A 57,671-nucleotide genomic window follows, 5' to 3' on the forward strand; every position below is an offset into this window, starting at 1 on the left:
GCCCCCGCCTTTAGGCTGGGGTACTTGACCTGTTTACGGCTGAAACGAATCGGCTTCGGTCGAACGCGAAAACCGAAAAAGCAAAAATCGTTCCCCGCGAGCTTCGCCTCTCCTCCGTTGCACGGAAGTTCGGCATTTGCAGCTTGCGCTGCCAGTAACCGCGCTAGCTCTCTTGCTCTGGTTGTAGCTTTTGTGCCACGCTTGCTGTCGCGCAAAAACCACACTCTGTGACGAAAAAGGGAGTGAAGAATGCAGCCCTACGAAGTGCAGTCCTTGCCGCTGGCGATCCGCGGCGTGCATTACTACAAGATTTCCAAGCGGTACACATACCGAGGCGACCTGTTGATCACGGATGGATGCCTCTATTTCATCACGCGCGAATCGCTCGAAGAGGCTCGGGAGAAGAGCGAGAGGAAATTCCGCTTGGCGCTGGAAGCCTCCTTGCGCGTGTCACACTTCATGCCGCTGATCTCTCACCTGTTTATGTTCGGCATACCAGCGTTGATCGGCATGCGACGCGCGACCTCGGCCTTGCGCATGGCGTTGTTGGGTCCTGCAACCAAAGTGGAGCCTAAACCGCAGGCGTGGTGGTTGCAAGAATTCCAGCTCGGCAGCGAACGCATCGCCGAGCATGAACTACGCCGCGCGCTGGACGCCTACGTTGCGCGGGCGCGGGCCGAGCGCCGCGATCCTCTCTTTCCGCCAGAAGACGCGCACTTGCCCGAACCGGAGCGGTTCGCGCGCGAGGAGATCCGCGATCTGAAGCTCGACTCGCGCGGCGAATTGAGCTTCTACGCCCATGCGGACCGACATGATTTTGCCGTCGGGCGCCGCGCGCGCGACCCGTTGCACCGCGCCCTCAAAGCGGGGCGGTTCATCTTTTGAGTTTTGGACGCAGCGCTAACGTCCGCTTTCTCAAAGGCGCGACGCCCGCGCGCCGCAAGAGCAGCGACGCCGTCAAGACGAAGGGCACGGCGCGCTCAACGAACTTGCGCTTCGGCGAAAGCGCGGCATGGACTTCCGTTTGCCGTAGGACATAGGATAGTAGGACTCAGATCGGCGTCCATCGCGTGGCGATCAGCTGTTTGGCTGCAGCGCGCCTTCCCCCTGCTGCTGGTCCAGCGCGCAGTTTGTCCGGCGCCCTTTTCGACGTGTGTTGACACTCGATGAACGCGGCTCTTATCATCTTTTCCGCATGCCGCGCCAGAAGACGAAAAGCGAAGAGCAAACGGCGAAAAAGCGGAGCGCTGCAGCAGACCAGCCGCAAACGAAGCGAGACGAACGCGCTGAGCCGCGCGAAAGATTGTTCCTCATCGATTCGATGTCGCATATTTTTCGCGCCTACTTTGCGCCCATGAGCGCGCGGCTGGAACCGCTCACCAACAGCAAGGGGCAAGTAACGCAAGCGATCTTCGTCTTCACCAACATGCTGCGCAAACTGCTCGCCGAAGAGCGACCCGATTACGTCGCCGCCGTGTTCGAATCGGGCATCCCGACCTTTCGCCACGAAAGCTTTGCCGCCTACAAGTCGAATCGCGCCGAGATGCCCGATGAGTTGGCTTCGCAACTGCCTTGGATCATGCGCGTATGCGAAGTCTTCCGCGTCCCTATCATCAACGTTCCGGGCTATGAAGCTGACGACGTGATCGGCACGCTCGCCGTGCGCGCCGCCGAACGTGGCATTCAAGCGGTGATCGTCTCCAACGACAAAGACATGTGCCAGTTGGTGCGCGATCCGTTGATCGTCTGTTTGCGGCAGAACCCACAAAACGTTAAGCGGCGCGAGCCTGTTCCGCCCGTCGAATGGTGCGACGAGGCATGGGTCAAAGCTCGTTTCGGCGTTCCCCCGGAGAAGATCCCCGATCTGCTCGGATTGATGGGCGATCCGATCGATAACATTCCGGGCGCACCCGGGATCGGCGCCAAAGGCGCCGTCCAGATACTCGAACAGTTCGGTTCGATTGAGAACGCGCTCGCCCACTGGGAACAGGTGAAGAACAAACGTTATCGCGAAGCGCTGCGCGATTACGCCGACCAAATCCTTCAATCGCGCCAGCTAGCGACGATTCGCACCGATGTGCCCATTGAGATCGAGATCGAAAGTTTGCGCGCACGCGAACCCGACCGCGCCGCCGCCTACGCGCTCTTTCGCGAACTCGAATTCCGCGCGTTGATGCGCGAATTCGCCGACGCGGCGCATCTTGCGCGCGGAGAAGATTCCGCGCACAAAAGCTATCGGCTGATCAAGACGCGCGAAGAACTCGAAAGGCTCCTCGACCGCTTGTGGAATACAGAGGGCTGGGGCTTTGCCGTCGCTGATTCCACGCCCGCCGGGGCCGGGCAGCAAGGCGGCGCGCACGATGCGCGTGGCCTGCCTGCTGGGGTCGCTATCTCGACCGCCGCGCGCGCGGCTAGCTACATCGATCTAGCGGGATTCGAAGGCGGACCAGAGGTCGCCGCCGACATGTTGCGCGATGCATTCAGCAACGGTCTGCTCGCCAAATCCGTGCATGATTTGAAGCGCGCGGTCGCTTTGTTGGACCAGTTAAAAGTGGAGATCGAAGGCGTCGCCGACGATACGTTGCTCGCCGCCTACCTGCTCGATCCTGTACGCAGCCGTTACGAGTTGAGCGATCTGGCGCGCGATGCCACGGGCGCCGAAGCGTGGACTGAACCGCTCGCCGGGTGGACCGCCGAAGCGTGGCGCACGGCAGAGGCCGCCGATTTGACTCTGCAAGCGGCGGACGTGCTTCACGGGCGTGTGCTCGAGCAGGGGTTGGAGATGATCTACCGCGAAATAGAACTGCCGCTCGCGCCATTGCTTTATCGCATGGAACGGGCTGGACTGCGCGTCGATCCTCAGGTTTTGCGGGAGCTGTCCGGGTACTTCGGCGAAGAGCTGCGCAAGCTGACTGAGCGCATCTACCGTCTCGCCGGACGCGAATTCAACATCAACTCGCCGAAGCAAGTTGCCGAAGTCTTCGAAGAGCTGAACATCACCACCGGGCGCAAGACTTCCACAGGGCGCATGTCAACCAGTCGCGCGTTGCTCGAAGAGCTGGCCGTGCAGTATGAACTCCCGCGCTTGATCATCGAGTATCGCGAACTCGACAAACTGAAGAGCGTCTACACCGACTCCTTGCCCGAACAGATCGCTGCCGACGGGCGCATTCACTGCCGTTTGAATCAAACGGTGACGGCCACCGGCAGGCTCTCTTCGAGCGAACCGAATCTTCAGAACATCCCGATCCGCACCGAGCTGGGCCAGCGCATTCGCCGCGCCTTCATTCCGGATGAAGGCTGTTTGTTCGTCTCCGCCGATTACTCGCAACTGGAATTGCGATTGCTCGCGCACATCACGCGCGATCCCGTCATGCTCGAAGCCTTCCAAAAAGGCGAGGACATTCACGCGCGCACGGCGCAACTGGTCTTCGGGGCCAGAAACGAAGCCGAGATGCGCGAAAAGAGGCGGCTCGCCAAAATCGTCAACTTCGCCATCGCCTACGCCATCGAACCTTACGGACTCGCTCAACGGGTCGGCATCTCGCGCAAAGAGGCCAAAAAAGTGATCGAAGACTACTACAACACGTACAAAGGCGTGCGCCGTTTCATGGAGGAGACGGTTGAACGAGCGCGACGCGAGGGCGTGGTCCGGTCCATCTTCGGTCGCATCCGCCCCATTCCGGCAATCAACGACCGCAACGCGCAGGTACGCGCCCGCGCCGAGCGCGAAGCGATCAACATGCCGATTCAAGGGACGGCGAGCGATATCGTGAAACTGGCCATGTTGCGCGTGGACGAAGCCTTTCGCCGCGAGCAGATGAAGGCTCGGCTCGTCATGCAAGTGCATGACGAACTGTTGGTCGAAGCGCCGCGCGAAGAAGCCGAACGCGCCGCCCAAATCCTCAAACGCGAGATGGAGACGGCTGTCGAACTCGCTGTGCCGCTGCGAGTCGAGGTCGGCATCGGCCCGAATTGGATGGACGTCAAAAATTGACCGGCTGCCGCCGTCAACTGAGGTGACAGCGACGAAAAAGGCGCAAGAAATCTTGCGAGATCGGTTAACCCTCGATCGCACAGAAAGTTAGACGATAAAGCGAAGGGTCCAGCGGAGAGCGCTTTACGCTTCCGGGCGTCGCTTCAACCGCATCGTATGTCGCCTGCCGGAGTGGACGTCCCGACTAATTCTTCATCAAGCGGGCTTCTTGATTTACAGGTCATATCTCGCCGGAGGGCGCGGAACGGCTTTTGCTCTACGTGCGATGGAAGTTTCATCATCGTTGGATTTGCCGGATCCAGTTCGCGGGATGGCTGCATGGATGAGAAGGTCAGAATACTTTACGTCGAAAAGCATGCGTTGGTCTTTCTCACCGTCAAACAGATGTTGGAGCAGGAAGGGTGGGAGGTTGATGCCGCGCGCAACTGGTCGGACGCCAGCAAAAAGATCGCGCAGGAGGTGCCTTACGATCTCGTCATCCTCGAATGCCAGGTGGGCGGCAAAAGCGGGCTTGAGCTGCTTCGTCAGTTACGCTCCTTGCCGCACCGGCGGCAGACGCCCGTTTTGATCTTCACCGAGGATGATTGTTTGAGCGACGCGCTGAGCGCTGGCGCCGACGCCTACTTACCCAAACCGGAGGGTGTTTGCAGCATCGTGGCGACGGTGCGCCGGCTGTTGCGCACGCGAAAGGTGATCCGTCACCAGAACGTGCACTGAGCGGCGGTGACTGAAAGAAGCGGGGAGATATCAGCGCGTCAAGGACGCTGCTCTCGGGGGCGAGAATGTGTTAGTATCGGCGCACACGAATGATCATGGAGCGAAGAAGTGAACGCGCCGTGCTGCTCGACGGCACGCGCATCGCCGAGGAGATCAAGCGCGAAGTCAGCGAAGAGGTTGAGCGTTTGAAGGCGGAGCACGGGATCGAGCCCTGTTTGGTTGCGGTGCGCGTTGGCGATGATCCCGCTTCGGCCGTTTACGTGCGCAACAAAGTGAATACAAGCGCGGCGCTCGGGCTGCGTTCGGAACAGCATGCGCTCGCCGCTTCGACCAGCACGGCGGAATTGCTCGCGCTCGTCGCGCAGCTCAACCAGCGCGAGGACGTGGATGGCATCCTCGTGCAACTTCCGTTGCCGTCGCAGATCAACGCGGCGCGCGTGTTGGAAGCGATCGATCCGGCTAAGGATGTTGATGGATTTCACCCGCTCAACGTCGGGCGGATGATGCTGGGCCAGCCGGCGCTGTTGCCGTGTACGCCGACTGGCATCATCGAGCTGCTGGTCCGCTCCGGCGTTGAGATCAGCGGCGCGCACGCTTGCGTCATCGGGAGAAGCAATATCGTCGGGCGGCCGCTTGCGCAACTGCTTTTGCAAAGGGATGCGACCGTGACCGTCTGCCATTCGCGCACGCGCGACTTGCCGTTGTTGACGCGGCAGGCGGACATCTTGATCGCGGCGACGGGGCGCATCGCTCTTGTTCGCGGCGAACACATCAAACCGGGCGCGACCGTAATCGATGTCGGCATTAATCGTCTGACCGATGAAGCGCAGGCGCGCGAGCTTTTCGGCCCGCGCGCTGACGAGCGCATAGAAGCGATCCGGCGGCGCGGTTACACGCTCGTCGGCGACGTTCATCCGGCCGAAGCCGAATTGGTTGCCGGACGTTTAACGCCTGTGCCCGGCGGCGTCGGGCCGTTGACGGTCGCCATGCTCATGCGCAATACCGTTACGGCAGCGCGGCGCAGGCGTCTGGGCGACGTTTGAAGCGATGTTGCGCGTCGGGTTGACAGGTTCGATTGCCGTCGGCAAATCGTTCGTCGCTTCCGTGCTCGGCCAACTCGGTTGCCACGTGATCGATGCTGACGAAGTGGCGCGCGCCGTGGTTGCTCCCGGCAGTTTGGGTTTACAAGCGGTGGTCCGAGAGTTCGGCGAAGAGGTTTTACGTTCAGATGGATCGCTGGACCGGGCGCGTTTGGCTGCCATCGTCTTTGCCGATGCAAAACGGCGCGCGCGCTTGAACGCTATCTTGCATCCACTCATCATCGCCGAGCAGGAAGAACGGTTGAAAAGTCTGGAAAGCGAGGACCCGTGCGGGATCGCGGTCGTCGAAGCGGCGCTGATCATTGAAGCCGGCAGTCGCCATCGTTTCGATCGGTTGATCGTCGTCCATTGTCGGCCCGAAGTGCAGATCGAGCGTTTGATGCGAAGAAACAGGATCTCGCGCGAAGAGGCGGAACGCTTGATCGCGGCCCAAATGCCGCAGGAAGAGAAGATGCGACATGCGGACTTCCTGATCGATTCTTCCGATGGGTTCGACGACGTGCGTCGTCAGACGGAGGAGGTTTACCGTCGGCTGCGCGCGCTGACCGATGCTTGTCGGTAGCGAAGTTGCAGGCATCAGCTCTCGAATCACCGGGGTGCGAGAGGAGATCCGTTGCGTTTCGTCACATCATGCTGTTGGCAAAGTGCGTGGCCCGCACGTCCCCTTCGCGTGGCAGCGTTGCTGCTGTCAGCGCTTCTCATCGGCGCCTGTTTCCCTGAAGACGAAACGCCTTATTTCGGGCGCGTGGTCGTGCCGAAGCGGCAAGAACTGCGATGGAGCGATGGCGGGTTGCCGCGCGTCTTTGATCCGGCCTTGGCCATCGCTCCGCCCGATACGGATGCTGTGCGAGCCATGTTCGAAGGTCTGACGGAACTCGATGCGCAGACGCTTCGTCCGCTGCCGGCCATCGCTTCCGCTTGGGAAGCGGCCTCCGATGGGCGCGAATGGACCTTTACGCTTCGGCGTGACGCCCGCTGGTCCAACGGTGATCCCGTGACGGCTCATGATTTCGTGCGATCTTGGCGGCGGGCGTTGAATTTCGGGCAGAAGGCCGCGCACGCTTCGCTCATCGAGAAGGTTGCTGGCGCGGCGGAGGAAGCCGCTGGCTCGAAGGCTGAAAAGTTCGGCGCCGAAGCGCTTGACGACTACGTCTTGCGCGTTCGACTGCGCGAACCGGACCCAGACTTTCCGGTCATGGTGTCGCACCCAGTCTTTCGTCCAGTGCATCGTTCGGTTAATGCCGATGGTGCCGCTGCTGTTGTCAACGGCCCCTTCGCGCTCGATCGCGTGGACCGGCAAGAAGTGGTGCTTGTGCGTCGTGCGGACTACTGGGACGCGCAAGCCGTTACCTTGGAGCGCGTTCGTTTCATCGCGGCGGATGGCGAGGAATCGCTCGCGCGCTACCGTGCGGGCGAGCTTGATGCTGTCACCAACGTCGCGCTTGAACCCGTCGCCGTCAAATTGCTCGCTTCTTACAAAGACCTTCGCCGTTCGACCTTCGCCGCGCTGACCTTTTACTTGTTCAACATCACACGCCCGCCGTTGGACGATCGGCGCGTGCGCGAGAGTTTGGCCCGCGCCATCGACCGCGAACGGTTGGTGCGCGACGTGCTCGGCGGCGTCGGCGAGTCGGCGACGAAATTCTTACCTTTCGGCCCGTCCCCGGACGAGAGCGTTCAACTGAGATACGATGTTGCGCGCGCGCGCGCGTTGCTTGCAGAAGCGGGCTTCCCTGCCGGGCAGAACTTTCCGCGCTTGAGGTTGCTCATCAACCGCAACGAGCAACACCGGCTGGTGGCCGAAACGGTGGCCGCGATGTGGCGTAATGCGCTCGGCATCGAGACGGAAGTCGTCGTCAAAAGTTGGGAAGAGTACGAAGCCGCTCTGCGCGCGGGCGATTACGATCTGGCGCGGCGAAGCGCCGTGGTTCAATCAGCCAGCGAGCGGGCGAGCATTGAACACATGTTCGCGCTCCCGTCGGACGCCTTCTTCGAACGCAACTCGCAAGAGCAATCCGCCATCTCCGAGATCGCACTGCATCGGCAATTGATCGCTCCGCTCGCGGTGAAGACCGAGGAGGATGCGCTGCGGGAATGGCCAGCAGTGCCGCTCTATTTCGCCTCTTCCATTTCGCTGGTGCGCCCCTATGTGATTGGGTTTAATGGCGGTCTGTTCGATGCGCCCACGCTCAAGTTCGTGCGACTCGACCTCGGGTGGCGCGCGCCACAAGGGAAGGGCGCGACGCTTGGAAAAGAGCGCGCTCCCCTCTTGCCGGATGATGCGCTGGCCGGTCGCGGGGCGAAAACAGAGGTCAAAGCGCGCTTCGTCGGAGGATGCGACTGAGGCTCGCTCCAGCGATGCGAAACGCTGGCTTGAACTCTAAGGCGGCAGGATGGGGCGGCGAGCTTGAGTTCGAAACGGAAAGATGAATCGGCGGAACCGACCACACGGACTCGAATTGGGAGTGGAAAGCTGAATCAGCGACTTCGAACGGGAGCTTGCGTGCGTGTCGGAAAGACCCTGCTGGTCGTAGAAGAGCAACCAATTGACCGGCGTGTGACATCTTCGCAAACGATGCGCGCTTTTCGGGCACGCCGAGGAGCGCGAAAATCCGTCTTGTCAGGTGCGCAGCGCGCGTGATAACGTGCTCCGGCGATCGAGGCGGAACGGGCATGTCGTCCGGTCATGACGGATGAACTTCAGCGTTTGATCGCGCCCGCGCGAAAATCTTCAAGCGATCTTCCCAGAGGTTGTAGGGATGAGAAATTTCAAGAGCTGGACCGGTCTAGCCGCGACGTTGGCGTTGGCGCTGACGGTCGCTTCCTGTTCTGTGCAAACGGGCGACGCGGAATTTTTCGGCTCGGTGAAGCCGCCTGCTGGTCAAGTGATGCGTTACGTTTCGGGATCGGAACCTGAGTCGCTCGATCCGCAGATGAGCACCGGTCAACCGGAAGGGCGTTTATACTTGGCGCTGTACGAAGGTTTGACCGAATACCATCCGGTGACTTCCGAGCCGATCCCGGCCATCGCCGAGCGTTGGGAGGCGAACGCTGATTCTTCCGAGTTCATTTTCTATTTGCGAAGAAACGCTCGCTGGTCCAACGGCGACCCGATCACCGCCCACGATTTCGTCTACACTCTCCGTCGCGGACTCGCGCCCGAACTCGCTTCGCGTAGCGCATATATGGCCTATTACATCAAGTACGCCCAAGCCTACAACGAGGGCGGCGTCTTCGTCCGCGATCCGCGCACAGGCGACTTCCTGTTGGAAAAAGATGTGCCGACGGCCGAGGGCGAGGCCAAAAAGAGCGATCCAGCGAGCGAGACCTCAGCCGCGGGAGAGAATCCAGCCTTCGATACGCCGTTTCACCGCTTCATCTACTCGCCGACGCGACTCGTGCTCCCCGGCACGGAGAAGGAAAGAGCCGCCCTGTTCAAGAGCAGCCCAAAACTCGCCGAGTTGGTCGTCGGCAAAGAGTTCGTCCCCGTCCGCGCTGAAGACATCGGCGTCGAAGCGATCGACGATTACACCTTGCGCATTACGCTCACGCAATCGGCCCCCTTTTTCGTCGGCGTCTTGCCGCATCAGTTCTTTCGCGTCGTCCCGCGGCAGGCCATCGAGCGATACGGCGAGGCGTGGACCAAACCGCAGAACATCATCACGAGCGGACCGTTCATCCTGCAAGCCCATCGCCCCTACAACGAGATCGTGCTGGTGAAGAATCCGTACTACTGGGACGCCGCTAGGGTGCGGTTGGAGAAGTTGATCTTCTACCCGTTGGAGGACATCACGACCATGATGAACCTCTACAAATCCGGGCAGTTGGACGCCACCTACAATCACACAGTGCCGACCGGATGGATCGATTTCATCCGTCCGCTCAAAGACTACATGGACGCGCCGGAAGTGGCGATCGGTTACGTTCAGATCAACACCACGCGCCCGCCGATGAACGACGTGCGCGTGCGTCGTGCCTTCAGCTTGGCGATCGATCGCCAAGCGCTGGCTAAATATCAACGGGTCGTCAAACCCTTGACGGCGTTCACGCCCGAAGGGATCTTTCCGAACTACCCGCAACCGAAAGGCGCGGACTTCAATCCGGAGTTGGCGCGAAAACTTCTGGCCGAAGCTGGTTACCGCGACGCTGCGGGCAACTACGATCCGCGCAAGTTCCCTGCCGATCAGGTCGAATACTTGTACAACACTTCGGACCGCAACAAAGAGGTCGCCGAGTTCTTGCAAGCCCAGTGGAAGCAGAACCTAGGCATCACGGTTTCGTTGCGTAACATGGAGTGGCGAACCTTTCTCGATCGGCGTTCTAAACTCGACTACAAAGGCTTTGCGCGCGGCGGTTGGGTCGGCGATTACATCGACCCGTTCACCTTCCTCGGACTCTTCTATTCTAAAGGCGGCGACAACGGCACTGGTTGGTGGGACCCGAAATATGTCCGCATGCTCGATCAGGCAAATCACACGCTCGATCCACAACGGCGCTACGCCTTGTTGGCCCAAGCAGAGAAGTACCTGCTCGACGCGCAACCCGTGATCCCGCTATTTACCAATGCCTCCAACTGGATGAAGAAGCCGTACGTCAAGGGGCTGTACCCGAACCCGATGACCATGCACGCATGGAAGTTCGTCTACATCGAACACGACCCAGCGAAGTGGGATCGCGGGATGCCGTCAACGGAGATCGTGGCCGAAAAATAGTCGCTCGGCGATCTGGGACGAAAGAAGATGCTGCGTTTCATCATTCGACGTTTGATCATCACCGTGCCGATGGTGCTGGTGGTCATCTCCTTGACATGGGGGTTGATTCGACTGGCGCCCGGCAACTTCTACTCAGGCGAGAAAGCTTTGCCGCCCGCCATCGAGAGGAACATTCGCGAGAAGTACGGTCTCGATCGTCCTTGGTACCAGCAGTACTGGCGCATGCTGAGCAACGTTGTGCGCGGCGACTTCGGTATCTCGCTGCGGTATCAAGGGCAATCGGTCAATCAGATACTGGCGCAGACGCTGCCCGTCTCGGCGACGCTCGGCATTCTCGCCTACTTGCTGGCGCTCGTCGTCGGGATCACAACCGGCACCCTCGCGGCGCTCAAACAGAACTCGCGTCTCGATTACCTCTCGATGGCATTGGCGATGCTCGGCATTTCGATGCCGAACTTCGTTCTCGGTCCGATCCTCGTGCTCATCTTTTCGCTCACGCTCTACTGGCTGCCGCCAGCGCGCTGGGGCGGGGTGCCGAGCTGGAATCTGGTGCTGCCGGTGCTGACGTTGTCGGCTGTTTACATGGCCTACATCGCGCGCCTGACGCGCGCTGGGATGCTCGAAGTGCTGCGTTCCGACTACATTCGGACGGCGCGTGCCAAGGGCTTGAGCGAACGGGCCGTGATCATCCGGCACGCGATGCGTGGGGGGCTGTTGCCAGTGGTCTCCTTCACTGGACCGGCGCTGGCCTTTCTCGTTTCGGGCACGGTGGTGGTCGAGCGCATCTTCGCCTTGCCCGGGTTGGGGAACTATTTCGTCAACGCGAGTTTGAACCGCGATGAGCCGTTGATCATCGGCATCGTCGCCTTTACTTCGATCATGATCATGTTGCTCAACTTGGCGGTGGATGTCGCCTACGGGCTGATTGATCCGCGGATAAGGTACTAGAGCGTCATGGAAGAGAGAAAAGAAGAGCGAGTTACGACCGAAACCGAACCGGCGTTGACTCCGCGCGGGACGACGCCGGAGTCGCTGGCGCGCGCCGGCGATCAGATACACATGTCGCCGGAACTGGCCGTCGGCGAAGGCGACATCCGATCGACGGAAGAAGGCGAAGAGGTGGTTGTCGGCGTCTCCTTGTGGCGCGATGCTTGGCGTCGCTTGCTGCGCAACAAGCTCGCCGTTTTCGGCATGGTCGTCGTCGCGTTGGTGGCGCTCGCTTCCATCATCGGCCCGCCTATCATCCGTTGGACCACCGGCTACACCTACGACTACATCCCGCGCGATCAAGAATTGATCCGCGCCTTTCCGCCGTTCACTGCGCCCGATGGGTCCTTTTCGTGGAAGCATCCGATGGGCACGGACAACGCCGGACGCGACATCCTGGCGCGCGTGCTGGTCGGTGGGCGCATCTCGCTCATGGTCGGGATCATCTCGACGCTCGTCTCGTTGGTGATCGGCGTCGCCTACGGCGCGACGGCCGGTTACTTGGGCGGGCGCGTCGACAACATCATGATGCGCATCGTTGATGTGCTCTACGCGCTGCCCTACATGTTGATCGTCATCGTTCTGCTCGCCGTGTTCGGGCAGCGGTCGCCGATGGGCCAGTTGGTCCTGCTCTTCGTTGCGCTCGGTGCCGTTTCATGGCTGACCATGGCGCGCATCGTGCGCGGGCAGGTGATCTCGTTGAAGAACCAAGAGTTCGTGCTCGCGGCGCGCGCCACGGGCGTCTCCACGCCGAAGATCATCTTTCGCCATTTGGTGCCAAACGTGCTCGGTCCGGTGGTCGTCTATGCGACGCTGACCATCCCTTCGGTGATGTTGCAAGAGGCGTTCCTGTCGTTTCTCGGATTGGGCGTGCAGGCGCCGCTGTCGTCGTGGGGCAGCTTGGTGGCCGATGGCGTGCAGAATCTCGCCATCTTCCCGTGGCAGATGATCTTTCCGGGCGTGACGATGGCCTTGACGCTCTTTTCTTTGAACTTTTTGGGCGATGGGTTGCGCGACGCGCTCGATCCGCAGATGCGGAAAGTCTAGCGCCGAGATTTCATACCGGGCGACGCGATGAAGATGAACGAAACACTGCTGTCAGTCAGAAACTTGCGCACCTACTTTTACAGCGAAGATGGCGTGGTCAAAGCCGTCGACGACGTCAGCTTCGATCTTCGACGCGGCGAGACGTTGGGCATCGTCGGCGAATCGGGATCGGGCAAGTCCGTGACCAATTTGTCGGTTATGCGGCTCATCCCGGAACCACCAGGGCGCATCGTCTCGGGCGAGATACTCTTCAACGGCCAAGATCTTCTCGCGTTGACTGCGGACGACATGCGACGCGTGCGCGGCAAGCGGATCGCGATGATCTTTCAAGATCCGATGACCTCGCTCAATCCGTTCATGCGCATCTCGCGGCAGTTGATGGAGATGACAGAACTCCACCTCGGCTACTCGCGCGCGCGCGCACGCGCACATGCCATCGAGATGCTCCAGCGCGTCGGCATCCCGGATGCGGCATCGCGCGTGGATTCATACCCACACGAGTTCTCGGGCGGCATGCGCCAGCGCGTGATGATCGCCATGGCGCTTTCGTGTGAACCGGAATTGCTCATCGCGGACGAGCCGACCACCGCGCTCGACGTGACGATTCAAGCGCAGATCCTCGAACTCATCAAACGCTTGAAAGAGGAGACCGGCACGAGCGTCATTTTGATCACGCACGATCTCGGCGTCGTCGCCGGTATGACCGATCAGATCATCGTGATGTACGCGGGCAAGGTCTTCGAGCGCGCGCCGACGCGCAAGCTCTTCGCGACGCCGGCCAACCCTTACACCAAAGGGCTTCTGCGCTCAGTGCCGGACCCGGCACACGAGCGCGGGCGAGAGCTGTATCAAATCCCGGGATTGCCGCCCGATGTCGCGCACCTTCCACCTGGCTGCCCGTTCGCTCCGCGCTGTGCGCACGTTGAAGAGATATGCCGACGCGAGTTCCCGCCATTGGTCCAGATCGCACCGGACCACTATTCGCTCTGCCATTTCGCCGAAGCCGTCTATGCCGAATCTTTGCGCGAGCGCGAAGCCCGAAATCAAAGCGGCATCGCCTCGGCGATCAAACGGGGACCGGAGATGAACCTCTCGACGGAGTCGCGCTGAAAAGGGGGTGAAGCCGATGTTGACCGAACAGACTGGATCAGCAGGCAACGGCGCTGAGAAGTTGCTCGATGTGCGCGATCTGCGCGTCCATTTCGACCTCGGCGGCGGAGCGTTTTGGGACCGGGTTGCTGGCGGCAAGCCCATGCGACGCATCGTCAAGGCCGTTGATGGCGTAACGCTCGCCGTGCGCGTCGGGGAGACTTTGGGGCTGGTCGGCGAATCCGGTTGCGGCAAGTCGACGTTCGGGCGCGCCGTTTTACGTTTGGTCGAACCGACGGGCGGGCAGGTCATCTTTCGCGGACGCGATCTGGCGCGCTTGTCGAAAGAGGAGATGCGGCGCGAACGACGACACTTGCAGATGGTCTTTCAAGACCCTTATGCCTCTTTGAATCCGCGCATGACCGTGCGCGACATCATCGCCGAACCGTTGGAGACTTTCGGGCTGGCCCGCGGACGAGAGGCTGACGAGCGCGTGCGCGATTTGATGCGCCGCGTCGGGTTGAGCCCGCGTTTCATCAAACGCTACCCGCACGAGTTCTCCGGCGGACAACGTCAGCGCATTGGAATTGCGCGCGCCTTGGCGCTTCGTCCCGATTTAATCGTCGCCGATGAGCCGATCTCGGCGCTCGACGTTTCGATTCAAGCGCAGATCATGAATTTGTTGCAACGCTTACAGCGCGAGTTCAATTTGACTTATCTGTTCATCTCGCACGATCTGCGTGCGGTACGTCACATGTCGGACCGCATCGCCGTGATGTACCTCGGACGAATCGTCGAGCTGGCCGAGGCGCGGGCCGTTTACGAAGAACCATTGATGCCGTACACCAAGGCGCTCATTTCAGCCGTGCCGGTGCCGGATCCAGAGATCGAAGCGCGTCGTCGTCGAATCGTTCTCGAAGGCGACGTCCCTTCGCCGATCAATCCGCCTTCAGGCTGCCGGTTTCGCACGCGCTGCCCATATTCAATCGCCGAGTGCGCCGAGGTGGTGCCGCCGCTGGTCGAGATCAAGCCGCGCCACTTCGCCGCGTGTATTCGCATCAGTCCGGAGGAGCCGCACATCGAGCGCGTCGCGCCGTCGAGCGCGCCCGGACTTTAAGTCCGTTGCGGCGACAAGCGGCGTGTAGCTTTTGTGAGCGCGCCTTGAGTCGCCTTTTCGCCCATACGGTCAAACGGCGCGCGGTTCTGAAATCAGCGCCCGATTGCGTCTATTTAGTTTGATAGGTGGGCAGGCATTCGCGCAAGGTGCTCCTTGCGCGCGGCGCTTTTGGCAGACGACGAGCGATGGAGCGACGCGACTGTCCGCCAAAGATCGCGGCTCCTTCGAGGTATTTTAAAACGAAGCGCATGGTGCGGGTGCGCTTCGCGTTGAGCATGTGTGGTTGGGCCTTCCGCCGCACTTTCATCGTGCTAAAGTTTTCCTCGGTGCGCTTTGCAAGGCGAGCAACGCGGGCGAGTTCGTCCACAATAGGGCGGAGAAGAGCGCGCTTTGGTTGAAAGTCGGATCGTTGCGTGAACGTTCTCTCGAGTCGGAGATGATCGTTGCGTGAACAGAAGGTCGAAGAGATTGAAATGAAGGACAGAGCGGCGCGCGAAAAGCTGACGGAGGCTGAACCGAAGCGAGTCGAGACCCCTGCCGATTGGCTTGCGCTCCATCGCGAGGTGGCCGAAGCGACCAATCTGGCGATCGCCATCGCCGCGCCGGGCGAGCCGACCGTGGCAGCGCACAACGACAATTCCATCTGTCGCGCGTTCAAGCGCGCTCACGCTCATCTCTGCCAGCCTTTCTGCGGACGCGCGCTCGAACGGGCGCGCGCTGAAGGCGTTGCGCGTTACCAATGTCACGCCGGACTGCGCTGCGTTGCCGTGCCGGTTAAGATTCAAGGGCGCGAGTTGGCCGCGGTTGGTGGACGCGCCTTTCAGTTCAGCGCCGACTACCGCGCCTTCGCTCTGCGCGTGCGGACGGGCGAACTAGAGGGGCTTGAACTTCCGGATCTGTTTCGCAACGTTCTGTTCACGACCGAGCAGCGTTTCGAGCAACTAGTGGAGAAGCTGAGGGCGCTTTCGGTCGGCGACGATCAGCCCGGCGAAATCATCGCTCGTGCGTCGGCGCCGCGTCGCGAAGAGAAAGCGTTCGATGATCTAATCTTGGAAGGCGAACCCTTTCGTAAGATGTGTCAGCGGCTTGGCGAGAAGCTGAGCGCTCGGCTTGAACTCAAGTCGCTCGCCTTGCTCGTTCGACTGGAGAATTCGCTCGTGGTCGTTTATGCCAGTGGGCGCTTCGTCCGCGAAGAGATGCGGCTTGATTCAACGCTGTTCGGCGACGCTGCGGAAAGAAGTTCGACGCTGGTCGTTGAGGCGGAAGGGAAGAGCGGACGTGCGCGCGGGATCGAGTTGTTCGCTTTGCGCGGCAGCGAAGGCATCAACGGCGCGCTCGCCGTCGAAACCGCTGCGCTCGACGAAGAGAAACGCCGAGCGGTGCGCGAGCTGTGCAAGCGGCTTGCGCCGGATGTCGAGATCATGCGCCTTCGCGAAGAGATCATGCGCAGGAGACGTGCGATGGAGGCGCTCCAGGCCTTTTTGGAGCGCGCCGCGCAAATGGAGCAAGGCGATCTTTACACGGCGATCCTGCAACACGCGGCGGAACTCTTTCAATCCGAGCGAAGCTCGCTTCTGGTTTATGACGAAAAGAATGATGAGCTGGTAGTTCGGGCGGCGGTGGGACCACATGCCGACATCGTGCGCGTCGAGCGCGTGCCTTTAAACGCAAGCGTCGCTGGTCGCGTGATGCACGAAGGGCAGCCGCTGCTCGTCAAGGATTTCGTCGCCGAAAAGCAGGAGCGAACCTACCGGACGCGCTCCTTCATCAGCTATCCGCTCGCCATCGGCCAACGCAAGGTCGGCGTGTTGAACTTGACCGACAAGCGAGGCGGCGGCACCTACGACGAGTTCGATCTCCATCTGCTGCATTTGGTTGCGCCGCAGATCACGCTGGCGTTGGAGAACATCGAGTGGCGGCGGCGGGCTGAAGAGCTTCTACAGCTTTCGATCACCGATCCGCTGACGGAGCTGCACAATCGGCGTTATTTGGAGACGCGCATCGCTGAAGAGTTTGAACGCGCGAAGCGCTACGGTCCTGTGATGAGCTTCATGATGATCGATATCGACGATTTCAAGCTCTATAACGATCGCTACGGCCATCAAGCTGGCGACGAGGTCATCAAGCGCGTCGCCAGCTGCTTGCGCCAAACGTTGCGTTCCGCCGACTTGCCAGCGCGCTACGGCGGCGAAGAGTTCAGCGTGCTGCTTCCGCAAACCGGCCTCACTGAAGCGGGCTTGATCGCTGAGCGCGTGCGCCAACGCATTCGACAGCAGCCTTACCGGTTCGCTGAAACGCAGCCATTCGGCACCATCACGGTCAGCATCGGCGTCGCTTCGTCGGAGACGGCTTTCGACTCAGCCGAAGCGATCATCAAAGCCGCCGACGATGCGCTCTACGCGGCGAAAAGGCGCGGTAAGGACCAAGTCGTCGTTTACGCAGACGGTTCCGAAGATGCCCCCGGAAACGCAAAATAGAGGTCCGTTCGGACGCCCGATCTTGGGCCGTATCTCACGCGAAGATTTCATCGGACGCGAGCCAGCGTCGCAACGCATCATCGCCCTTGCGCGACGCGATGCCACCGAGCGCGGGTTGTTGCTGTTGGCGGCTCCGGGAACGGGTCTATCGGAACTCCTGCGTCAAAGCTACGACGAGCTTTTTCAGGATGAGGCGACGCCGCCGATCTATTTCGCTTGGTCCGCAGCGGATCGGACGGCGAGCGCCGCTGCGCGCCACTTCCTTCATGCTTTTCTCGCGCAGTTGATCGCGCATCGAAGGCGCGACCCGACGATCATCGACGCGCATCTGCCGCTCAAAGATCTGTTGCAACTGGCTTCGCCCGCTGATTACGTCTGGCTCGAGCCGTTGCTCGAATCCTACGAACTGGTGCGCGGCGGCAGCGATGAGCTTGAACTAGTGCGTTTTTGCTTGAGCGCGCCGCAACGCGCGGCACAACATGGCACGCACACGTTGTTGTTGTTCGACGATGTTCATTTGACCGAGCGGTTGAGCGGCGAAGTCGCGCTCGGCGCGGAGTTAGCGCGAGCTTGCGCGCACATGCAAGCCTCTTTCGTGCTTGCTGGATGGCGACGGCGCGTGCTCGATATCGCCTCGGCAGCCAACGCCATCTTTGAGCAGACGGGCACGCTTCACCTAGACCGGTTGGGCGATGCCGCCGCACGGTTGTTGACGGAACGTTTGGCAGCGCGACGGCGCGTCCCGCTAAGCGACGCGGCGCGCGATTTGATCGTGCAACAGTTGATGGGGCGTCCGCTCTTCATCGTCGCCTTGGTACGCGCGGCGCAAGAAGCGGAAACGGCGCTCGATACCTTTATCGCTTGCCAGCGCCTTTACGTCGATGAGCTAATGGGCGGACGGATCGGACGCCGTTTCAGCGGGGCGCTGGAGCAGATCGCGCCGCTTGGCACGGCGCGCCGCGCGTTGATCCGCGCGCTGTACGAGACCATGACTGCGCCGACGGGTAAAGCTCCAGTTGAAACGTGGCAGAAGCGTCTTGGTCTGGAGCCGGAAGAGACGCAGCGCGCGCTGCGTGCGCTGCACGCGCACGAACTCGTCAATTCGAGCGGTACCTTCGTCGAGATCGCCGACGACGGCGTCTGGCGCGATTACTTGAAGATCGCCTATCGGCTCGAAGTCGCTGCTGAACGACGCGCCTTGGTCATCTCCGATACGTTGCTGGCGATGCTCATGCGGGCGCCGCAGACCATGGCGCGCCATTACCGGCGCGAAGCCGCGCCGCGGTTGCGCGAGCTGCTCGCGCGCTTCAACTGTCAACGCATGCCCGCCAGTCTGTTTCACTACGATCGCTTCAGCCGTTTGTACAAAGGGCTCGAGCCCGACGCGGTGCTCGCGTCGTTGGAGACCGAAACCGACCTCGTGCTGTTGCCGCAGGTGGTTCATACGGCTCCGTGCGTGGCCTTCCACCCGGCACTCGAGCGCGTGTGCGAAGAGGCACATTGCGCCGTCGCACATGGTTTCGATGCCGGGCAGTACGTCGAGCAGAATCAAGTCGTTTGGCTGGCGGCTGAGATCGAGGCCAAAACGGAGGCCGGTCGCGCATTGACCGAGATGTGGTACAATCGGCTCATCGAACTCGCTCGCACTTGCGGATTCAAGCGATTCCGCGTATGGTTAGTCGCGCCCGAGGGCTTTTCTGCCGAGGCATGCGAGTTCTTGCATGAGCGCGAAGCTTACGGTTCGAACCGGCGTCAGATGGAGCTTCTCGCGTCTCGCCTCGCCGCTGAAGGAGCACAACCGCCGGTCGAAGTCGCGCACGCTGACGAGTTCGAGATGGTGATCCCCATCGGCGAAGAGACCGAACTCGTGGCCGCCACTGCGGTCGAGCAGATCGCGCGTCGTCTCAGTTTCGAGCCGGAGGCCGTCAATCAAATCAAGCTTGCACTCATCGAGGCATGCATCAACATCGCGGAGCACAGCTTGAGTCCGGAAAGAAAGATTTATCATCGGTTTCGCGCTGAAGGTGATAAACTGGTTATCACCGTTTGGAGTCGCGGCGTCGCTTTTCGCGGCGAGCCGTCGGCAGCAAACAACGGCAATCAGGCGAGCGGGAGTAAGCGGGGATGGGGGCTGAAGATCATTCGCACGTTGATGGACGAGGTTGAGTTCGAGCGTGTTGATGATGGGACTCGGCTCCGCATGACGAAGTACAAACGTCCGCGAACATCTTCGTAAGAAGGGGGGGACTTACGGCGATGGAGGAGCAACCGCGAAACGCGCCCGAAAAGACGGTGGTTCGCGCCGGGAGCTACCTCAATAAATTGAGCGGAGAGCGGATCGAACGTGAATGTCGACTTCGTTTGGAGGCCGGCTGCCGCTTGCTCGTCGTCGATTTCCGTGAGACGGAAGTGGTCAACAGCATCGGCATCGCCATTCTGCTCGGCATCATTGAGGCGGCGCAACAAGCGGGCGCGCGCGTCGTCTTCTCCGCCGTCAACGTGCAGACGGCGGCGCTTTTCGAGATGCTCGGTTTGACGCGTTACGTCTCGATCTCAGAAGAGGGCCTAGACGCATCGCCGCGGTCCGTCTGGCCGCTGGATTGCTGATCGTCAAGGAGAATAGAGTTGGACAGAACCAATCGTCTGCTTCACTCGTTCGCTGCGTTGGCGGACTTGGGGCAGGAGCTGTCCGAAACGCGCGACTTTGAAGAATTGGCGCGCGCTAGCCTCTACATCATCTTGGGGACGCTCGCCATTCGACGCGGTGCGTTGGGGATCTACGATCCCGAAACGAAGCGATTGCGATTCGTCGCCACGCGCGGCATTCAGCTTAAGCTCTCCGAAGAAGAACTCGACGCGACGGTTCACGACGCACTCGTCGCCGCCGCTTCCACCGGTTTATGGCTTTCGTCTGAAGCGGTCCCGCCTGTGCGGGCCGCCTTCGGTTCCCCTTTCGAACTTCTCATGCCGCTCGTCGTGCGTCGGGAGCTGATCGGCTTGTTGCTCGTCGGCGAGAAGGCGAACCAGGAGCCGATCAATCAAGATGATCGCGAGATCATCGCCGCCATGGTGCGACACGTCGCTGTTGGCATCCACAATCACCATTTGATGGCCGAAGTCAAAGAACGCGCCATGGAGAATCGGCGGCTTTACGATGACTTGCGCGCTCTTTATCACGATACCGTGCGCGCTTTCGCCGTCGCCATCGATTGCAAAGACGCTTACACGCGCGGCCACTCGGAACGGGTGGGCTTCTATGCTGCCGCGGTGGCACGCGCGCTCGGGTTGAGCGAAGACGAGATCGAAGGCATTCGCGTGGCGGGCTACCTGCACGATATCGGCAAGTTGATCGTTGATCGCGAAGTGATGAACTCCAAGCTGAGGTTTTCGGCGTGCGACGTTCCGGAATTGCGGCAGCATACCATCGCCGGTTACGAGATCTTGGCGCGCATCAGGCACCCATACGCTGATCTTCCGCTGCTGGCGCGCTATCATCATGAGCGGCTCGATGGCAGCGGATATCCGGAAGGATTGTGCGCGCACGAAATTCCGCTCGGAGCGAAGATCATCGCTTTGGCCGATGCCTTCGATGCGATGACGACGACGCGCCCGTATCGTCCGCAACTCTCGTTCGAGGAGGTCCTCGGTGAGCTTGCGCGCGGCACAGGGACGCAGTTCGATCCGGGCGTCGTGCGCGCTTTCGCTCAAGTGCTCTTGCGCGAAGCGGAAGAAGTGCAAAGCTCAACCGAACGGCACCCTCTCTTCGGCTTGCTCGATCCCAGCTACGTTCGATTGGAGCGGAATCTGCCGCTCATCGAAGGTCTGCTCGCCCGCGCCGAACGCGCGCTTGCTGCCGCCGGTTAGTCGGAGCGCTGAAGTGATATCGACGCCGAATTTCGTTGCCCCTTCTCTCAACCCACGATGTTGACAGGCGCGGGAGCACTATAGTAGCGTTTCATGCGTCGCGCTATGTTGGTTGTCGCCAATCCCCTGTCCGTTGCAGCGCTCGCGTCGTCTCGAAACCGCCTCGACGAACAAGGAGAGATTTACGCGATTTGAAGAAGATAGCGCTTCCACCAAGAGGTGTCGAAACCCTTTTTGGCGTCCACGATCAGAACATCAAGTACTTGGAATCGCTCTTGGACGTGCGCGTCGATGCGCGCGGGCAGGAGTTGGTCGTCACAGGCGACCCGAAGGATGTCGAAACGGTTGAACGCATTCTGGAAGATTTCGCTTCGCTGATGACCGAGGGGCGATCTTTCACGGACCGCGAGTTGCGCGAGGCTTTCGCGCAGATCGCCGAAGATCGAGCCTACCGGCTGCGCGACTATTTCACCAAGGCGCGTTTCAATCCATCTGGCAAAAAACAGGTCGCCCCCAAATCGGCCACGCAACGGCGGTATATCGAGGCGATCCAAACGAACGACATCGTTTTTGGCATCGGCGTCGCTGGAACGGGCAAGACCTACCTTGGCGTCGCCATGGCCGTACAAGCGCTCATGCAAAAGCAGGTGAGCCGCATCATTCTAGCACGTCCAGCGGTGGAAGCGGGCGAAAAACTCGGGTTCCTTCCGGGCGATCTACAAGACAAGGTCGATCCGTACTTGCGTCCGCTCTACGATGCGCTTTTCGATTTGATCGAGGCCGACCGCGTAACGCGCTTTCTGGAAAAGCGGATCATCGAAGTCGCGCCGTTGGCTTTCATGCGCGGAAGGACGTTGTCGGACGCGTTCATCATCCTTGACGAAGCGCAAAATACGACGAGCGAGCAGATGAAGATGTTTCTGACGCGCATCGGCTTCGGCTCGAAGGCGGTCATCACGGGCGATGTGACGCAAATCGACCTTCCCGCGGGGAAGCGTAGCGGCTTGGTCGAAGCGCAGCGCGTGCTTTCCGGCATCGAAGGGATCGAATTCGTCTATTTCACCGAGAAGGACGTGGTCCGGCACAAGCTCGTCCAGATGATCATCAAAGCCTACGAGGAGCATTCCAAAAAGAGCCAGCTATGAGCGGGGCGGACAGTCTTGCGACGCTTGATTGCGATGGCGAGACAAAGGCCATGCGGATTGAAGGAACTGAAACGAGCGGCGGACGAAAGACGCGAACGGCGAACAGCGTCGAGGTGCTCAACCGCCAGCGGCGGCGAGACATGGACCGTCGTCGCTGGCAGCTATTTGCCGCGCGCGTCATGGAAGAGATTGGATTGAACGGCGAGATGGCAACGGTGGTCTTCGTCTCCGACGAGGCGATTCGCAAGCTCAATCGCGAGTTCCGCGGACGCGACGAGGCGACCGATGTGCTCTCCTTCCCGCTATCCGATCCGAAGCAACGAATCGGCGGTGAGCCTTTAGGTGATGTGGTCATCTCGGTCGAACGCGCTGCACGGCAGGCGGCGGAGAATGGGCTTGACTTCGACCGCGAAATCGCGCAATTGATCCTCCATGGGTTGCTTCACCTCTGCGGTTACGATCATGAAACGGATGATGGGCAGATGAACCGTTTGGAACTTCGTTTGCGCCGACGCCTCGGCATCATCTAGGGTCGGCGGCGGAGTCGGGCATCGTCGAAAACTATGGAGATCGAGTTATCTCTCACCATCCTGTTTCTCGCCGCGCTAACGCTGCTGGCGACAATCGATGTCGCGCTAAGTTGCATGAGCGATGTCGGGCTCAGGCGACTGCTCGCGGAGGCGGAAGAACGGCGAAGTCGCGCCTCGGCGCTCTTGAAAGAGATGCTGGAAGATCGCGCGCGCTTCCGCTTCACGCTCTCGACGGCCATTCAGGTCTTGATCGTCTCGACGACGGTGCTGATCACGTCGCTCGTCTTGCGCTTCTACCCGCATGCCGGTTTTCTCGGCATCGCTTTCGTGATCGCGCTCGCGCTGGTGCTTTCCTTCCGTCAAATCATCCCGCGCTTGATCGCGCGTCGCGGACCGGAACGGATCATCTTCCTCTTGCTTCCGCTGTTTCAACCTTTCCGCCGCGCGCTCGGTTGGATCCCGATGCCAGCCAACGGTGCGCTATCGCGTTACCGGCGCAAGGAGACGGAGGTCGAAGGCGAAGCAGTTGACGAAGAGGAGGAAGGCGACGAGGACGACATTCAAGCGCTTATCGACGTCGGCGAGGAAGAGGGGATCATCGAGGAGGAAGAGGGCGAACTCATCCATTCGATCATCGAATTCGGCGAAACGCGCGTCGCCGAGGTGATGACGCCGCGCACCGAGATCGTCGCGCTGCCGATCACGGCTACCGTGCGCGAAGCGCGCGACACGATCATCGAATCGAAATACTCGCGCCTGCCCGTCTACCGCGAACAGATCGATAACATCGAAGGGATCATCTACGTCCGTGACCTGTTGCAATGCTGGGCTGAGCGGCGTGAAGAAGAGCCGATCGCCCCCTTGCTTCGGCCAGCGCTGTTTGTGCCGGAGACCAAAGAGGTGGCCGAACTCCTCGAAGAGATGCAGAAAGCTCACATGCAGCTTGCGATCGTCATCGATGAATACGGCGGCGTCGCCGGACTCGTGACGGTTGAAGACATCCTCGAAGAGATCGTCGGCGAAATAGAGGACGAAGACACGGCGCAGGAAGAGATCGTCGAGATCGTCGAAGGCGATAACGGTTATTACGAGGTCTTGGGTTCGACGGAAGTCTGGAAGATCGAGCAACTGTTCGGCATCAAGCTCGAAAGCGAAGAATTCACTACGGTCGCCGGCATGATCATCAGCGAGCTCGGACAGGTGCCGCGCGTTGGAACGAAGCTCAATCTGCACGGCTTGGAGATCGAGATCCTCGACGCCGACGAGCGGCGCGTCGGGCGAGTTCGCCTGCGACGGGTTGCTGACGCAGTCGCTGAAGCGCGGCAGTCGAACGCCCCCGGTTGATCGCCTGCAAAAAGCGGTCCCCAACGCACGAGACGCCCCACTGCGCTCGTCGTCGTTTCGCCTCCGAAACGCACGCGGTCGAGCTTGGCGGTGGCGTTTGCGAGCATGTCCGACGAATTTGTGCTATCTTCTCGATCATCTGAGTCGAACATCCAGAAGGCGCTTTGGCGAGCGATGAAGAACGGTCAAAAAAGGCGAACGCTTTATGATTGCACCAAATGCCCGGCGTTTTGCTGCTCAGTGTACGAGCGAGTGGCCGTAACGGCGCGCGATATCGCGCGATTGGCACGCCACTTCGCCGTTTCAGTCGAAGAAGCGACCAAAAGATTCACACGCCTTTATCAAGGCGAGCGCGTGTTGCGCCGAGCGCGCGATCCGCTCTTCGGCCAAGCTTGCATCTTCCTCGACCGTCGAACGCGCGGCTGTTCCATTTATCATGCTCGTCCGCAAGTGTGCCGCGAATATCCGGCGCGCGTGCGTTGCCCATACTACGATGTTTACAAATTCGAACTGCGGCAACAGGATGATCCAACTGTCTTGCCGCTCTTTCAGATAACTTTCAACGGAAAGAAAGAGAACGGGCGATATTAGCTCGGTTTACCAAATCGCGCGCGTTGTGCCCCGGCATTTATGCCTGGGGATATAAGGCGCGCAAGTTTATGCTGGTGAGTCTCGTATAAGGAGACCGTATAATATTTGCATGTTGGTGTTGGAAGACAAGGCATACGGCAAAGCGGAGCAGTTCCGTGCGGTGGAGAAGGCAATTCGCACAGCGCAGTTCATCCGGAACAAGTGCATCCGGCTCTGGATGGACAGCCGCGGCGTTGGGAAGAGTGACCTGAGCGCCTATTCCGCCGCGCTGGCAAAGGAGTTCCAATTTGCCGGGCGACTCATCAGTATGGCACGCCAGGCGGCTGCGGAAAGAGCTTGGAGCGCCATCGCCCGCTTCTACGCCGCATGCAAGGGGCAGAAACCCGGGAAGAAGCCCTATCCCCGCTTCAAGAAAAACTCCCGGTCGGTCGAGTACAAGACCTCCGGGTGGAGGCTCGCGGAGGATCGGAAGCGGATCACCTTCACCGACGGGAACGGCATCGGGACCTTGAAGCTGAAGGGTACCCGCGATCTCTCCTGCTTTGCCTTGGACGAGATCAAGCGAGTGTGGCTAATCTGTCGTGCGGACGGGTACTATGTCCAGTTCGCCGTCGCCGTCGAACGCCGTGAGAGCATCGTTCCCACCCAGTCCTGCGTCGGCCTCGACATGGGGCTGGAGAGTTTCTACACGGATTCACGCGGGAACAAGGTCGAGAACCCGCGTTTCCTTCGCAAGGCGGAGGCCAAGATCAAGCGCCTCCAGCGCACCGTGAGTCGGCGCGAGAAGGGAGGGAAGAACTGCGGGAAGGCGCGCAATCTGTTAGCGAAAGCGCATCTGAAGGTTCAAAGGCAGCGTAAAGACTTCGCCGCGAAGCTGGCGAGGTGCGTCGTCCGGTCTCACGACTTGGTCGCCTTTGAGGACCTGCAAGTGCGGAACATGGTGAAGAGCGGCACGCTGTCCAAGAGCATCAGCGATGCAGCTTGGTCGCTGTTTCGCCGCTGGCTTGAGTATTATGGCGTGGTGTACGGGCGGGTCATTGTTCCCGTCCCGCCACAATACACCAGCCAAAACTGCTCGCGTTGCGGGACGCCGGTTGCCAAGGCGCTCTCGGAGCGTACGCACCGATGTTCACGCTGCGGACTTGTTTTGGATCGAGACCACAACGCGGCCCTCAACATCCTGCAACGAGGATTGGGAACGGTAGGGTGGGGCACGCCCGAACCCAACGCCTGGGGAGAGACCGACCTCTACCGCCGGACTGGAGACGGTCTAGCGGCAAGCGGTTTCGTCGAGCCAGGAATCCCCTGGCTGCAAGCTGTGGGGAGTGTCAAGTCAACAGCGCCTTTTCACCGAATCGGTCGATCTTGGAGCAACGGGCAGCGTCTGGACCGCTGCTTCAGACTCATGATCGGCGATCAAGCATCGGCCCACTCGGAGCGCACGGCCTGTGATCACAAAAGGAGATCGAGAGCGGGGATGAACGAGCTTCTCTCGCAATTCATCGGCAAAAGAGTCGACATCGCTTGTCTAGGTATGGCCAATATACGCGGCGAAGTGCTCGCCGTCGATGAACGAGTGCTTCGCCTGAAGGATTGCGACGGTCGCATCTGCTACGTCGCTTTGGACAAGGTCGTCGCCGTGTGGGAAGCGCGCGACAACGAACACCGGGCCGGATTCGTCCCGCCGAAAAACGAGCGTTGAAGCTGTACCCATCCCGAAAGCAACAGGTGCATCGGCGCAGAATCGGTCGTGATTCGAGGCCAGAAGAGCGGGACGCAAGAAGCGCTCCTTCTTGCGTCCCGGAAAGTCTTGAGCGAGGTTCCGCCCTCTTACTCGGCCAATTGCAGCGTCACCGCCGGAACGCGGCGGAAACCGTCTAATCGGTCCAGCCAGTAGTCGTTGAATGGAGAGTATGTTACGCCTTGAGAACGCGAGGCATGGAAGAAGCCGTGCTCATCGGCCACAATGCCGACGTGCGTCAAGTTATTGAAGAAGACGAGCGTCCCGAATTTGTACTCCTCGCCGGGCGGCACCGGCTCGAAACGTAACCAGAGCGTGCGCGCATTGCTGCGCTCGAAACTTATGCCGACAGCTTGAAAGACGCTCCAAACAAATCCGGAGCAATCGAAGCTGCGCGGGCCAGAGGCGCCGTAAACATAAGGCGCGCCGAGTCGGTGATCTATCTCCGAAAGCAGCAGTTGTTTCAGCGAGACGGTCGCCAGCCCTTTGAACGGTGGTGCCGGAGAAGCTGGGGGAAGGACGCTGAATGGATCCGTCGTCAATGTCCGCACGCCGGTCAACGAAATGATCTCCGTTGCCCGCCGCGGCCTTACATCTTGCGCGTTGACCGAGGTCAACGCCATGAACAACCCAACCAGAACGCAGGGGAGCGATCTTCCAAAGATCATAGGGGAACCTTCGGTGACCTCCTCTCGATCCAACGTTTTTAACTGCGTGAGGAAGGGTGCTGCTTGTTGGCAGCGGGACGGGATTCTACGCAGTTCGCGTTTGACGCGCAACAAGCAATATGACCGTTTTGTGATAAATCACACCGAAAAGCTCAAGTGAATCGAAAACGAGCGCTACTAGAACAGCGCCTTTGTAGTGGTCAAACTGTTGCAAAAGAGGCAGATAGCACGTGGATGGGGAGGCTCTCGGGGGGACCTTCTGTATCAAAATGACCAAGAAGCTCCTTGTCGGTTCGCTGGCGGGTGGCGGCCAACATTCGGCGTCGCAGACTAACTAAGAGTCAAGCCATGCTCGCCAGCGTGAACTCCTCTGGCTCTTGAGAACCGTGACGCGCGTCAAGCGATCTACGGGCGCAGGATCGATCCAGCCGACGTTATCAGCCAAACTAACGAACCGTGACGTGCGTCAAGCGCTCCGCGTGGTCTGCGCGTCCTTGTTCATCTACGAGGAAGAGAACGATCGTTGAGATGAGCGACGCGCGTCCTTCCCATGTTCATCTACACTGCGAAATCTTCTAGCCCTTCTTCGACGAAGCGTGATAGCATGACCACCCGCAAAAGGTTGAGGGGAGGGATTGGGTCATGATCCACTTCGAGAGTCGCGTGTCGGAGCACGCGGTGGATGGGGCGACACGGCTTCTACTGTTGGACCGTTTACAGGAGATGGGCTTCGTGCCATTGATTCGATCGGCGCGGGCGCGCTGTTTCGAAGTCGTCCTTTCCGGCCCGACGCGCGTTCGTGAGATGGAACGAGCTGTCGCGGCTTGGATGGAGGCTGAAAGGGCAGAGCCTTACGTTCGCGGCGATCTGTTCTTTCTTCGCGATGCCGTGCTCTTTCTGATTTTCGGCTCTGCAGGGGGCGAGTCTGAAACGAAGGCTGGCGTGGTCTACACCAACGCGAGCACGGAGCAGTTGGTAGCGCTCGATGATTTCTGCCAGAAGATAGAAGAGTCGCTCGATGCCATGCGACGGGCGAGCGGCACACCGCTGATAGAAGCAAGGGGATGGCGTCGGATCGAACCGCGTTTCGGACGCGGTTGGGAGCGTTTCATTGAACGGGCCGAAGCGAGCCAAGCTCGGTTGAGCGAAGTGCCATTGCAGGCGACGGATCTTCTGACGGACGAAGAGACGCGCCGTCTGCTTCGACGAATGCGCGAAGGGCAGGCGGAAGGGGTCGCGGCAGCGCCGCTCGGCGACCATGTGGACGAGACCCTGCTCAGCCGTTTGACCGAAGCGGGGCTTTTACGTCGCGAAGTCGCGGTGGTTTGTCGGCGCGAGGGACGCGCTCTCTTTCGTTTACCATCGCCCGAGGCGCTCGAACTGATCTTGACGAGCAACGCTGTGTGCAGTGAGTGTGGCGCTGCCGTCGCCGACGAAAGGGTCGAAGAGCGGGTCGCATTGACCGATCAAGCCACCAAGTTGCTCGACGGCGGCGCGTGGCTGGCGGCGCGCACACGCTTGCTGCTGCGCGAGCTAGGCATACGCGATGAACAGATGGCTATCATGCTCACGCCCGAAGGCGATGCGTTGGCGATGGTCGGCGTGCATGCGGAACTCTTCTTGCTCCACCTGCGCGACGGTGATTTCGCTCTCGCGCATGCGCGCCGCGCCTTGGACTTGGCGATCGAGCATGAAGCGACGCATTTGATCGTCGTCTCGACGGGCAAGATAGGCGGCGAAGCGCGTTCTAAACTGCGCGACTACGCTCGTCGTCAGGCGGCAGGTGAAGTGTTGCTTGTCGAAGGAATGGAATCCGCTCCAGCTGAGTTACGCCATGCCTTCGACCGCGCTGCGCAGCGCGCGCTGGTTGCCGAGCTGAGCGAACTCGACAGCAGTTTGGGCTTGAGCGTGGGCCACTTGATCTGGACGCGTTTTCGTATGACGCAGCGCATCGGCACATTGCGCGACGCGACCGAATCGGCGCTTGGCGCAGTGGCCGGAAAGCTACGCGATCTCTGAGGCTTCTGACCGGGAGAAGGAAGGCGCAAATGCGCGCTCGCTGCTCGACTCAGTCGAGCGAAGCATCAGATGCGGAGCACTGCTGTCTTACGCGACTCGGCTATTTCGCTCCGAACCAAGCCGAACGGATCAACAGAAGAAAAGTGAAAGATCGGGGGTTGGGTAGTGGCAGATGGAAGCGTCTTCGAAGTTTGAAGAAAAACGGGTTGACAACCAACCATGCTTTCGGTGAATCTTATTGTTGCGGTTTCGCCCAGCGAAACCGCTTTCGATAGGCGGTCCAGCCGACGAGTTTGAGTCAGCATTGCGTCACCCATGAGGAAGCCGTTGCTTTTCATCTGCCTACTTTTGTTCTCCACCGTGGAGACGCCCGCTCAAACTTCTGATGCCCAGACCGTGCCTCTGCCGTCAGCGACGAGACCGCGCATCGTTGGCGCGCCTTCCCCGACGCCGCCCGCACAGAGTGCGCCGCCGACTCCAAACTCGCCAGCCAAAGTGGTCACGCCAACCGTTGTGCCGACGGCGCCGCCGCAGCCGGTGCAGCCTTTGCCATACGGCAAAGTGAAGACCAAGCTTGAAGAAGCCAAACGCGCGCTTCGCTCTCGGCCCAAGCTCACGGCGGCGGGAAACTCTGCGACCTTCTTCGTGACGCTCACGGCTTACGATCCGGCAACGTCGCAATTACATCTGATCGCACTGCCGAAACAGACGTTTCTAACGCCCGGAGCGGAAACGACCGTCTCGACGTCGAACGGAAAGCTTGTTCGCGTGCGTATCCTCAGACCGAACTACGTCAACACGGCGGTCGAGATCACGGACGTCGCAACGGGACGCCATCTAGCGCCTTTGGTAGTCGAATATCCGATTGAGAAGGGGGGCGCGTTTCGCGAGATGGCTTACTACGTCTCAGCCCATCCGGCGCTGCTGACCGATGATTTGGTGCGTGCCGGGCGAGAGTATGTACGGAGCATGGTCGATCTGGCAGCAAAACGGTTGCGCGATAAAGGCGTCTCTATCTCGCCGCAGATCCTCGACATCGCTGAACGCCTGTGCGTCGTCGAGCACGTGGACCACGACCGTTTCATGCGCGAAAGTCGCCTCAAGCTCTTCGAGGAGATTTATGCGCTCTACGGGTTGAACGAACTCGACACCTACCGTTACTCGGTCAGCAGCGCTGGCGCAGGTGGCATGGTTCAGATGATCCCTTCCACCTACCGCATGGTGCGCGATCGTTATCCGGCGATCGGGTTGAATCCGGATTTCGTCCTCGGCATGCGCAACCACGGCAACGCGCTGGAAGCCATGCTCCTCTACATGCGAGACACATGGAACGATCTTGCGCAGGATCCTGACGTCGCCTACGCGGTGAGCGTCGGTTGGGCGACGCAAGATGAATTGATCGCCGCCGGTTACAACTCCAACCCGGCCCGTCTGCCTTCGTACATACGACGCGGCGGAGCCGACTGGCGCGCGCTCATCCCGCGCGAAACGCAGATCTATCTGCAAATATATCGGGCGCTCGACAGTTTGATCCCGCTCGAACGACGCGCCGACAAGGCGGAAAAACCGAAGTTGGCGGACAGTTTGGAAAAGCCAGCAAAACCCACGCCGCTTGCGCCCACGGGCTCGGCCCCTCTTCCATCAGCCATACCCGGCATCGGGGGCCCCCGGCTTTAGCCGTGGGGTGGTTGACAATTTCGCGCGAAGGGGACTGCCGACTTTAGGCGGCAGTCCCCTTCGCGCTCCCTCCTTGTGTTATCTTGAAACGCGCTTTAGCCTAGCGTTTCTTTCCGGCTCGGACCGAGCCTTCGGGACGTAACGTAAACGGTCACATCATGCGTGTCCCGAGAAGCCACCCGCTTTAGCTGGCAGCAGTGGTCACAAAGGCTCTTAAAGCTTCTTCCAACGCAAATCCGCCGAACCGCGAAATGTCATCGGGATGTTATGATGGCATCTTTGAATTCCGCGCGCCCGAGTCGGTTGGCGTACTGCAAGCGGTAGAGTCGCCAGTATAGTCCTCTCTGCGCGAACAGTTCCTGATGTGTGCCCTGTTCGCGTATCTCGCCGCGATGAAGGACGATGATGCGGTCAACGTTTTGAATCGTCGATAGGCGATGCGCGATGACGAGCGACGTGCGCCCGCGCATGACTCGTTCGATGGCCCGCTGAATCAACTGTTCCGTTTCGGTGTCGATCGAACTGGTCGCTTCGTCGAGAATGAGAATTGCCGGATCGAAAGCGAGCGCGCGCGCAAAGCTGATCAGTTGTTTCTGTCCGACGGAGAGGCCCGCCCCGCGCTCGCGCACTTCCGCCTTGTAACCGCCGGGCAAGCGTGCGATGAACTGTTCGGCTTGCACCTCGCGCGCAGCCCAGCGGACGCGCTCATCGCTGATCTCGGCGCGTCCTAAACGGATGTTGCTTTCGATGGTTCCGCTGAAGAGAAAGACATCTTGCAGCACGACGGCGAAGTTGCGTCTGAGGTCGCGCAGATCCCACTCGCGCACATCGACGCCGTCGAGAAGCACGCGCCCGCGTTGAACGTCGTAAAAGCGCATCAACAGGTTGGTGATCGTCGTCTTGCCGGATCCGGTGTGGCCGACGATAGCGACCGACTGGCCCGGTTCGATGGTGAAAGAGACGTCGCGCAAAACCCATTCCTCTTCCTTGTAAGCAAACCAAACGCCATCGAACTCGACCTTTCCGCGGGCGCGCCCCGTGCGGCGCGGATGCGGCGGCGAGGTCACGGCGATGGGCTGGTCCAGCGTGCGGAAGATACGGTGCGAAGCGACCACCGCCGCTTGCAGGACGTTATATTTATCCGAAAGATCGCGGATCGGTTGAAAGAGTTGTTGCAGGTACTGAATGAAGGCAACGAGCGCGCCAAGCGACAGCGCCCCTTCGCCGGGCGCGCTTCCCAAGACGCGCCAGCCGCCATACCAAATGATGAGCGCCGTGCCGATGGCCCCGATCAGATCGACGAGCGGGAAGAAGATAGCATAGTAGAAGATCGTCTCGATGTTGGCGCGGCGATAGTCATCGTTCAGTTCATGGAACTGCGCCTGCGCCTTCTCTTCGCGGTTGAAAAGTTGAACGATTTGCGCTCCCGATAGGTGCTCTTGAAGAAAGGAATTGATGCGCGCCAGCCGCGTCCGCACGCGGTCGTAGCCGCGTCGCGCGTGGCGGCGAAACCACATCGTCGCCGCAAAGAGCATCGGCACCGTGAGCAGCGTCACGAGCGTCAACCGCCAATCCATCCAGAACATGAGGGCCGCGATAGCGAAGATCATCACCAGATCGCCGAGGACATCTATGACGCCCGACGTGAACAGTTCGTTGAGCGCATCGACATCGGAGGTGAGCCGCGTCATGATTCGTCCGACGGGCGTTCGGTCGTAGTAGGCGACGTCTTGTCGTTGAAGCTTGGTGTAGAGTTCGCTCCGAAGATCGTACATCACGCGCTGACCGACCGTTTCGAGCAGAACCGTCTGCACGTAGGAGAGAACGAAAGTCAGCAACAGCACGCCCAAGAAAGCGAGCGCGAGCCATTTCAGTCCGGCGAGCTGACGCGGCACGATATACCAATCGATGGCGTACTGCGTGAACTTCGGCTGTAATATCCGCAGCGCGTTGAGCACGAGCGTCAGCAGCAAGGCCGGAACGAGCGCGCGCACGTACGGACGCAGGTAGCGCAAGAGTCGGCGCGCGACATGCCAATCGTAAGTTCGTCCGATGGCCTCCTCTTCGTGAAACTGGCGAGCCGCCGTTGACATCCCTTTGCCTCCCGAAAGATCCTACTCGCTCGGCACCGCTTCGAGGTGATCGCGTCGCGGGTAGTGAGCGATGATGGCCAGCGCCGCAATCACGCAGATCGCGTAAGCGAGACGACTACGCGAAAGGAAGAAGGCGACCACACTGAGCACTGCCGCCGCTTCACACAGAACGAAAGCGATCAGATAAGCGCGCACCACTTGCCAGAGCTTGTGGCGCGCTACGGCCAGCGCAAGGAACACGCGTTTGGCGATGACCGATGAGCCGATGATGGAAAGGCTGGCGAACGCAAACAAGATCGCGATCACATGGCTGCTTTCGGCAACCGGTCTCGTCGTCTCGCCCGCCCAGATGAAGAGTCCGCAGAGAGCGGCTGAAACGAGAAACGTCGTCCAAAGCAGAAAGAGGCGCCGCAGATTTCTATTCACTTCGACGGCGCGGTTCTCAGTCGGTTTGATCATCCGCTTTCGTCCCCCGTTCTAGCTTGTCGCCAACTCCTCTTCGAGCAATTGACGTTCATACAGCGCCGCGTATTCGCCGCCACGCGCGAGCAGCTCTTCGTGCGTGCCGGATTCGATGATCTCTCCATCGTCGAGAACATAGATGACATCCGCATCGCGCACCGTCGAGATGCGATGCGAGACGATGATGCTGGTCCGTTGGCGCATCACCTCGCGCAAACGGGCGAGGATCTTCTCTTCGGTGTAAGAGTCAACCGAAGAGAGCGCGTCGTCGAGGATCAGGATGCGCGGACGTCGAATGATGGCGCGCGCCAACGTCACACGTTGCTTTTGCCCTCCGGAGAGGGTGATGCCGCGCTCGCCGACAACCGTCTCGAAACCGGCGGGGAAAGCGCGCACATCGTCCATCAATCCAGCGACCTCGGCGGCCCATTCGATCTCTTCGCGCGAAGCCCCTTCGACGCCGAAGGCGATGTTTTCGGCCAGCGTCTCGCTGAAGAGAAAAGGCTCCTGTGGTGCGTAACCGATGCTCGCACGGATCTGCGACAACGGACGCTCGCGCACGTCAACGCCATCAATGAACACGGTGCCAGGCGGCGGATCGAGAATGCGCGGGATCAAATTGAGCAGCGTCGATTTGCCGCTCCCCGTGCGTCCGACGAAAGCGACCGTCCGTCCAGCCTCGATGGTCAAGTCGATGCCGCGTAGCACCGCGGGCGCGTGTTCGTGATAGCCAAACGTCAATCGGCGGAATTCGATCTGGCCGCTGATCGGCGGATCGGCTTGTGGATGAATGGCATCGGCGATGCTGGGTCGAACAGCGAAAATGGCGTTGATCCTCTTGAGACTGGCCGTTCCGCGCTGGTAGAGGTTGACGACGTAACCCATCGCGATGAGCGGCCAGATAAGACGCGCGAGATAGAGGTTGAATTCGGTGAATCCGCCGACGGTGATTTCGCCGCGCGCGGCCAAAGTTCCGCCGTACCAGATGATGAGCACGAAGCCGAGTCCGATAAGCAACTGGAGCAATGGGCGCATCGCCGCCGAGATGCGCACCAAGCTCAAATTGCGTTCGGCGTACTGCTGGTTCAAGCGATTGAAGGCCTCGATCTCTGCTTCTTCCTGTGCATAAGCGCGCACGACGCGCACACCGGTGAAGTTCTCTTGCGCCCGCGCGGAGATCTGCGCGAAGAAGTCTTGAATCTTCTCGAATCGCAAATGAATCTGTTGACCCAAGTATTTGACCGTCAACGAGACGAGCGGCATGGTGACGAAAAGCAGCAAGGTCAGACGCACGCTGATACGCAACATCAACGGGAGAACGATCAAGATGACGAAGAGCGTCTGCAACGAGTACATAATGGCCGGTCCAGCTAACTGTCGTGCGGCTGAGAGGTCGTTGGTAGCGCGCGCCATCAAATCGCCGATGCGATGGGATTGAAAGAACGAAAGCGGTTGTCGTTGCAGATGAGCGTAGAAGTCGCGGCGAAGATCGTACTCGACGTGGCGCGACATGCCGATGAGAACCAATCGCTGCAAAAAGAGGAAAAATCCGCTCACGAAGCTGACGCCGAGGATCAGGAGCGCATAGCGCGCCAGCTTCTCCCACGTCAAGTTCGCGCGAAGATCGTCCACCGCACGCCCGACCAGCACCGGGACCAACAGGCCGATGGCCACCGAGGCGAGGACGCACAGCGTGCCAAAGATCAGGTGTTTTTTGTACGGGCCGAAATAGCGAACGAATTTGCGTAGATCATCCATGGTCCGACAACGCGAGAAAGATCATAATGCGCCATTCGTATGGCCGACGGCAAGTTGCCGGAAAGAGAGTTGAAGCGCCTGTCACCGTCGCGACCGAAAGTCAAAGATGGAAACTCGATACTAACAAGTACCATGCGCCGCCAAGATGCCGCCAGTCGTGTCTCAAAGCCGAGGACGCGAGACCGACGCGCCAGAGGCATGATTCCAAACGAAAACGAAGTGGGCGGGATTAATCACGCGATCTCGCGCCTCGCGCGGAAAAAGTTGAACTCGCTTTTGAACGACCCGCACTTCAACGAGGCAGACCCTGAAACTTTCAAAGGAGCACCTGAGAAGGCCGAAGTCCGGGCGATGATGTCCGAAAGGTTTAAAATCATCTACAAGCTGCTCGGCAAATGAGCCTCCTTGGGTCGCAGATTCTCTTCGGAGTGCTCAAAGCAATCAACAGGGCGGCGAAGGGATTGAGGAAGGCGTTCAAAGACTTCAGTATCCAGGGAAGCCCATTTTCGTTAACGGCCCAACCGATCAACTGACGCACGAGGTAGGTGCGGATCGCGTGCCAGAATCGATTTTGCCTTCAACGCAGATGGGCAACTGGAGCCGTTCATCAAAATCGTCGAGACGACCGGGCGTTTAACGGTGCCGCTATATAGCAACCGTCACGCTTTGCTAGCCCTCGCCGAAGCCTTTTCGGCGATTTTTACGCCTCTTGACGGCAAGTGATCCATAAGCTCAGATCGTCGATCGTTCATCTGTTCGGTTGCATGGATGGACGGACTGTTTCGGCAGGTGAGATTGATTCCTCCAGATCATCAAACGGATCCTCGGTCGTTTCGAGACGGCTGTGTGATGGCACGCCGACGCGGTTGCGCCCCTCTTTTTTGGCGGCGTAGAGGGCCTGATCGGCGATTTCGATCAATTTCTCGCGCGAAACGGCGTGCTGCGGAAACGTTGCTACGCCAAAGGAAGCCGTGACGTGTCCGACCGACGGCAGCTCAAGCCCTTCAATGCGCTTGCGCAAGCGTTCGGCTACGACCACCGCTCCTTCAAAGTCCGCTTGCGGCAAGATCAAAGCGAACTCCTCGCCTCCGTAGCGCGCCGCCGTATCGGTGTCGCGTAGCTCTTCGCGCAAAACCCCAGCCAGAGTCCGTAACACGAGGTCACCCGCAGCGTGCCCGAACGTGTCATTGATCCTTTTGAAGTGGTCCAAGTCGAGCAAGACCAGCGAGACGGGCTGCCTCTTGCGCATCGCGAGGTTCATATCGCGCTCAAGCTGCATCTCGAAGGAGCGACGATTGAAACATCCGGTCAGCCCATCCGTTAGGGCTTGCTTTTGTACCATCTCGAACAAGCGCGCGTGATTGACGGCGACGGCGACTTGATCGGCAACGGTATTGAGCAAGAGCAGCTCGCTCTCTTGCCAGACGCGCGACGGATCATCTGACTGGACCATCAACGCTCCCATCAGTCTTTCGCCGTAGATGAGTGGAACCACCGCGAGCGGGCGAAGAGCATGATCTGCTGCTTCGTCTTTGCTGCGTCCATCGACGACGTAATTCTGAAGATTGCTGCTCAGCCGCGCGCAGTACGCGCATAGATCGCTATGCAACGCGATCTCATCGGCTTCTGCGCGATGGCCCGGTCGGAAATAGAACTTGGCCAACGCTGGTTCCCCATGTTCGCCTTCCACCCGAAGAGCACAGCGATGCGCGCCGAGCGCACGTCCAACCTCATCAACCGTCGTCTGAAGGACGCTGTCGAGTTCGAGCGAACGACGAATGGCCGTTGCGATTCGGTTGATGGCGATCTCGCGTCCAGCCTGCTCCTGCAACAGTCGCGCGAGCTTGGTCGTCACGGCGACGGTTAACTGCAAAGAGGTCGCCTTTGGCACGCAAGAGCGAACAGCGGTGGCGAAAAGAGGGGCTTGAAAAGGGCGCTCAGCCGAGACGCGCGCCATCAGGTATTCGAGGGCGGAATAGACGATGTCCGGCTCAAAGGTCCAAATGACTTGATCGCCCGCTTCTCGATCCTCATCGCGACCGCTGCGTACAGAGGCGAGCAATCCGGAAAAACGCGCATCAGCGATGATGATGAAACGCTCTTCCATCTCCTCGTGTCTCGACCTTTTAATGAGTACGGGTTCGCGGTCATATTCGTGCTCGCGCAAAGGCAGACGGTGAAGCGTATCATCCGGGGCGAGAAAAAAGAAGCAATGGCGGGCCGCACGCCCAACGGCACGCACGCGCGTCAACTCGCGCAATGATCGCTCAGAGGCGAAGGGCAAACCCTCAACGACCAGCGCCGCGAGGTTGTTTTCCAACACCACGTCCTCGAAATAACGGTGAAGTTGGATGATCGTCTGTTCGGCGCAGCAGACTGGTCGAAGTTGACGCGCATGCTGAGCGAGCAAACTGTGATACAGCGACAACATATAAGGCTTGCAAAACGACCCCTTGTTTTTGTCCCGGAAGTTACCGACAAGAGGCGGGAAAACCGGGTAAAACGAATTTTTACATGTTCTCCGCCTTTTGTCCAGACTTTTGGGAAGACCGAGCTCAATCCGTTCGAAGCGGGATGAGAAACGGCAAAAGAAGTGCTTCTCCGTAGTTTAAGGATCTGCTCTGCACCGACCCCAGCAACCGGCACGACCGACGCTCGCTCAAACCTTCTCCTCTCATCACCGCCGCCGCTCCTCGCCGCGGCACCTACCACTTTTGCACCACATTGATCGCGTCGATCTCAAGATCGCGCTGAGGCCAACAACCTTTTCAACCGAGCCTTCTTCTAGATCAGGTTGCAATACTCCCGTACCTCGTCTACGTCCATCGTCCCATATCGTTTCTTCCAGTTATGGAACGTCATCTCGTAAACCCCTTTCTCACGGCAGTACTCCCGCACCGGCTTGAGCGCTCGCCTGCTGCACCGCGCAAGATCCCCACGATCTGCTCCTGCGTATGCTTCTTCCTCCTAGCAAACTAATTCTAATCGATTCTCGCTTTCCAACTGGGATAATTTTACGGGAGCAGGTCACCGCGTCATCTCAATCGTTGGGCGGCTGTTGAACGATCGTGCTAAAGATGGTGGAAACCAAACTCTTGCTTGTGTCGCTTGTTCTTTTAGCTGTCTCTGGCGTCTTAGCGCAGGACAAGCCGAACATACCTAATGTTGACCGCATTCGTTTAGCAGAAGCCTTTAGGCTTGGTGAGGCTGTGGGCAATCGAGTGTGGAAGGATTGGGACAAAGCGCCTTTTGCAGTCTTGCTCGTGATCCCCGAAAATGATTTTTTGATAAGGCATCCACGACCTTCTAATGACTTCACTCTCATCGGTTATGATTCTCTTTTGAAAAGCGACATTTATTTTCGTATAAAGAACACAGCGGACCGACTTATTAGCCACTTTTCCTGCGGTTAGCGGAGTAGCAACCATCGTCATTGGTCAAGCCGAAAACACGTCGAAGAAAACCTCCACCCCTTGGGTCGTGACGGTGCTTCACGAACACTTCCATCAGTTGCAAATTTCTACAGATTTCTCAGCCGACCTACTACGCGGACGTTGAAGCATTAAATTTATCTCGCGGCGACCAGACGGGAATGTGGATGCTGAATTTTGCGTTTCCTTACAAAGACGCTCAAGTCAAAGAACAGTTCTCCGCTTTGAGTAAATTACTTGCGGAAGCCCTACGGGCTAAAAACAGTTCGGAGTTCTCGGTAAAGCTCAAAGCATACATTGGAGCTCGTCGAGCGTTCCAGCAGATGCTTAGTCCTGGTGATTATAGGTATTTTCGTTTCAGCTTTGGCAGGAAGGCATAGCGCTCTACACGGAGTATCGCATTGCTGATTTAGCCGCAAAGAAATAAAAGAAATACAAGCCGAGCAAAGAGTTTCGCGCGTTGAAGGATTACACTTCCTTGAAGGAAGTTGCCGAGTCAATCTTGAATAAGCAAATCCTATCAAGTCTGCCGATCCTTCAGCTTGATAAATCGGGGAGGCTTGTATTTTATCCGTTCGGCGCGGCAGAAGGGTATCGGAACGAGCGAGGATGGTGCCTTTTGGACCCAGTTTCTGCATGACCCGTAAGCAGCGTGGCCTGTGAGGCGTCAGGATGGTTGTCAGCGACGCTCATCTGGACCTGCGGCAGGCGATGTCGGAGGTGCTCACTGGGGCGCGTGTGGCAGCGGCGCAAGGCGCACACCATTCGGCACGTGCTCAGCCAGGTGGCGCACTTCAGCAGCAGTCCATGGTAGCAGCGATCATCCGGAACATCTTCGCACAGCCCACACAGAAGGCGGCCAGAGCACAGTTGCGTCGCGCGTCAAACAGCTCCAAGACAAGTTTCCGAAGGCCATGAAGATCCTGCAGGCGGACGAGGACGACGTGCTGGCATTCATGGCACTGCCAGATGAGCATTGGCGACAGATCAAATCGTGCCGTTCAAGCGCTTTAGCTCCGAGAGATTCATGGCACTGCCAGACGAGCATTGGCGACAGATCTGCTCCACGAATCCACTGGAGCGCCTGAATCGGGAGATGAGGCGGCGGATGGACGTCGTCGGAATCTTCCCAAACCGGAACTCCGTACTGCGTCTGATGGGAGCCATACTGCAGGAGCAGCACGAGGAGTGGATGGTATCCCGGCACTACTTCAGCCTGGAGTCCATGGCGAGATTGAAGCCAGACCAAGCACTGCTGACAGCAGAGGTGGCGCTGCAGAAATAGCGATGGAGAGGTGGCGTGGTATGCGGCACGCAAACTTTGGCTTGCTCCCCAGGTGCCCAAATTCGACCGAAAGGAGCGACGTCAAGGGGCTCCCACAATGACGAGCGCAGCGCCCCTTGACCGAGCGACAACGATCGTCAAACTCCCCTGGCGGGTAGCTTGACGATCGCGCTGATGGGTCGCTAGAGTAAACAAAGGTCGACAAACTCACCTGGCGGGGGCAAAGTCAACGACGTCACAAACGGTGAAATTACACCACTTGACGGGACATTACCCATAGGAGAAATGAAAATGATTAATCGAAGACCTAAACGACGTTTTTATACAATCCTTATAATCATCGCTTTTGCAGCCTTGACTGGGGCTGTTTTAGCAACTAACGGGCAAAACTCGCAGGCTAAGTTGCCGCGTGGCAAGTGGACATTAACCGCCGGTCCATCTTCTAGCTCAACAACTGGGTCTTCCCCGGTTCAGATATACAGCGTAACGACAGATGCGGACAAGGGTTTGACCGTTGCTAAAGTTACACTCTTAAATAAGGGTTCTAAAGATATCATTGCGGTGAGATTACATTGGGAGTTAACCGATACTAAAAATCCAGAGAGTGTCCTGCTGCAAGGTGATACTGATCTGGTCGGCATTTGGTTGACGGCAGGAAAAGGAAGTGAGTTGAACTATCCGATAGTCTCGTTCGCAAAAGTACACGAGCCCTTATTAAAGGGTGGGGAACTAAACGGAAATTACAGGATAGAAGTTTCCGTTGGCGAGGTTAAGTACGCAGATGAGTCAGCCTGGGTGGGAGGGAAATCAAATTTAGCCTTGCGTAATCATCGCCTAGATGAGGAATCAGGATGCGCCAATCAGGGTTGTATCTACAATACCGAGGTTGAAAGTTTTCAGTGCAGCTCATATAAAAAGGGATTCTTCTGTAGCGTCACAAATAACGGAAGGTCTTGCACTGAGACAGTGTGTTCAGCAGCTCCGCCAATGCTTGATCAGTAACATCAACAAACAATTCAGTTGCGCGCTAAAAAGGATCGCCGTGGGTCATAAACTTGCGGCCATTCTTCATATCTTCATAAAAGCATCTTCTACTGACGGCGTTGCCCAACAAGTCGTTTCACCCGACCAGCGCCAGCTTGCTTCTCATCATCGTTGTGCGGTCTCTTTGATGTTGTCTTTGGCGTGGCGCGGGCGGGCGAATGCCAGCGCGTTAGGTGGCAAGAGCTGCAACACGGAGGTACTCGCCTTTATGAAGACACAATACTATACAGCGACGAGTCTCGACGGATTCATCGCCACCGAAGATGACTCTTTGGACTGGCTGTTCCCGCTGGGCGATGCGAACGACACGAGCTATCCGGCTTTCATCGCTGAGGTCGGTGCATTGGCGATGGGTTCAGCAACCTACGAGTGGATCCTGCGTTATGCTGACAAGGTGGCCGCCGAAATGGGATCGCCATGGCCTTACGCCCAGCTAGCTTGGATCTTCTCCAGCCGAGTGCTTCCATCGATTGAAGGGGCGAACACGCGCTTCGTCAAGGTGATATGCGGCCTGTTCACGCTGAAATGAGCAAAGCGGCGGGCTCGAAGAACATCTGGATTGTGGGCGGGGAGACCTTGCCAGTCAGTTCTACGACGCCGGTCTGCTAGACGAGGTCATTGTCCAGGTAGGTTCAGTCACTCTAGAGCCTGTTATGAACTTTCGGATTTGGTAATTTGGGTGGATGAGCCGAAAACCATATCCGAGTGATGTCAGTGACGAGGAATGGGCGTTTGTTGCCCCTTACTTGACCTTGATGACGGAAGATGCGCCGCAGCGAGTTTATTCTCTGCGTGAAGTCTTTAATAGCTTGCGCTGGCTGGTGAGAGCCGGGGCGACTACTGAACAGCTATCGTGCGGTAGAAGTACGAAGTGAGCGCCCGCGACTATCCGATGGACGATGGGCACACGAAGATCGGTGATGTTCTTGGGGATGAGCAAGAGACTTGGCCGCTGGTGATCGAGAAAGCCTATGCCAAGTTAAAGGGGGGCTATGACAAGATCAACGACGGCGGGAGTTCAGGCGAAGCGTTGGAGGCTCTTTAGGCGGCGACGCGGTGGCGAAGAGTCCGGCAAACTACGACTTCGCGACTCTGGAGCGAGCGGTGCTGAGCGGTCCGGTTGTAGTTGGGACGGGTAGCTAAGAGGAGAGGTTGAAACAGGGAAGCATGCGTATGTAGTCGGTGGAGTGTATGAGATCGAAGGGAGGATGTTCATCGAGATGTATAATCCTTGTGGGCCGTGTAGAGACTGCCAGTCGGAGAAAGTGCCATACGAGAAGCTCAAAGAGCTGTTCGAGGTGTTTTGGGTTGGACCGAGGATACTGGGGCAATGAAGGAGGGGCAAAAATGCGCGGCCTAGTGACTGCGTTTTTGCTCAGACCTGATTCGCGGCGATTACGGATGTTCTAGCGACGCTCGGATTGGACATGCAAACGCATCTTCGGTCCGCGGACTTCTGGATGCCAAAGGTAACGCGCAAGCTCGCACCTGCCGCGCACGTCGAACTCAACGCCTTCCGCTTCAAGTAGGCGTTGCTGCTTGTCAGGGGGCAACATGATGCGCGTTGTTGAACACATCCCTTGCGCGTTGATGACGCGATGCCACGGAATCGCGTCGTCCGCCGCATGCATGACGAAGCCGACCGTGCGCGCCGTGTAACCTTCGCCCAAAAGCGCAGCGATCTGTCCGTAGGTCATAACGCGCCCCGCCGGAATACGCCGCACGATCTCGAAGACTCGTCGGCGATATGCGGATTCCGCATTGCGTTCAGTGTTTTCGGTGGATTGACCGGCGCGCCTGCTTTGCGCGGGCAATGGATAGCCCGCGCCACGATGAACTCTCTCGCCGCGTCGTCGAAACGGCTTTGCGGACGAATCTCGCTCGTGGCTGGAGACCTTCTGCCCTAGACGCTTTTTCGCTCCCTTTTTGCCGGACATATCCGTTTGACGCAGTTCGCTGAACTTGCTAGGGACTAAACTTTGCGCGACGATAGGTCGAGGAGGATTCGCATCGCTGTTCGCCGATGCCTGCTGGCGATGACCAACACATATTCGACTTCAGAGTCGAGCTGTCACTTCGGGCCGTCCGATTCGATGAGCACAACGCGGGCTGGCGCGCCGTCGCCAGCGCCGCCTGCGATACGTAGCGGCAAGCAGATCAGATCGTATGTGCCGGGAGCAACCGCTGAAAGGTCGAGTCCTTCGACGATGACCACGCCGTTTGCGAGCAGCGTGAGATGCGTCGAAAAATCTCCTGCGCCGTATCGTTCGACCGACAGATAATCGATGCCAACCAAACGCACGCCCCGCTGGACCAGCACGCGGGCCGCTTCGGACGAAAGGTAGACGTAATCGGTTCGGAAGCTCCCGACGCTTTGCGTCCAAAGCGATGAGTTGCGCGTTTTAAAGAGCACGCGAACGCTTTCGCCGATCTCCGTCAAATGTTCTGGCAAAACCGCCTGCGCATCTGCGGGGATTTCGATGACGCGCGCGCAACCGATCATCGCTTCCAACGAAAGAGCGCAGACCCCGGCTCCGCCAGCGATGAAATGGGCCGGCGCATCGACGTGTGTTCCCGTATGCGCGCCGAAGCGAAGCGCGGTGACGTTGGCCACGTCGCCGCGATCAATCGAAGCGTGCGCTTCGATCTGTATCGCTGGATCGCCCGGATAGATAGGCGTTCGCTGATCTATCGGAAGGCTTATGTCGTAAATGCGCATCTGGACAGTGGTTAATCTAGCCGTTGAGACTTGCGGTGTCAATCAGAGATGGTATGGGCTTTTTATGACCAGAAGCCGTTCAACCGTCGTCGCTCGCGGTTGCAAGATGCATCCCATGATAAGCTAGAGCGCGATGGCGGCGAGCGGGGAGATGAGAAGACCGGGCGGCATCTTTGCTGCCGCGTTCCGGCATTGCGGCGGAGTAGCGTCTGAAGTAGCATCATCTTTTGGTGGAAGGGCGCGACATCGTTCAGGGTCGGCTGCGCATCGCCGCTTCGAGCTATCTCAACTCGGCGCCGCTCATCTGGAGCTTTCGACGCGGCTCGTTGCGCGAGCGCGTGCGTTTGTGGACCGATGCGGCTCCAGCGCGTTGCGCCGAGATGCTGGCACGCGGCGACGTGGAGGTCGCTTTGGTGCCCGTCATCGAGTACCTGCGAATTTCCGATACGCGACTCATCCCCGGCGTCTGCGTCGGCGCACAAGAGCGCGTGCGTAGCGTCGTCATCGCAACGCGCGGTATGGCGTTGGATGAGGTGCACACGGTGGCACTCGATCGCTCTTCGCGCACTTCAGCGGCGCTGGTGCAAATCATCTTCCGCGAGTTCATCGGGCGCGAACCGCGGTTCGTCCCAGCAGCTCCGGACATCGAAGGAATGCTTTGCGAGCATGACGCAGCGTTGCTCATTGGCGATCCGGCGATGAGCTTCGAGCGGCGCGGGCGGCGCGTCTACGATCTGGCTGCGGTTTGGCGCGAACGGACCGGACTCGGCTTCGTCTTTGCGATGTGGATGACGCGCTATGGGACGAGCGTTCGCGGGCAAGACTTCGTCCTCGCGCGCGATGAGGGCTTGGCGCACCTTGATGAGATCATCGCCGAATACCTTCCGCGCCTGTCTTTGCCAGAGGATGAATTGCGCGAGTACTTGCTGCAAAACATCAGCTTCGCTCTTGATGAGAGGATGCGCGCTGGACTTGAACTATTCTTTCATCTAGCGTACAAGCATGGTCTGGCTCCTATAAAACGCCCGCTGCTATTCAACGAAGATTGACGCGCGAAGGATCCATGGAGTTTTGGACTGAATCGTTAACTGAACTCGACGCCATAGATTTCGCCACGCTCGATCTTTTGCCCTACGGCATCATCGTCGTGGACCGCGAAGGAAAGATCCTCTACTACAACGCGCGCGAAGAACAGATCGCTGGACGGCGCAAGGAGAGCGTTATCGGGCGGAACTTCTTCACCGAAGTGGCCCCCTGCACGCAAGTGCGCGATTTCTACGGGCGGTTTCAAGACGCGATGAGCCGTCCCGGTTGGACCGTTAACTTTCAATTCCGTTTCCCGTTCCCCAATAACCCGCGCGAAGTCGAGATCGCGCTCACCAGTTTCGAGAACAAAGGCGATCGCCTCTGTCTGATCTCGGTCAATGACGTGACGGAACAGAAGGCGCTGCGTGAACGCTTGATTCGCGCCGAACACTTGCGCGAACTGGGCGAGGTCGCAGCCGGCGTCGCGCACAACTTCGGCAACCTGCTGATGGTCATTCGCGGCAATGCCGAGGTGATGCTCGAGATGACGGAGGATGAAGCTTTGCGCCGACGCATCGAAAAGATCATCAAGGCGAGCGACGATGGGGCTAAACTGGTCCAGCGAATACGCGATAGCGCGCGCCACAAACCCGAAGGGACCGAGCGCGCCGAGATCGACCTAAACGACGTGATCCGCGATTCGGTCGCGTGGATGGAAGATTACATCTACGAAGCGCGCCGCGAGCGCCGCGCCGTGATCGAAACGGAGTCGGATCTAGGGTCGAATCTGCCGCGCGTGCGCGCGAGCGCGACCGAGATGCGTGAGGTCTTCGTCAACCTGTTGCGCAACGCCGTCGATGCCATTCGCGGCGAAGGCCGCATCACGGTAAAAAGTTCGGCGGAAGATGGGCGCGTCGTGGTGGAAGTGAGCGACACCGGCTGCGGGATGAGTCCCGACGTGATGGCGAAGATCTTCCATCCGCTCTTTACGACCAAAGGCGAACGCGGGACCGGATTGGGCTTGACGACCTGCTACGCCATCGTCCGACGACACGGCGGCGACATCCGCGTGCGCAGCGAGGAGGGCAAGGGAACGACCTTCACAGTCAGCTTGCCCGCGGCAGAGTAGCAATAGAGCTGCTCTTTGCGCACATTCGGGTGCTCGGTGTCCGAGCGCATGTCGGCGGCATCCTCGGCCCATCTGGTAGAGAGACTTCAGCCCGTGCGCCAAGGTATAATCGTTTTCCGAACTGAGGGGATTGGAAGGAGAAAGAATCCGTTTTTGGAAGAGCTGATGATGGAGATGAGTAAAGATATTCGACCGATCCTTGACCGAGCGTTGGCGGGCGAGCGTTTGACGGCGGATGATTGCGCGGCGTTGCTCGCCTCGGATGATTTCTTGAGCATCGGGGTTGCCGCCGATCAAATGCGGATGCGTTTGCATCCGGACGGAATCGTCACGTACATCATCGACCGCAACATCAACTACACCAACGTCTGCAACGTTGTCTGCACTTTCTGCGCGTTCTACCGTCGCCCCGGAGCGAAGGACGCCTACGTGCTGTCGCTTGACGAGGTCTGCCGCAAGATCGACGAGACGATCGCTGCAGGCGGGACCGGCATCCTGATGCAGGGCGGACTGCATCCTGATTTCGGCATCGAGTGGTATGAAGAACTGTTGCGCGAACTCCACGGGCGTTACCCGCAGTTGCAGTTGCATTGTTTCTCGCCGCCGGAGATCCACAACATCCACTTGATTTCGAAACTGTCTTACGAAGAGGTCCTCGCGCGATTGAAAGGGGCCGGACTGTACAGTTTGCCGGGCGGCGGCGCCGAGATCCTCGATGACGAGGTGCGGCGACGGATTTCAACCAAATGCACGACCGCACAGTGGTTGGATGTGATGCGTGCCGCACACCGCGTCGGGTTGCGGTCAACAGCGACCATGATGTTCGGCATTGGCGACCGTCTTGAGCATCGCGTGCGCCACTTGCAGCGCATCCGCGACCTGCAAGACGAGACGGGCGGTTTTACGGCCTTCATTCCGTGGACCTTTCAGCGGGAGAACACCGCGCTTGGCCGCCGTATCAAAGAGGAACCGACCGGCGTCGATTACTTGAAGATGCTCGCCGTCTCACGCCTTTTCCTTGACAACATCGAGAACATTCAAGTTTCGTGGTTGACGCAAGGATTGCGGCTCGGCCAAGTGGCGCTCCGTTTCGGAGCCAACGATATGGGATCGGTGATGATCGAAGAGAACGTCATCTCGGCGGCGGGCGCGCATTTTCGGGCTGATGAAGCGACGTTGCGTCGCTTGATCGAAAACGCCGGCTTCACTCCACAGCAACGCGACATCTTGTATCGCCACGTGCATCGTCGTCCGGGCGAACCGGCATTACAGAACGAGATGCCGGCGACCACGGTCGCGGGCTGAAGACGAAGGCTGCTCATCAGGTGACGAGCGACCGTTGCGTTCTATGCCGACGGGCGAAAAACAGCAAGAGGCACGCGAGCCAGCCGGGCGCCGCACGCTCTACCGCCGCCGCATCGAGAACCAGAACGCCGCGCGCGCTGAATACGACGTCGCTCCGGCGCTTCCGCCGCTTCTCGTCGGGTTCGCGTTGCTACTCATCTTGGTCATCGGCCTTGGCTTCTTCAGCGTGCGACGACTGGAAGCGGTCGGTCGCACGACGCTTGACCTCGAACGACGACACGCCGCCAAATTGAGCTTCCTCTTGCGATTGCGGACGGCGCTCGCGGAGCTGAACAATCAGGCGCGCGCGCGCGCTGAAGCTGAAGCGCGGCGCGAGCTGCGTCCACCCTTCGATCTGCCTTTGCGCAATGCGCGCGGCGATGTGCGCGAGCTGCTCTCGACGCTCGACCGGACGGCGCTCGGTCAAACTCCGCTTGGCGAACGTCTTCGCCAACAGGTAGTGCAATTCATCGAGGTGACCGAAGATGCTGAAAGGTTCTCGCTCGAGGGGTTCGAGCGATTTCGCGCCGCGGACACGACGCTCGATCAGATGCTGCGCGACCTCGGACGCGAGCAAGACGACATCCTCCGGCGAAGCGAAGAACTCGAACGCGAAGCGGCCAGCCGCATCAGGTTGTTAACGTTGCTCGCCTTGCTTACGGGCGCGGTAGTTGCTGCGGGAACGATTTGGGAGGTGCAGAGGCGTTTTCGTCAAGCGCGCCAGAGTTTGCGCGAGGTTGAGCGGCAGCGCCGCTTGAGCGCGCAAATCCTCGAAGGCATGGTGAGCGCCGTCGCCGTCATCGATACGGAGGAACGCATACGAAGCGCCAACGCAGCTTTCTTCCGTATCTTCCAGAAAGCGCGCGTCGGCTCCTCCATCAGCGAGCCGATCGCCTCCTCGGAGGCGATGCGCATGCTTGAAGCGGCAGCGCGGTGCAACCCGACGCAAGCGACTTACTGCGGACGTTGGTTGATTCATGCCGAAAGCAACGGCGACGCACAGACCTTCGACGTTTACGCTTCGCCGCTCGAAATAGACGGCGAGCGCGCCTCTTTGATCACCATGGTGGACGTGACCGAAGCGGCTGAGGCGGAAGCCGAATTGCGCCGCACCGAAGCGCTCGCCGCCGTCGGACAGGCTACGGCGCAAGTCGCGCACGAGATCAAGAATCCGCTCGGCAGCATACGTTTGGGCGTGACGTTGCTCCGCGACATGACGACGGATGAGAAAGCGCTTTCGACCATTGCGCTCGTCGAGCGCGGCATCGAACACTTGAACAAGATCACGCTCGATGTCACGCAGTACTCGCGGCACAAACCGCTTTCGCTCTCCGAGGTCGATCTCGCTCAGTTGCTCGAGGAAAGTCTCGCGCTCGTTAGCGATCGCATCGCCGAAAAGAACGCGCGCATCGAACGCCGGTACGCAGAACAGCCGATCAGCGGTTTGTGGGACGCCGATCAGTTGCAAGAGGTCTTCGTCAATCTATTGGCCAACGCGCTCGACGCGAGCGACGAAGGCGGCGCTCTCATCATCGAGACGCGATGCTTGCGCGACGGCACCTCGTCGCCCGGTTGGGCTAGCATTTCGATTCGGGATTTCGGCTGTGGCATGGATGAGGCGACGCGCGCGCGCATCTTCGAACCGTTCTTCACGACTAAAAAGCGCGGTACAGGCCTAGGTCTCGCCATCGTCAAGCGCATCGTCGAGCAGCACGGCGGCAAGATCGAGGTCGAAAGCGAAGCGGGCAAGGGAACGCGCTTCATCATTCACTTGCCTTTGGTCGCCCCGTCTAACGTTGCAAGCGGCAACCGCAAGCGCGCCGCACAGAGCGCGGGCCGGTAGCGGAAATGGGACTTGAAGCTCGTCGAGCGGTGTGCTGCTATGAGCATAGCTAGGCGTGCCCATTGCTGTCGAGCGATGTGATCCCAGAGCCTTTCACGGCTCTGCGGAGAGGAGCACCTCTGCGTGCTCCGCCGCGATGCGTAGCAGTTCGGCCACGCTCCAAGCTTGTGCGATGGCGCCGCGCGGTGCGTGCGGCGCGTCGCCATCGAAGATCTCCGATACCTGACCGATGCCGGCTTCGCGCAAGTGTTCGTTGAAGCCGCGCAACAGACGGCGAACCGCTGCTCGTGTTGTCGGCGAAGAGCCGTACACCTTGAGGTAAGCCGTCACAAATGGTCCCATCAACCACGCCCACACCGTGCCTTGGTGATAGGCTCCGTCGCGTTCGACCGGTCCACCGACGTAGCTCCCGCGGTATCGCGGGTCACGCGGGCTGAGCGTGCGCAGTCCGCGTGGTGTCAGAAGTTCTCGTTCGACGACGGCCACCACTTTGCGCGCTCGTTCGAGATCGAGCATCGAGTGGTGAAGGCTCACGGCGAAGATTTGATTGGGGCGAACGGACGGGTCGCGCTCCATTACGTTGACAACATCGAACAAGCATTCCGTCTCCGCGTTCCAAAAGAGGAGGTTGAAGCTACGACGCGCGCCGTCGGCGAGCCGCAGAAGATAGCGCGCGCGCGCTTTGTCACCGAACCGGTGGGCGAAAGCGGCCATCGTTTGAAGCGCATTGTACCAAAGGGCTTGGATCTCGACCGGCTTGCCATGACGCGGCGTTACGATCCAATCGCCTACCTTGGCGTCCATCCACGTCAGTTGCGTTTCGGGCGTGCCAGCCATGAGCAGATGGTCGTCGTCCATGCGTATGCAGTAGCGCGTGCCGCGCACGTGCCAATCGATGATTTCGTTCAGCACGTCGTATAGCTCGGCGCGCACGAACGCCTCATCTTGCGCACTGACCACGTAGGAGCGAACGGCCTCGAAGAACCAGAGCGTCGCGTCCACGGTGTTGTACTCAGGCACCTCGCCTTCATCGGGAAAGCGGTTGGGGATCATGCCGCCGTCGACACAGCGCGCGAATTCGCGCAGGATATCGCGCGCCGCGTCGAAACGGCGCGTCGCATGCGCAAGGCCGGGAAGCGAGATCATGGTGTCGCGTCCCCAATCGCTGAACCAGTGGTAGCCGGCGATGACGGTTTTGCCCGTGCCGCGGGCGACGATGAACTGGTCCGCCGCCGCGGTTAGCTGCTCGACCAAAGGATCGCGCATCGGAGCGCCTGCCAAGATCTTCATTCGCCGCGCGATCTCCGCGGCGCGCAACGGTTCCGCCGCGGAGATCGCGCGCTCCTCGGTGGATACGATGATGCTCGTGCGACGACCAGCTTGTAGCCGAAAGCAGAGGGCAAAGGGACTGAAAAGGTCTTCGACGAAGTCGAGGCCACGTTCTCTTTCGCGGCGGTAGATGAAGTTCCGATACCAGTAGCTTGCTCGGTCAACCGTCGCCGTGTCGTAAGCGAAGTGCAGCGTCAAAGAGCGACCGCGCAGTGCCACGCCGCTGGGGGTCTCGCGTAGCTCGAAGATGGCGTTGCTCTCTTCACGCGCAAGGTGATGATGATTGCGAAAAGCGACCAGCGGACGGATGAGCAGCTCGACTTCGGATGCATTCGATTCCCTTAGTTCGTACTGAACCACCGTGCTGTTTTCGCCGTGCACCATGAAAAGGCTCTTTTCGAACACGACGCCGGCCGCCTCGTAGGTGAAGACGGGAAAAGGATCGAGGCGAAAACGCGCGAGTTGATGGAAACCTTGCGGATGCACTGCGCCGACGTATTCGTTAGTCGAAAGATCGAACGGTACGCCGTCGATGAGCAATCTCTCCTCAAACTTCGATAAGAGCAGGGTGCGCGCCACCGGCGGCTTGGTCGCTGCAATGAGCAGACCGTGATAACGGCGCGCGTTGAGTCCCATGAGCGTTGAAGAAGCGTAGCCGCCGAGCCCGTTGGTCTCTAGCCACTCGCGTTCGAGCGCACGATGAAAATCGCGGCAAACTTCAGGTCCAAACTCGATCATGCTCTTGCTAACCCCTGATGAAATTCAGATGTGCATCCTCTCTCGATTTCAGCCACTTCTCGCGCGAGACTCCTCAGCGCTGGCGATTTGTCTGATCGGGCCACCATCGCTTATAACATCATTCGAGGATGAATGACGAACTGCTGCAGGAGCTAATCGCCGAGGTTGCGTCCGCGATTCAAGGCAAGCGGCTGTTTCGCCTCTTCCAGCTCGCGACAACGGATCTGGCGCTCGATTTCGGGTTGAAGGACGGGCGCTATCTCTTCATCTCGGTTGCGCCCGTGATGCCGCGCCTCTATTTGATTCGGCGCACTGTGCGCCAACTTGAAAAAGGGGCTGTGCCGCCATCCAACTTTTTGCTCCTGCTGCGCAAATACCTCGTTGGGGCGACGCTTCGCGCGATCACCAAAGACCAAAGCGATCGCATCGTGCGCCTTCTCTTCGACAAAAACGGCGAGAGCAAGCGGATGTTGGTCGCGCAGTTGACCGGGCGTTCAGCCAATCTCTTTCTGCTCGACGAGCAAGGCCGGATCGCGGACGCTCTTCGCGCTCTGCGTGGGAGCGGACAGCAGCCGGGAGAGCCGTACCTTGCGCCTACCTCGCGCCCAGCGAAGAAGAGTGAGCCTCCGCCCTTCGCGCGCGGCGCGCACGGATCTTTGTCCGAAGCGGCAGACGATTACTACCTACGACTGGAGGCTGAACGGCGCTTCGACGAGCGTGTGCGCAACGAGATCGCGCGTTTGGAACGCGAGATCGAGAAGCGTCGGCGATTGCTCGATAATCTGCGTGAAGACCGTGCCGCACATGGCGAGGTGGAAGAGCATCGGCGCATCGGCGAGTTGTTGCTCGCCAACCTGACAACAGCGGAAAGGGTTGGAGAGAAGGTGCGCATCCGCGACTTCTATGCCGATGACGCCCCTTGGATTGAAGTCGAAATCGGCGCGGGGCGGAGCTTGCAGCAGGAGGCCGAGCAGCGCTTTGCGCGCTACGCGCGCGCCAAGCGCGCCGCGGAGCGGATCGAAAAACGCGTCGAAGAGATTGCGGCGGAATTGCGCGAACTCGAAACGCGCCGCGCTGTCATTGAGCAGATACGCGCAGCGCGCGACGAGCAAGCCTTGGCCCGGATCTCGCCGTCTGAACCGGTGCGCGCGGCACAACGAAGCGTAAAAAAGGACCAACTCCCTGCCGGGATCAAACGATACCGCTCTTCCGAAGGCTACGAAATACTCGTCGGGCGCGGCGCGAGCGAAAACGATCTGTTGACCTTCCGCCTCGCGCGTCCGCACGACCTATGGTTGCACGCTGCCGATTACCCGGGCGCGCACGTTGTGGTGCGTAACCCGCAGCGCGCTGAGATACCGCAGCGGACGTTGATCGAAGCGGCACAGTTGGCCGCAGCCTTCAGCCAAGCGCGCGCCGACGGCAAGGTCGCCGTGCATTACGCGTGGCGAAAGCATATCTCAAAGCCGCGCAATGCGCCGCCTGGAACCGTGACGGTCGCCGGAGCGCGCACGCTGATGGTTGCCCCGCGCGCAGATCTGCCACGCGCAGAGTGACTTCACAAAAGCGGCACAATTTCGCGAACTTCCGCTGCTAAGCTGCTCTTTGGCTCTTGAACCGAAAGAGGGATCTTCATGACTTGAGATGGAAACGAGGATGGAAATCGAGTTCAGCAACCCTGTGGAACGTCTGGCCGCCCAAGCTTTGGATAAGTTGGCTGATCTGATCGTCGGCCCGGCCTCTACGTTGCGCGACGGCACGGAACATCGCGGCGTCGAATTGCCGCGCGACTTGTATGCGCACAGAGAGGCGCAAACTGAATGGTGGTACTACACCGGTCACGTCGAAACCGAAAACGGGCGACGATTGGGTTTCGAGTGGGTCTTTTTCAAGCGTCGAACCGATCTCGATCGTTTCGGCGTCGTGCCGTTGCGGTTGATCGCTAATCCGCTCTACCTTGCGCATTTTGCCCTCACGGACATCACTTGCGGACGCTTTCGCTACGCCCATCGCAAAAGCGCCAACGGCCCGTGGGAACTTCCAGCGGGCGCGAGCGTGCGACGCTACTACCTGCGCTTAGGCGATTGGACGGCGCGCGAACTTCACGGCTTGCACATCCTACGTGGCACGCTCGATGATCTCACGTTCGAGGTCGCGTTGAAACCGGAAAAGCCGCCTGTGCTCAACGGACATAACGGCGTCAGCTTCAAAGATCACGGCGAGGCGTCGCGCTATTTCTCGTTCACGCGCATGAGCGCCGAAGGTGAGATCGCTTGGCGCAGGCGCGTTGAAAGGTTCGCCGGACAAGCGTGGATGGATCGCGAGTTCGGCACGTGGCGCGCGACCGAAAATCAACGCGGGTGGGACTGGTTCAGCCTACAACTTTCGGATAACACGGAATTGATGGTTTACCATATACGCGACGGCGCCGGACGGCCATCGGCCTTTTCGAGCGGGACGTTTGTTGATGCTGAAGGACGGTCAACACACCTGCAACGCGAAGACTTTTCGTTGAAGGTTCTCGGACGGTGGCGTAGCCCTCATACGGGCGCGATCTATCCGAGCGGTTGGCAGATTCAGGTCCCACGCCTTTCGCTCGATCTCACCGTCCGCCCGCTGCTCGAAGATCAAGAACTAGACACGCGCGGCACGACCATGGTCATCTACTGGGAAGGGGCGTGTGAAGTCACAGGGCGCCGCGAAGAACAGGTCATTGATGGCCAAGCGTATGTTGAACTGGTCGGCTACGATCGTTCGCACGAGAGCCCCTCTTTCGCGACCTTTTTGTTCGGCAACGCGCTCGACAGAAGGTGGCGTAGCATCTTCGGATAGAAGACGCGCTCGAATAAACTTTCGTTGCGAAGCAGCGTTGGGTTTGTGATTGACAAGACGCAATCGGCGGATTATTTCTCAAGAGTTGTTGCGGGTCACATCGCGCCGATACTCGATCTGGCGAGAAGCGGGGCGCAGAAGAGCAGTGAAAGCATGAAGAACGATCACGGTCGGCCGGAAGAACTTCATCGTCGTGAAAGCATGAAGAACGATCACAGTCGGTCGGAAGAACTTTACCGTCGCGCCGTGCGGTTGATGCCCGGCGGCGTCAATTCTCCGGTGCGCGCCTTTCGCGCCGTGGGTGGAACACCGCGTTTCATACGCGAAGCCAAAGGCGCGACGATCACCGATGCCGATGGTCGGCGTTACATCGACTATGTCGGTTCATGGGGACCGATGATCCTCGGCCATGCGGATGCAGAGGTGACGGAAGCGATCAAGCGCGCGTTGGAGCGTGGCACGAGCTACGGCGCGCCGACGGAGCTAGAGGTCGAAATGGCGGCGGAGATCATCGAGGCCGTGCCGTCGGTCGAGATGGTGCGCATGGTTAACAGCGGCACTGAAGCTGTGATGGCGGCGATCAGGCTAGCTCGCGGCGTTACGGGGCGGACCAAGATCGTCAAATTTGAAGGCTGCTATCACGGTCACGTTGATAGTCTGCTTGTGCGCGCCGGTTCCGGCGTGGCGACGCTCGGTCTGCCCGATAGTCCGGGCGTTCCAACGTCGCTAGCGCAGAACACGCTAACCGTTCCTTTCAACGACGCCGAGGCTTTGGATCGCGTCTTCGCTGAACACCGCGACATCGCCGCGGTGATCGTCGAACCGGTGGTCGGCAACATGGGATGTGTGCCGCCGCGCCCCGGATTTCTCGCGCGCCTGCGCGACGTAACGCGGCGCAACGGCGCGTTGCTCATTTTCGACGAGGTAATGACCGGTTTCCGACTGGCACGCGGCGGCGCGCAAGAGCTTTATGGTGTGACGCCCGACCTAACGACGCTCGGCAAGATCATCGGCGGCGGTCTGCCTGTTGGGGCTTACGGCGGAAGCCGCGACATCATGCAGTACGTCGCGCCAGCTGGACCGGTTTATCAAGCCGGCACGCTCGCTGGCAATCCCATTGCGATGACAGCCGGGCTTGCGACGCTGCGACGTTTACGCGATCCGCACGTCTACCAACGTTTGGAAGAGGCTGGGGCGCGACTCTGTGCCGGATTGGCCGAAGCGGCGCGCGCGGCGGACGTGCCAGTGACGATCAACCGCGTTGGTTCGATGTGGACCATCTTTTTCAATGATGGTCCGGTATGGGATTGGACCGCAGCCGCGCGAAGCGACCGCGCGCGTTTCGCACGCTTCTTCCACGCTATGCTCGACGAGGGGGTTTATCTTCCGCCTTCGCAGTTCGAAGCTGCCTTCATCGGCTTGGCGCACACAGACGAGGTGCTTGAACGAACCGTCACGGCCGCACGCAATGCCTTCGCTGCGATGCGTTAAGCTTCAAGCGCGTGGCTGGGGATCAAACGTGGGATTTCGCCGTTGAGCTTGCGTCAACGCCCGTTGCTCGCTGAAGCGAAACCATCGAACATCTTTCCCACTCAGCACGCGACGCGCAGCGCGATCGGTCCCTATTCGCGCACGACGATCGTACCGGATAACAGATCGTGCAGGGCGCGCCCTTCGGCGTTGACGAGCGAATAGAAGAGACCCAATCCAAACGTCGCCAACGACAGCATGAGCGCCAACGCGCGGCGTGCTGCTTGCCCGAAGGTCGGTATCAAGCCGGTCTTGGCGTCCACAACGCGCACCGAAACGAGCCACATGCCGAAGGTACGCCCTGCAAAGGTCACGGCGGCGACAGAATAGAGGAAAGTCATCGAAAGGCAGATGCCGAGCATGATTGCACGGACGCGCGGATCGGCCCAGTTGCTGCTCGTAATTTCGATGACGGCGGCAAACGGCGAAGAGAAGAACGCGACGACGAGAAGGTCAACCGCTGCCGCGACCATGCGCGCCGAAAATGGGGCGCGATCGTCGATCAATTGACGAATGGATGTCGCACGGCGTTGCTCTTCCTGTTCCGCTTCGAGGCGCGCGATCAATGCGTCATCAAGCACGCCATCGAAGACGCGCCGCGGTTGCGGGCGCGCTCCCTCGACAAAAGGTGCACGCGGCGCACCCGCTTTGATGTCGGTCGCGTGCGGCGACACTTCTTGACGCGGCGCGGTTGCTGTCTCGCGTTGCGAAGCCTCATGACGCAGCAGCGGTTCTCGATGCTCTGTCGCACGATCTTCTCGACGAAGCGGCGTGTGCGCTTCCGTCGCGTCGCTTCGCGCAACGACCTCGCGAATGGCGCGCGATGCTTTGCTATCTGCGGTCTTTTGCTTGGGCTGTTCTAGCTTGCGTTGCGGCGACTCCGGTAACGGCGCGGGCTGTTCCGTTTGGGGCGAGGCAAGCTGCGGGCGGCGGTCCTTTTGCGGTGCCGCCGCTTTCTCCTCCGTCTGTTGAACGCGCGCCAAAGCTGCTGCCGCTCTGCCGCTGCTGGTCCGGTAAGCGACCGGTTGCTGGCGCGCGCGTTCCAAACGCCGCAGTGCTGCGGCGACGATTGGATTGGTCGGCGTTTCGGGTTTGGAGATGAGGTTAAGGGAAGACGACTCGCGCCGCTCTTCAGCGCGCGCCGCTTCGCGCGCACGTCGCTCTTGGATTTCACGCACGCGCGCGCTCAACTCTTTGCGCCAAGCCGGTTGTGGAGCGCGCGCGTTGCCGGGAAATTCGATCAACGTCGAACCTTTGTGTGTTGCCTCCTTGGGCTGTGCAATCAGCGGGCGCACCTCCGCTGTGCCGTTCGGCGATTCGCTCGCCGCGACACGACAATGTGGACAGCGGTCCAGCGAGTCGTCGAAGACGGCATTGCATGCGCTGCACTGCATTTTTGGTCCAAACCTCCAAAAAGGATCTCGATTCGTCGGTTCGGAACAGCGGTTGGATCCCGAAGCTCCTAACCCCAAGCGCGTTACGAAGTCGCGGCGGATGCTATCAGAAATTACTTTAAGTCGTCAATCGGAAAGCACACAAGAGACTGTGGTTGACGTTTTGGGCACCGCAACATACAGTTCCGCCTGCGTTTTGATTTTTGGAACCGCTGATGTTTACCGAAAAACCGTGGGGCTCGCGGTTGGCGCGCTCGTTACCACCGTCACTAGCATAGTTTGATCTTCCGTCGAAGCTTAATGCGACTCGGAGCATGAGCCAAGCGCGAGCATGTTACTGACGTTGTGCAGGCCGGTCTTTCGTCGAGCTGTGAGGTGGGAACTAGACTAAAGCGGTTGGCGTCCGGCAAAGCCAGCATCCCATTCGTGCCACCACTGTATGCGATCGCCTTCGCCCATGTGCCAGCAAAGGAGCACTACTCGCCCGTCACGCATATGCGGAAAATCGACCAGCCCGCGATCTAGATCCTTCAATTGTACGCCGAGCGCACCGAGTTCGGCCATCTTTTCGCTGAGCTGCACAAGCGCCGCGGCATAGGCGGTGCCGCCCTCGACGCCGCCGGTCCAGTTAGCTTTATCAGCAGCCAAGCGCGCCCGGTCGCGCAGCGTGCGCAAGCGACCGTGCACCTTTTGGAGTTCGACCAGAATGGCGCGCACGGTCGGGAGCAATCGATTGGCCTCTTCGATAGTGAAGAGCTTCATCGCTTTTGGCGCAACTTCGGAGCACGCGCTCTTCGTTGCAAAGCGGGGTTCTCAAAATCAATCATCCGTCACACGGATCAGATCGCTCACTCCGCTCTGCCCTTCGCCCAGATGGAAAGGATCGTCGTCA

General features: G+C 59.5%; 45 protein-coding genes and 4 pseudogenes (1 of these 49 running past the window's edge). 37 read left to right on the forward strand and 12 right to left on the reverse strand.

Annotated elements, in window-relative coordinates:
- Positions 1 to 249: 249 nt before the first annotated feature.
- Positions 250 to 885, forward strand: a complete 636-nt coding sequence (locus tag C4334_RS02915; RefSeq protein WP_352430585.1) for a hypothetical protein — start codon at positions 250 to 252, stop codon at positions 883 to 885.
- A 166-nt stretch (positions 886 to 1,051) separates the two neighbouring features.
- On the opposite strand, the gene C4334_RS02920 is transcribed toward C4334_RS02915, so the two are convergent.
- A complete protein-coding gene (locus C4334_RS02920) occupies positions 1,052 to 1,330 on the reverse strand; it encodes a hypothetical protein (protein WP_352430586.1) in 279 nt (92 codons plus the stop codon).
- On the opposite strand from C4334_RS02920, the gene polA reads away from it, so the two are divergent.
- The 20 genes and pseudogenes from polA (at position 1,322) to C4334_RS14765 (ending at position 26,419) form a co-directional block, all read left to right on the forward strand.
- Positions 1,322 to 3,997, forward strand: a complete 2,676-nt coding sequence (polA, locus tag C4334_RS02925; RefSeq protein ID WP_352430587.1) for a DNA polymerase I — start codon at positions 1,322 to 1,324, stop codon at positions 3,995 to 3,997. The two genes, C4334_RS02920 and polA, sit on opposite strands and share 9 nt — an antisense overlap.
- A 318-nt stretch (positions 3,998 to 4,315) precedes the next feature.
- The gene (locus C4334_RS02930) at positions 4,316 to 4,714 is read left to right on the forward strand and encodes a response regulator (RefSeq protein WP_352430588.1); all 399 of its coding nucleotides are present in this window, start codon (positions 4,316 to 4,318) and stop codon (positions 4,712 to 4,714) included.
- Positions 4,715 to 4,809: 95 nt separating this feature from the next.
- Positions 4,810 to 5,757: a bifunctional 5,10-methylenetetrahydrofolate dehydrogenase/5,10-methenyltetrahydrofolate cyclohydrolase gene (locus C4334_RS02935; RefSeq protein ID WP_352430589.1), complete on the forward strand. Its 948-nt coding sequence runs from the start codon at positions 4,810 to 4,812 to the stop codon at positions 5,755 to 5,757.
- A 4-nt stretch (positions 5,758 to 5,761) separates the two neighbouring features.
- Positions 5,762 to 6,376, forward strand: a complete 615-nt coding sequence (gene coaE / locus C4334_RS02940) for a dephospho-CoA kinase (protein WP_352430590.1) — start codon at positions 5,762 to 5,764, stop codon at positions 6,374 to 6,376.
- Positions 6,377 to 6,484: 108 nt separating this feature from the next.
- Positions 6,485 to 8,158: a peptide ABC transporter substrate-binding protein gene (locus C4334_RS02945; protein WP_352430591.1), complete on the forward strand. Its 1,674-nt coding sequence runs from the start codon at positions 6,485 to 6,487 to the stop codon at positions 8,156 to 8,158.
- Positions 8,159 to 8,573: 415 nt separating this feature from the next.
- Positions 8,574 to 10,526, forward strand: coding sequence for a peptide ABC transporter substrate-binding protein (locus C4334_RS02950; RefSeq protein WP_352430592.1), 1,953 nt, complete (start codon positions 8,574 to 8,576; stop codon positions 10,524 to 10,526).
- Between the two features lie 27 nt (positions 10,527 to 10,553).
- Entirely contained in the window at positions 10,554 to 11,474 is a 921-nt protein-coding gene (locus C4334_RS02955; RefSeq protein WP_352430593.1) for an ABC transporter permease, read from the forward strand.
- Between the two features lie 6 nt (positions 11,475 to 11,480).
- On the forward strand, positions 11,481 to 12,560 hold the full coding sequence (locus C4334_RS02960; protein ID WP_352430594.1) for an ABC transporter permease: 1,080 nt from the start codon (positions 11,481 to 11,483) through the stop codon (positions 12,558 to 12,560).
- Between the two features lie 33 nt (positions 12,561 to 12,593).
- A complete protein-coding gene (locus C4334_RS02965) occupies positions 12,594 to 13,670 on the forward strand; it encodes an ABC transporter ATP-binding protein (RefSeq protein ID WP_352430595.1) in 1,077 nt (358 codons plus the stop codon).
- Positions 13,671 to 13,686: 16 nt separating this feature from the next.
- The gene (locus tag C4334_RS02970) at positions 13,687 to 14,766 is read left to right on the forward strand and encodes an ABC transporter ATP-binding protein (protein WP_352430596.1); all 1,080 of its coding nucleotides are present in this window, start codon (positions 13,687 to 13,689) and stop codon (positions 14,764 to 14,766) included.
- Between the two features lie 443 nt (positions 14,767 to 15,209).
- Complete coding sequence (locus C4334_RS02975) at positions 15,210 to 17,243, forward strand: diguanylate cyclase (protein ID WP_352430597.1); 2,034 nt, start codon at positions 15,210 to 15,212, stop codon at positions 17,241 to 17,243.
- Complete coding sequence (locus tag C4334_RS02980) at positions 17,221 to 19,479, forward strand: ATP-binding protein (protein ID WP_352430598.1); 2,259 nt, start codon at positions 17,221 to 17,223, stop codon at positions 19,477 to 19,479. The genes C4334_RS02975 and C4334_RS02980 overlap by 23 nt, the downstream gene beginning before the upstream one ends.
- Positions 19,480 to 19,499: 20 nt before the next feature.
- Positions 19,500 to 19,850: an STAS domain-containing protein gene (locus tag C4334_RS02985; protein WP_352430599.1), complete on the forward strand. Its 351-nt coding sequence runs from the start codon at positions 19,500 to 19,502 to the stop codon at positions 19,848 to 19,850.
- An 18-nt stretch (positions 19,851 to 19,868) separates the two neighbouring features.
- Positions 19,869 to 21,107, forward strand: a complete 1,239-nt coding sequence (locus C4334_RS02990) for an HD domain-containing phosphohydrolase (protein WP_352430600.1) — start codon at positions 19,869 to 19,871, stop codon at positions 21,105 to 21,107.
- Positions 21,108 to 21,298: 191 nt separating this feature from the next.
- Complete coding sequence (locus C4334_RS02995; RefSeq protein ID WP_352430601.1) at positions 21,299 to 22,252, forward strand: PhoH family protein; 954 nt, start codon at positions 21,299 to 21,301, stop codon at positions 22,250 to 22,252.
- Positions 22,253 to 22,302: 50 nt separating this feature from the next.
- Positions 22,303 to 22,782: an rRNA maturation RNase YbeY gene (gene ybeY, locus C4334_RS03000; RefSeq protein ID WP_352430602.1), complete on the forward strand. Its 480-nt coding sequence runs from the start codon at positions 22,303 to 22,305 to the stop codon at positions 22,780 to 22,782.
- 33 nt (positions 22,783 to 22,815) lie between these two features.
- Positions 22,816 to 24,126: a hemolysin family protein gene (locus C4334_RS03005; protein WP_352430603.1), complete on the forward strand. Its 1,311-nt coding sequence runs from the start codon at positions 22,816 to 22,818 to the stop codon at positions 24,124 to 24,126.
- Positions 24,127 to 24,300: 174 nt separating this feature from the next.
- On the forward strand, positions 24,301 to 24,717 hold the full coding sequence (locus C4334_RS03010) for a YkgJ family cysteine cluster protein (protein ID WP_352430604.1): 417 nt from the start codon (positions 24,301 to 24,303) through the stop codon (positions 24,715 to 24,717).
- A gap of 109 nt (positions 24,718 to 24,826) precedes the next feature.
- Positions 24,827 to 25,957, forward strand: a pseudogene (locus C4334_RS03015) (RNA-guided endonuclease InsQ/TnpB family protein); the annotation flags it as partial.
- 237 nt (positions 25,958 to 26,194) lie between these two features.
- Positions 26,195 to 26,419 (forward strand): MM0924 family protein, encoded by a 225-nt coding sequence (locus C4334_RS14765; RefSeq protein WP_502943386.1) that lies wholly within the window; start codon positions 26,195 to 26,197, stop codon positions 26,417 to 26,419.
- Between the two features lie 128 nt (positions 26,420 to 26,547).
- On the opposite strand, the gene C4334_RS03020 is transcribed toward C4334_RS14765, so the two are convergent.
- The gene (locus tag C4334_RS03020; protein ID WP_352430606.1) at positions 26,548 to 27,126 is read right to left on the reverse strand and encodes a C40 family peptidase; all 579 of its coding nucleotides are present in this window, start codon (positions 27,124 to 27,126) and stop codon (positions 26,548 to 26,550) included.
- A 642-nt stretch (positions 27,127 to 27,768) separates the two neighbouring features.
- Between C4334_RS03020 and C4334_RS03025 the strand changes: the two genes are divergently transcribed.
- Both C4334_RS03025 and C4334_RS03030 read left to right on the forward strand, forming a co-directional pair.
- Positions 27,769 to 29,145 (forward strand): hypothetical protein, encoded by a 1,377-nt coding sequence (locus tag C4334_RS03025; protein WP_352430607.1) that lies wholly within the window; start codon positions 27,769 to 27,771, stop codon positions 29,143 to 29,145.
- Positions 29,146 to 29,460: 315 nt separating this feature from the next.
- Positions 29,461 to 30,822 (forward strand): hypothetical protein, encoded by a 1,362-nt coding sequence (locus C4334_RS03030; protein WP_352430608.1) that lies wholly within the window; start codon positions 29,461 to 29,463, stop codon positions 30,820 to 30,822.
- 254 nt (positions 30,823 to 31,076) lie between these two features.
- Here C4334_RS03030 and C4334_RS03035 read toward each other — a convergent pair whose 3' ends face one another.
- From C4334_RS03035 to C4334_RS03045, 3 genes are read right to left on the reverse strand one after another with little or no spacing between them, the layout of a single operon-like run.
- Positions 31,077 to 32,915: an ABC transporter ATP-binding protein gene (locus C4334_RS03035; protein WP_352430609.1), complete on the reverse strand. Its 1,839-nt coding sequence runs from the start codon at positions 32,913 to 32,915 to the stop codon at positions 31,077 to 31,079.
- A gap of 21 nt (positions 32,916 to 32,936) precedes the next feature.
- A complete protein-coding gene (locus C4334_RS03040; protein WP_352430610.1) occupies positions 32,937 to 33,374 on the reverse strand; it encodes a hypothetical protein in 438 nt (145 codons plus the stop codon).
- Between the two features lie 18 nt (positions 33,375 to 33,392).
- Entirely contained in the window at positions 33,393 to 35,135 is a 1,743-nt protein-coding gene (locus tag C4334_RS03045; RefSeq protein ID WP_352430611.1) for an ABC transporter ATP-binding protein, read from the reverse strand.
- 39 nt (positions 35,136 to 35,174) lie between these two features.
- Between C4334_RS03045 and C4334_RS03050 the strand changes: the two genes are divergently transcribed.
- The gene (locus tag C4334_RS03050) at positions 35,175 to 35,534 is read left to right on the forward strand and encodes a hypothetical protein (protein WP_352430612.1); all 360 of its coding nucleotides are present in this window, start codon (positions 35,175 to 35,177) and stop codon (positions 35,532 to 35,534) included.
- Positions 35,535 to 35,883: 349 nt separating this feature from the next.
- Here the strand turns inward: C4334_RS03050 and C4334_RS03055 are convergent, their stop codons facing one another.
- Positions 35,884 to 37,566: a diguanylate cyclase gene (locus C4334_RS03055; RefSeq protein ID WP_352430613.1), complete on the reverse strand. Its 1,683-nt coding sequence runs from the start codon at positions 37,564 to 37,566 to the stop codon at positions 35,884 to 35,886.
- Between the two features lie 646 nt (positions 37,567 to 38,212).
- On the opposite strand from C4334_RS03055, the gene C4334_RS03060 reads away from it, so the two are divergent.
- The 6 genes and pseudogenes from C4334_RS03060 to C4334_RS03090 all read left to right on the forward strand — a co-directional run bounded on the left by C4334_RS03060 (position 38,213) and on the right by C4334_RS03090 (position 41,940).
- Positions 38,213 to 38,548: a hypothetical protein gene (locus C4334_RS03060; protein WP_352430614.1), complete on the forward strand. Its 336-nt coding sequence runs from the start codon at positions 38,213 to 38,215 to the stop codon at positions 38,546 to 38,548.
- A gap of 611 nt (positions 38,549 to 39,159) precedes the next feature.
- Positions 39,160 to 39,851: pseudogene (locus tag C4334_RS14770) on the forward strand (transposase); the annotation flags it as partial.
- Positions 39,852 to 40,142: 291 nt separating this feature from the next.
- Positions 40,143 to 40,853: a hypothetical protein gene (locus C4334_RS03075; RefSeq protein WP_352430615.1), complete on the forward strand. Its 711-nt coding sequence runs from the start codon at positions 40,143 to 40,145 to the stop codon at positions 40,851 to 40,853.
- Between the two features lie 250 nt (positions 40,854 to 41,103).
- A pseudogene (locus C4334_RS03080) lies at positions 41,104 to 41,539 on the forward strand (dihydrofolate reductase family protein); the annotation flags it as partial.
- A gap of 39 nt (positions 41,540 to 41,578) precedes the next feature.
- Positions 41,579 to 41,731: pseudogene (locus C4334_RS03085) on the forward strand (transposase); the annotation flags it as partial.
- Between the two features lie 35 nt (positions 41,732 to 41,766).
- Complete coding sequence (locus tag C4334_RS03090) at positions 41,767 to 41,940, forward strand: C2 family cysteine protease (protein ID WP_352430616.1); 174 nt, start codon at positions 41,767 to 41,769, stop codon at positions 41,938 to 41,940.
- A gap of 361 nt (positions 41,941 to 42,301) precedes the next feature.
- Here the strand turns inward: C4334_RS03090 and C4334_RS03095 are convergent, their stop codons facing one another.
- Positions 42,302 to 42,832 carry an MGMT family protein gene (locus tag C4334_RS03095; RefSeq protein ID WP_352430617.1) on the reverse strand — a complete coding sequence of 177 codons (531 nt, stop codon included), beginning with the start codon at positions 42,830 to 42,832 and terminating at the stop codon, positions 42,302 to 42,304.
- Between the two features lie 134 nt (positions 42,833 to 42,966).
- On the reverse strand, positions 42,967 to 43,614 hold the full coding sequence (locus C4334_RS03100) for a cyclase family protein (RefSeq protein WP_352430618.1): 648 nt from the start codon (positions 43,612 to 43,614) through the stop codon (positions 42,967 to 42,969).
- Positions 43,615 to 43,844: 230 nt separating this feature from the next.
- Here C4334_RS03100 and C4334_RS03105 point away from each other — a divergent pair, with 230 nt between their 5' ends.
- The 4 genes from C4334_RS03105 (at position 43,845) to C4334_RS03120 (ending at position 48,956) form a co-directional block, all read left to right on the forward strand.
- Positions 43,845 to 44,663, forward strand: a complete 819-nt coding sequence (locus tag C4334_RS03105) for a menaquinone biosynthetic enzyme MqnA/MqnD family protein (RefSeq protein WP_352430619.1) — start codon at positions 43,845 to 43,847, stop codon at positions 44,661 to 44,663.
- A gap of 14 nt (positions 44,664 to 44,677) precedes the next feature.
- Complete coding sequence (locus C4334_RS03110; RefSeq protein ID WP_352430620.1) at positions 44,678 to 45,769, forward strand: two-component system sensor histidine kinase NtrB; 1,092 nt, start codon at positions 44,678 to 44,680, stop codon at positions 45,767 to 45,769.
- Positions 45,770 to 45,937: 168 nt separating this feature from the next.
- The gene (mqnC, locus tag C4334_RS03115; protein WP_502943387.1) at positions 45,938 to 47,074 is read left to right on the forward strand and encodes a cyclic dehypoxanthinyl futalosine synthase; all 1,137 of its coding nucleotides are present in this window, start codon (positions 45,938 to 45,940) and stop codon (positions 47,072 to 47,074) included.
- Between the two features lie 43 nt (positions 47,075 to 47,117).
- The gene (locus C4334_RS03120; protein WP_352430642.1) at positions 47,118 to 48,956 is read left to right on the forward strand and encodes a two-component system sensor histidine kinase NtrB; all 1,839 of its coding nucleotides are present in this window, start codon (positions 47,118 to 47,120) and stop codon (positions 48,954 to 48,956) included.
- A 93-nt stretch (positions 48,957 to 49,049) separates the two neighbouring features.
- On the opposite strand, the gene C4334_RS03125 is transcribed toward C4334_RS03120, so the two are convergent.
- Positions 49,050 to 51,023, reverse strand: a complete 1,974-nt coding sequence (locus C4334_RS03125; protein ID WP_352430622.1) for an amylo-alpha-1,6-glucosidase — start codon at positions 51,021 to 51,023, stop codon at positions 49,050 to 49,052.
- Between the two features lie 128 nt (positions 51,024 to 51,151).
- Between C4334_RS03125 and C4334_RS03130 the strand changes: the two genes are divergently transcribed.
- The 3 genes from C4334_RS03130 to hemL all read left to right on the forward strand — a co-directional run bounded on the left by C4334_RS03130 (position 51,152) and on the right by hemL (position 55,346).
- The gene (locus tag C4334_RS03130; protein WP_352430623.1) at positions 51,152 to 52,579 is read left to right on the forward strand and encodes an NFACT RNA binding domain-containing protein; all 1,428 of its coding nucleotides are present in this window, start codon (positions 51,152 to 51,154) and stop codon (positions 52,577 to 52,579) included.
- A gap of 100 nt (positions 52,580 to 52,679) precedes the next feature.
- Positions 52,680 to 53,855 carry a lipocalin-like domain-containing protein gene (locus C4334_RS03135; protein WP_352430624.1) on the forward strand — a complete coding sequence of 392 codons (1,176 nt, stop codon included), beginning with the start codon at positions 52,680 to 52,682 and terminating at the stop codon, positions 53,853 to 53,855.
- 201 nt (positions 53,856 to 54,056) lie between these two features.
- The gene (hemL, locus tag C4334_RS03140; protein ID WP_352430643.1) at positions 54,057 to 55,346 is read left to right on the forward strand and encodes a glutamate-1-semialdehyde 2,1-aminomutase; all 1,290 of its coding nucleotides are present in this window, start codon (positions 54,057 to 54,059) and stop codon (positions 55,344 to 55,346) included.
- Between the two features lie 131 nt (positions 55,347 to 55,477).
- On the opposite strand, the gene C4334_RS03145 is transcribed toward hemL, so the two are convergent.
- The 3 genes from C4334_RS03145 to C4334_RS03155 all read right to left on the reverse strand — a co-directional run.
- Positions 55,478 to 56,779: an RDD family protein gene (locus C4334_RS03145; RefSeq protein ID WP_352430625.1), complete on the reverse strand. Its 1,302-nt coding sequence runs from the start codon at positions 56,777 to 56,779 to the stop codon at positions 55,478 to 55,480.
- Positions 56,780 to 57,166: 387 nt separating this feature from the next.
- On the reverse strand, positions 57,167 to 57,541 hold the full coding sequence (locus C4334_RS03150; protein ID WP_352430626.1) for a DUF2203 domain-containing protein: 375 nt from the start codon (positions 57,539 to 57,541) through the stop codon (positions 57,167 to 57,169).
- A gap of 57 nt (positions 57,542 to 57,598) precedes the next feature.
- Positions 57,599 to 57,671: the final stretch of a LabA-like NYN domain-containing protein gene (locus C4334_RS03155; protein WP_352430627.1), read on the reverse strand. Its footprint extends 725 nt past the window's final position; 73 of the gene's 798 nt are visible here — the last part of the coding sequence; its start codon lies beyond the right edge, outside the window; the stop codon is at positions 57,599 to 57,601.

The sequence above is a fragment of the Pyrinomonas sp. genome (assembly GCF_040289685.1).
In the GTDB taxonomy this organism is placed as follows: Bacteria; Acidobacteriota; Blastocatellia; order Pyrinomonadales; family Pyrinomonadaceae; genus Pyrinomonas.

Excerpts from the sequence above, each read along its gene's own strand:
- C4334_RS02915 (WP_352430585.1), top strand. The coding sequence starts at position 250 with ATGCAGCCCTACGAAGTGCAGTCCTTGCCGCTGGCGATCCGCGGCGTG.
- polA (WP_352430587.1), top strand. The coding sequence starts at position 1,322 with ATGTCGCATATTTTTCGCGCCTACTTTGCGCCCATGAGCGCGCGGCTG.
- C4334_RS02920 (WP_352430586.1), bottom strand. The coding sequence starts at position 1,330 with ATGCGACATCGAATCGATGAGGAACAATCTTTCGCGCGGCTCAGCGCG.
- C4334_RS02930 (WP_352430588.1), top strand. The coding sequence starts at position 4,316 with ATGGATGAGAAGGTCAGAATACTTTACGTCGAAAAGCATGCGTTGGTC.
- C4334_RS02935 (WP_352430589.1), top strand. The coding sequence starts at position 4,810 with ATGGAGCGAAGAAGTGAACGCGCCGTGCTGCTCGACGGCACGCGCATC.
- coaE (WP_352430590.1), top strand. The coding sequence starts at position 5,762 with ATGTTGCGCGTCGGGTTGACAGGTTCGATTGCCGTCGGCAAATCGTTC.
- C4334_RS02950 (WP_352430592.1), top strand. The coding sequence starts at position 8,574 with ATGAGAAATTTCAAGAGCTGGACCGGTCTAGCCGCGACGTTGGCGTTG.
- C4334_RS02955 (WP_352430593.1), top strand. The coding sequence starts at position 10,554 with ATGCTGCGTTTCATCATTCGACGTTTGATCATCACCGTGCCGATGGTG.
- C4334_RS02960 (WP_352430594.1), top strand. The coding sequence starts at position 11,481 with ATGGAAGAGAGAAAAGAAGAGCGAGTTACGACCGAAACCGAACCGGCG.
- C4334_RS02965 (WP_352430595.1), top strand. The coding sequence starts at position 12,594 with ATGAACGAAACACTGCTGTCAGTCAGAAACTTGCGCACCTACTTTTAC.
- C4334_RS02970 (WP_352430596.1), top strand. The coding sequence starts at position 13,687 with ATGTTGACCGAACAGACTGGATCAGCAGGCAACGGCGCTGAGAAGTTG.
- C4334_RS02980 (WP_352430598.1), top strand. The coding sequence starts at position 17,221 with ATGCCCCCGGAAACGCAAAATAGAGGTCCGTTCGGACGCCCGATCTTG.
- C4334_RS02985 (WP_352430599.1), top strand. The coding sequence starts at position 19,500 with ATGGAGGAGCAACCGCGAAACGCGCCCGAAAAGACGGTGGTTCGCGCC.
- ybeY (WP_352430602.1), top strand. The coding sequence starts at position 22,303 with ATGCGGATTGAAGGAACTGAAACGAGCGGCGGACGAAAGACGCGAACG.
- C4334_RS03005 (WP_352430603.1), top strand. The coding sequence starts at position 22,816 with ATGGAGATCGAGTTATCTCTCACCATCCTGTTTCTCGCCGCGCTAACG.
- C4334_RS03010 (WP_352430604.1), top strand. The coding sequence starts at position 24,301 with ATGAAGAACGGTCAAAAAAGGCGAACGCTTTATGATTGCACCAAATGC.
- C4334_RS14765 (WP_502943386.1), top strand. The coding sequence starts at position 26,195 with ATGAACGAGCTTCTCTCGCAATTCATCGGCAAAAGAGTCGACATCGCT.
- C4334_RS03020 (WP_352430606.1), bottom strand. The coding sequence starts at position 27,126 with ATGATCTTTGGAAGATCGCTCCCCTGCGTTCTGGTTGGGTTGTTCATG.
- C4334_RS03025 (WP_352430607.1), top strand. The coding sequence starts at position 27,769 with ATGATCCACTTCGAGAGTCGCGTGTCGGAGCACGCGGTGGATGGGGCG.
- C4334_RS03030 (WP_352430608.1), top strand. The coding sequence starts at position 29,461 with ATGAGGAAGCCGTTGCTTTTCATCTGCCTACTTTTGTTCTCCACCGTG.
- C4334_RS03035 (WP_352430609.1), bottom strand. The coding sequence starts at position 32,915 with ATGTCAACGGCGGCTCGCCAGTTTCACGAAGAGGAGGCCATCGGACGA.
- C4334_RS03040 (WP_352430610.1), bottom strand. The coding sequence starts at position 33,374 with ATGATCAAACCGACTGAGAACCGCGCCGTCGAAGTGAATAGAAATCTG.
- C4334_RS03045 (WP_352430611.1), bottom strand. The coding sequence starts at position 35,135 with ATGGATGATCTACGCAAATTCGTTCGCTATTTCGGCCCGTACAAAAAA.
- C4334_RS03050 (WP_352430612.1), top strand. The coding sequence starts at position 35,175 with ATGGCCGACGGCAAGTTGCCGGAAAGAGAGTTGAAGCGCCTGTCACCG.
- C4334_RS03055 (WP_352430613.1), bottom strand. The coding sequence starts at position 37,566 with ATGTTGTCGCTGTATCACAGTTTGCTCGCTCAGCATGCGCGTCAACTT.
- C4334_RS03060 (WP_352430614.1), top strand. The coding sequence starts at position 38,213 with ATGGTGGAAACCAAACTCTTGCTTGTGTCGCTTGTTCTTTTAGCTGTC.
- C4334_RS03075 (WP_352430615.1), top strand. The coding sequence starts at position 40,143 with ATGATTAATCGAAGACCTAAACGACGTTTTTATACAATCCTTATAATC.
- C4334_RS03095 (WP_352430617.1), bottom strand. The coding sequence starts at position 42,832 with ATGTCCGGCAAAAAGGGAGCGAAAAAGCGTCTAGGGCAGAAGGTCTCC.
- C4334_RS03100 (WP_352430618.1), bottom strand. The coding sequence starts at position 43,614 with ATGCGCATTTACGACATAAGCCTTCCGATAGATCAGCGAACGCCTATC.
- C4334_RS03110 (WP_352430620.1), top strand. The coding sequence starts at position 44,678 with ATGGAGTTTTGGACTGAATCGTTAACTGAACTCGACGCCATAGATTTC.
- mqnC (WP_502943387.1), top strand. The coding sequence starts at position 45,938 with ATGGAGATGAGTAAAGATATTCGACCGATCCTTGACCGAGCGTTGGCG.
- C4334_RS03120 (WP_352430642.1), top strand. The coding sequence starts at position 47,118 with ATGCCGACGGGCGAAAAACAGCAAGAGGCACGCGAGCCAGCCGGGCGC.
- C4334_RS03125 (WP_352430622.1), bottom strand. The coding sequence starts at position 51,023 with ATGATCGAGTTTGGACCTGAAGTTTGCCGCGATTTTCATCGTGCGCTC.
- C4334_RS03130 (WP_352430623.1), top strand. The coding sequence starts at position 51,152 with ATGAATGACGAACTGCTGCAGGAGCTAATCGCCGAGGTTGCGTCCGCG.
- C4334_RS03135 (WP_352430624.1), top strand. The coding sequence starts at position 52,680 with ATGGAAATCGAGTTCAGCAACCCTGTGGAACGTCTGGCCGCCCAAGCT.
- hemL (WP_352430643.1), top strand. The coding sequence starts at position 54,057 with ATGAAGAACGATCACAGTCGGTCGGAAGAACTTTACCGTCGCGCCGTG.
- C4334_RS03145 (WP_352430625.1), bottom strand. The coding sequence starts at position 56,779 with ATGCAGTGCAGCGCATGCAATGCCGTCTTCGACGACTCGCTGGACCGC.
- C4334_RS03150 (WP_352430626.1), bottom strand. The coding sequence starts at position 57,541 with ATGAAGCTCTTCACTATCGAAGAGGCCAATCGATTGCTCCCGACCGTG.